Origin of the sequence: Phytohabitans rumicis (genome assembly GCF_011764445.1) — a bacterium.
In the GTDB taxonomy this organism is placed as follows: Bacteria; Actinomycetota; Actinomycetes; order Mycobacteriales; family Micromonosporaceae; genus Phytohabitans; species Phytohabitans rumicis.
The window spans coordinates 1,030,175-1,087,845 of sequence record NZ_BLPG01000001.1 but is presented as its reverse complement, the minus strand read 5'-3'; the positions used below and the strand labels follow the sequence as shown (position 1 = coordinate 1,087,845).

Genomic DNA, 57,671 nt, shown 5'->3' with positions numbered 1-57,671 from the left:
TACCCGTCGGGCTCCACGACGCTCTGCTCCGCGGAGGCACAGGCGGCGCGGCATTTCTTGGGCGATGACGTCCTGGGCTGGCGGTACCCCATTCCGGCCGGCTGGACTGCGGTCGAGGCGGGGATCACCCCCGCCAGCGCGCTCGAGTTGCACTGGCCCACCTGGACCGATTTCGTGCAGGACTGCGCCATCAGCCGGGTGTGGGGCGGTGTGCACTTCAAGAAGACGATCGAGCGGTCCATCGAGTTCGGCGAGCAGTTCGGCGACCGCGCCTACAGGTTCGCGCAGCGGTACATCAACGGCGACGTCGAGGACTGACCCCAGCGACGGCGGCGGGCACAGCCCACAGGCCCGCCGCCGTTCCCCTCAGGGAAGCCAGTTCCGGTACACACGGGAGGCTCACCATGGCGACGTTTGGACGTACCCCGGTGTCTGGTTTGTCGTTGCGGCGCAGGTCGCTGCTGCTCGGTGGGGTCGGCGGCGCCGCGGCGCTGGCCATGCTGGCGGATGGCGCGAAGGCCGCCGCGCAGGCGCCCGAGATCGACTTCGACCTCGACACCGACAACGCCATCGACTTGCTGCAACCCGCCAACGACGCCGCCGTGGCGACGCCCTCAGCGGATGTTCTCGGCCCCATGGACGTGACCATGTTTCTCTGGGTCAACCACGTGACGGTGCTCGCGTGGTTCGACGCGGTCGCGCCCTACCACTCGACCGCGGTCGGTGTGTACACCCGGATCGGCCGCCGTCCCGACAGCGAGTCGGCCACCAACCGCAACCTGAACATCGCCATCTTCCACGCCTCACTCCAAGTGGTCAAAGTCGTGGTGCCGGAGCAGGTGCCGGTGATCAGGCAGCTGATGACCGTGCTCGGCCTGAATCCCGCCGACGAGTCGGTGGATCCGACCAGTCCGGTCGGCATCGGCAACCTGGCTGGCAAGGGCGTGATCGCGGCCCGTGCGCGGGATGGCATGAACCTGTTGGGTGACGTCGGTCGCCGGTACAACCCGCGGCCGTTCGCGGACTACACCGGCTATCAGCCGGTGAACACCGCCTACGAGCTGACCAACCCGTCACGTTGGCAGCCGCAGCTGACCCCGCACCGCCGCCGCCTCGGGGCGGGAGTGGCCGACAAGGGCGTCTTCACCGTCCAGCATTTCGTCACGCCGCAGCTGCGGCTGGTCAAGCCCTACACGTACGAGGATCCAGGCCAGTTCCAGCTCGCTCCACCCGATCACACCGACCACCACCGGCGCGGGGAGTACAAGCGCTCGGTCGACGAGGTCCTGGCGGCGTCGGCCGCGCTCACCGACGCGCAGAAGGTGATGGCGGAGTTCTTCGACAACAAGCTGCTGGGCATCGGCCAGCCGCGGGCTGTCGTGGCTCGGCGCCACCAGGAGTTGGGCGTGCAGGGCTGGGTTCAGCTGTTCCTGGCGCACTCGACGGCGGTCTTCGACGCGCTGGTCGCGGTCTGGCATCAGAAGACCACGTACGACGCGGTCCGGCCGTTCAGCGCGATCCGGCACGTGTACGGCCACCGCCCGGTGCGGGCCTGGGGCGGGATTGGCAAGGGGACGGTCAACGACATCCCCGCCGACGAGTGGACCAGCTACCTGAACGTGGCGGACCACCCCGAGTACCCGTCGGGTTCCACGACGCTCTGCTCCGCGGAGGCACAGGCGGTACGGCGCTTCGTGGGCGATGACGTCCTGGACTGGCGGCTCCCCATTCCCGCCGGCTCGGCACTGGTGGAAGCGGGGATCACCCCTACCAACGCGATCGAGTTGCACTGGCCGACCTGGACCGAATTCGTGCGGGACTGCGCCTTCAGCCGGGTGTGGGGCGGCGTGCACTTCCGGAAGACGGTCGAGCGGTCCATCGAGTTCGGCGCGCAGTTCGGCGACCGCGGCTACGAGTTCGCGCAGCGGTACATCAACGGCGACGTCGAGGACTGACACGAAAGGGACGCACGCGATGGCAACGTTTGGTTTGTCGTTGCGGCGCAGGTCGCTGCTGCTCGGCGGGGTCGGCGGCGCCGCGGCGCTGGCCACGCCGAGAGACAGCGCGATGGCCGCCGCACCCCAGATTGACTTTGACTTCGACACCGGCAACGCCCTCGACATCAACCAGGGCGACGAGGCTGTCGGGCAGTCGCCCGCCACGGTGTTTCTCAACCCCTCGGACGAGGCCATGTGGGCCTGGGTCAAGCACCTGTCGGCGATCGCGTGGTTCGACGCGGTCGCGCCTTACCACCCGACCGCGGTCGGCGTACGCACGCGGGTCGGCCGCCGTCCCTCCAGCGAGTCGGCCACCAACCGCAACATGAACATCGCCCTTCTCTACGCCTCCTATCAAGTGATCAAAGCTGGTGTGCCGGAGCAGGCGCCGGGGCTCGCGCAGCTGATGACCGTGCTCGGCTTAGACCCTGCCGACGAGTCGGTGGATCCGACCAGTCCGGTCGGCATCGGCAACCTGGCGGGAAAGGGCGCGGTCGCCTCCCGGGAGCGGGACGGCATGAACCTGTTGGGTGACGAGGGTCGCCGGTACAACCCGCGGCCGTTCGCGGACTACACCGGCTACCAGCCGGTGAACACCGCATATGAGCTGACCAACCCGTCGCGCTGGCAGCCGCAGATGGCCCCGCACCGCCGCCGCCTCGGCGCGGGCGTCGGCGACAAGGGCGTCTTCACCATCCAGCACTTCATCGCGCCGCAGCTGGGGTTGATCAAGCCCTACACCTACGCGGACCCGGGCCAGTTCCACCTCGCCCCGCCCGACCACACCGACCACCATCGGCGTACGGCCTACAAGCGCTCAGTCGACGAGGTCCTGGAGGCGTCGGCCGCACTCACCGACGAGCAGAAGGTGATGGCGGAGTTCTTCGACAACAACACGGCGGGCATAGGCCACTCGCCGGCAGTCGCAGCTCGGCGGCACGGGCTGGGCCTGGACGGCTGGACTCAGATGTTCCTGACGCACGCGATGGCGGTTTTCGACACGCTGATCGCGGTCTGGCATTACAAGGCCAAGTACGACGCCGTGCGGCCGTTCAGCGCGATCCGGCACGTGTACGGCCACCGCCCGGTGACCGCCTGGGGCGGCCCCGGCAAAGGCACCGTGCACGACCTGCCCGGCGACGAGTGGGCCAGCTACCTGAACGTGGAGGACCACCCGGAGTACCCGTCGAGCTCCGCGGCGATCTGCTCCGCGGCAGGGCAGGCGATGCGTCGTCTCCTCGGCGATGACGTCATGGGCTGGCGGTTCCCGATACGGGCCGGCTGGACGCAGGTGGAGCCAGCGATCACCCCGGCCAGCGCCATCGAGCTGCACTGGCCCACCTGGACCGACCACGTGAACGACTGCGCCAGCAGTCGGATATGGGGCGGCGTGCAGTTCCGGAAGACGGTGGAGCGGTCCGTCCAGTTTGGAGAGCAGTTCGGCGACCAGGCCCATGAGTTCATGCGCCGGCACGTCGACGGCGATGTCGAGGACTGACCTCAACCAAGCCGGTTCCTTTACGAGAAAGGGCACACCATGACGACGTCCGGACATTCTCCGGTGCCAGACTTGTCATTGCGACGCAGGTCGCTGCTGCTCGCTGGCGTCGGTGGTGCCGCGGCGCTGGCCACGCTCGGAAACGCCGCGGCGGCGGCCGCCGCTCCTGAGCCGCCCGTTTTCGACTTCGACACCGGCAACTTCATCGACTTCTTCTCGCCCACCGACGAGAACGCTGGCGTGTCGCGGTCAGCGAGCATCTTCGCGCCCATGGACGTGACCATCTTCATCTGGATCAACCATCTGACGGTGCTGGCGTGGTTCGACGCGGTCGCGCCGTATCACCCGACCGCGGTCGGTGTGCACACGCGGTTCGCCCGCCGCCCCGCCACCGAGTCGGCCACCAACCGCAACCTGAACATCGCCGTCATCCATGCCTCATACCAGGTGGTCAAGGGCGTGGTGCCCGAGCAGACGGCGGTCATCCGGCAAATGCTCACCACGCTCGGCCTGAACCCCGACGACGAGTCGGTGGACCCGACCACTCCGGTCGGCATCGGCAACCTGGCCGGAAAGGGCGTGATCGCGGCCCGCGCCCGGGATGGCATGAACCTGTTGGGTGACGACGGTCGCCGGTACAACCCGCGGCCGTTCGCGGACTACACCGGCTATCAGCCGGTGAACACCGCCTACGAGCTGACCAACCCGTCGCGTTGGCAGCCGCAGCTGACCCCGCACCGCCGCCGTCTCGGCGCGGGCACGGCCGACAAGGGTGTCTTCACCGTCCAGCACTTCGTCACCCCGCAGATGGGCTTGGTCAAGCCCAACGCCTTCGACAGCCCGAGCCGTTTCCGGCTCGCCGCGCCCGACCACACCGACCACCGCCGTCGCGCGGACTACAAGCGTTCGGTCGACGAGATGCTGGCGGCGTCGGCCGGGCTCACCGACGCGCAGAAGGTGAACGCGGAGTTCTTCGACAACAAGCTGCTGGGCATCGGTCAGGCGCTGGCCGTCGCCTGCCGAAACCACGACCGGCAACAGCAGTTGGGCGTGCAAGGCTGGGCGCACGTGTTCTTTGTGGACTCCACGGCGGTCTTCGACGCGCTGGTCGGGGTGTGGCATCAGAAGGCCAAGTACGACGCGGTGCGGCCGGCCAGCGCGATCCGGCACGTGTACGGCCATCGCTCGGTGACCGCCTGGGGCGGCCCCGGCAAGGGGACGGTCCACGACATGCCCGCCGACGAGTGGGCCAGCTACCTGAACGTGGGTGACCACCCCGAGTACCCGTCCGGCTCCACGACGCTCTGTTCCGCGTCGGCGCAGTCGCTCCGGCGTTTCTTCGGCGACGACGTCCTGGACTGGCGGTTCCGCATCCCGGCCGGTTGGACACTGGTGGAGCCGGGGATCACCCCCGCCAACGCGATGGAGCTGTACTGGCCCACCTGGACCGCCTATGTGAAGGACTGCGGCATGAGCCGGGTCTGGGGCGGCGTGCACTTCCGGAAGACGATCGAGCGGTCCATCGAGTTCGGCGGGCAGTTCGGCGACCTGGCCTACGAGTACGTGCGGCGGTACATCGACGGCGACGTCAAGGACTGACCTCCCCTTCATAGAAAGGACATACACCATGACGACGTCCGGACGTTCTCCGGTGTCAGATTCGTCGTTGCAGCGCAGGTCGCTGTTGCTCGGTGGGGCGGGCGGTGCCGCGGCGCTGGTGTTTGGTCTGCCCGGTGTGGCCGCCGCCGATTCGTCCGCCGCGCTGGCCGCGCCCGCGTTCGACTTCGACACCGGCAACTTCATCGACTTCTTTCAGCCCACCGACGAATCCGCCGGGCAGTCGCCCTCAGCGTCCATTTTCGCCCCCATGGACGTGACGATCTTCCTCTGGTTCAGCCAGTTGACAGCGGTGGCATGGTTCGACGCCGTGGCGCCGTACCACTCGACCGCGGTCGGCATATGCACCCGGATCCGCCGGCGCCCCTCCAGCGAGTCCGCGACCAACCGGAACATGAACATCGCCCTCATCCACGCCCAGTACCAAGTGGTCAAGGGCGTGGTGCCGGAGCAGCAACAGGTCGTCCGGCAAATGATGACAGTGCTCGGCCTCAACCCCGACGACGAATCGGTGGATCCGACCAGTGCGGTGGGCATCGGCAACCTGGCCGGCAAGGGCGTCGTCGCGGCCCGAAGGCAGGACGGCATGAACATGGTCGGCGACGTGGGTCGCCGGTACAACCCTCAGCCGTTCGCGGACTACACCGGTTACCGGCCGGTGAACACCGCCTTCAAGCTGACCAACCCTTCACGCTGGCAACCGCAGCTCGCTCCCCATCGCCGACGCCTCGGCGCGGGGCCGGGTGACAAGGGCATCTTCACCGTCCAGCACTTCGTCACCCCGCAGATGGGCTTGGTCAAGCCCTACACCTTCCGGGATCCCGCTCAGTTCCGCCTCGCCCCGCCCGACCACAGCGATCACCACCGGCGCTCGATCTACAAGCGTTCGGTGGACGAGATCCTGGAAGCGTCGGCCGCGCTCACCGACAAGCAGAAGGTGCTCACGGAGTTCTTCGACAACAAGATCCTAGGCATCGGCCACGCGGCGGTCGTCGCGGCGCGGCAGCACCCCGATCTGGGCATCCACGGTTGGGCTCATCTGTTCGCGCTGCATGTCTTGGCGACGTTCGAGCCGCTGATCGCCGCTTGGCATCAGAAAGTCAAGTACGACGCGGTGCGGCCGTTCAGCGCGGTCCGGCACGTGTACGGCAGCCGGCGGGTGACCGCCTGGGGCGGACCCGGCAAGGGGACGGTCCACGACCTGCCGGCCGGCGAGTGGGCCAGCTACCTGAACGTAGGGGACCACCCGGAGTATCCGTCGGGTTCCACGACGCTCTGCTCGGCGTCGGCGCAGGCGAAGCGGCGCTTCTTCGGCAGTGACGCCTTGGGCTGGCGGTTCCCGGTTCCAGCCGGCTGGACGGACGTGGAGCCAGGAATCACCCCCGCCACCGCCATCGAGTTGTACTTCCCCACCTGGACCGACTACGTGAACAACTGCGCCAATAGCCGGGTGTGGGGCGGGGTGCATTTCCGGAAGACGGTTGAGCGGTCCATCGAGTTTGGCGAGCAGTTCGGCGACCGCGTCTACGAGTTCGTGCAGCGGCACGTCCGGGGCGAACTCGGGGACTGACGCCCTTTCCAAGAGCCATTTCCTTAAAGAAGAGGACGCACACCATGGCGTTTGAGCTTTCTCCGGTGTCAGGTTCGTCGTTGCGGCGCAGGTCGCTGCTGCTCGGTGGTGTCGGCGGTGCCGCGGCGCTGGCCACGCTGGGGAACAGCACGGCCGCGGCCGCCGCCGATCCTCAGCCGTCCGATTTCGACTTCGACACCGGCAACATCATGGATTTCGTACAGCCCACCGACGAACTCGCGCCGAACCCTCGGGCGGAGGTCGTTGCGCCCATGGATCTGCCGGTGTTCATCTGGATCGGCCACTTCACGCCCATCGCGGCGTTCGACGCGGTGGCGCCCTACCACCCGACCGCGGTTGGTGTGTACACCCGGATACCGCGCCGCCCCAGCAGCGAATCCGCCACCAACCGCAACCTGAACGTCGCCATCCTCCACGCCCAGTACCAAGCGGTGAAGGGTGTGTTGCCGGAGCAGGCACCGCTCTTCGCGCAACTGCTGAAGGCGTTCGGCCTGAATCCGGACGACGAGTCGGTGGATCCGACCAGTCCGGTCGGCATCGGCAACCTGGCTGGCAAGGGCGTGGCCGCGGCCCGTGCGCGGGATGGCATGAACCTGCTGGGTGACATCGGTCGCCGGTACAACCCGCGGCCGTTCGCGGACTACACCGGCTATCAGCCGGTGAACACCGCCTACGAGCTGACCAACCCGTCGCGCTGGCAGCCGCAGCTGACCCCGCACCGCCGCCGCCTCGGCGCGGGGACGGGTGACAAGGGCGTCTACATCGTCCAGCACATCATCACGCCGCAGATAAGGCTGGTCAGGCCATACACCTTCCGGGATCCGGCTCAGTTCCGGCTCGCCCCGCCCGACTTCACCGACCACCGCCGGCGCAAAGACTACAAGCGGTCCGTCGACGAGATGCTGGAAGTGTCCGCCGGGCTCACCGACGAGCAGAAGGTGAAGGCGGAGGTCTTCGACGACAAGATTCTGGGCCTCACCCATTCGGCGCTGATCAAGTCTCGGCACCACCCCGAGCTCGGCATCCACGGCTGGGTTCAGTATCAGCTGGCGCACTTGTTGGCGACGCTCGACGCGGCGATCGCGTGCTGGCACCAGAAGCTCAAGTACGACGCGGTGCGGCCGGCCAGCGCGATCCGGCACGTGTACGGCCATCGCTCGGTGACCGCCTGGGGCGGCCCCGGCAAGGGGACGGTCCACGACATGCCCGCCGACGAGTGGGCCAGCTACCTGAACGTGGGTGACCACCCCGAGTACCCGTCCGGCTCCACGACGACCTTCTCCGCGGCGGCGCAGGTGACCCGGCGCTTCTTCGGCGATGACCGCCTCGACTGGAGGTTCACCTGGCCGGCGGGCAAGACGCGGGTGGAGGCAGGGATCACCCCCGCGAGCGACATCCAGCTGTACTGGCCAACGTGGACCGACTACGTGAACGACTGTGCCAGCAGCCGGGTGTGGGGTGGGGTGCACTTCCGGAAGACGGTCGAGCGGTCCATCGAGTTCGGTGAGCAGTTCGGTGATCTGGTCCACGAGTTCGTGCAGCGGCACGTCAACGGCGACGTCGACTGACCCACCGAAGCCGGTTCCTTGAAGGAAGGACGCACACCATGACGACGTCCGGACGTTCTCCGGTGTCGGACTTGTCGTTGCGGCGCAGGTCGCTGCTGCTCGGCGGGGTCGGCGGTGCCGTTGGGCTGGCCATGCTCGGGCACGGTACGGCGGCGGCCGCAGCCGATCCCCCTCAACCGCCCATCTTCGACTTCGATACCGGCAACGGCATCGATATCTCGTTCCAACCCGACGCGAGGGCCGGGCAACAGCCCTCGGCGGGCGCGTACGCCCCCATGGACCTGACGTCAGCCTGGGTCAACCACGTGTCGGCGATCGCGTGGTTCGACACGGTCGCGCCCTACCACCCGACCGCGGTTGGCGTGTACACCCGGGTCGCACGCCGCCCCGCCAGCGAGTCGGCCACCAACCGCAACATGAACATCGGCATCTTCCACTCCTCGTACCAAATGATCAAAGCCCTGGTGCCGGAGGTGTTGCCGGAGCTCGCGCGACTGATGGTCGCGGTCGGCTTGAACCCCAACGACGAGTCGGAGGATCCGACCACTCCGGTCGGCATCGGCAACCTGGCCGGAAAGGGCGTGATCGCGGCCCGCGCCCGGGATGGCATGAACCTGCTGGGTGACGACGGTCGCCGGTACAACCCGCGGCCGTTCGCGGACTACACCGGCTATCAGCCGGTGAACACCGCCTACGAGCTGACCAACCCGTCGCGTTGGCAGCCGCAGCTGACCCCGCACCGCCGCCGTCTCGGCGCGGGCACGGCCGACAAGGGCGTCTTCACCGTCCAGCACTTCGCCACGCCGCAAATGCGGCTGATAAAGCCCTATACCTTCCAGGATCCTGCTCAGTTCCGGCTCGCTCCGCCCGACTTCACCGACCACCACCGGCGCGGGGAGTACAAGCGCTCGGTCGACGAGGTCCTGGCGGCGTCGGCCGCGCTCACCGACGCGCAGAAGGTGATGGCGGAGCTCTTCGACAACACGCAGCTGGGCATCGGCCACGCGGCCGTAGCCACGGCGCGGCGCCACAAGGAGCTGGGCCTACACGGCTGGGCTCAGCTGTTCCTTGCGCACTCGACGGCGATCATCGACGCGGTGATCGCGATCTGGCATCAGAAGGCCCGGTACGACGCGGTGCGGCCGGCCAGCGCGATCCGGCACGTGTACGGCCACCGCCCGGTGACCGCCTGGGGCGGCCCCGGCAAGGGAACGGTCCACGACATGCCCGCCGACGAATGGGCCAGCTACCTGAACACGGGGACCACCCCGAGTACCCGTCGGGCTGGGCGGCGATCTGCTCCGCGGGGTCGCAGACGGCGCGGCGCCTCTTCGACGACGACGCCCTGGACTGGACGTTTACCGCTCCGGCCGGCTGGACGCAGGTGGAGGCGGGGATCACTCCAGCCAGCCCGGTCGTTTTGCACTGGCCAACCTGGACCGACCTTGTCAATGACTGTGCCATCAGTCGGGTGTGGGGCGGGGTGCATTTCCGGAAGACGGTCGAGCGGTCCATCGGGTTCGGTGAGCAGTTCGGCGACCGGGCCCATGAGTTCGTGCAGCGGTACGTCGACGGTGACGTTGAGGACTGACCTCCACCAAGCCAGTTCCTTTACCACGAAAGGACGCACACCATGACGACGTCCGGAAGTTCTCCGGTGTCAGATCTGTCGTTGCAGCGCAGGTCGCTGCTGCTCGGTGGGGCGGGCGGTGCGGCGGCGCTGGTGTTTGGTCTGCCCGGTGCGGCCGCCGCCGATTCGTCCGCCGCGCTGGCCGCGCCCGCGTTCGACTTCGACACCGACATCGCCCTCAACCTGATGTTTCCCCCCGACGAGAGCATCAGGGATTCGTCCTCGCTGAAGTTCTTCGCGCCCATGGACGTGACCCTGTTCATCTGGTTCACCCAGTCGACGGTGATCGCGTGGTTCGATGCGGTGGCGCCCTACCATCCGACCGCGGTCGGCGTGCACACCCGCATACCCCGCCGTCCGGCCAGCGAATCCACCACCAACCGCAACATGAACATCGCCATTTTCCACGCGTCGTACCAGGTGCTCAAATCCGCGGTGCCGGACCAGGCGCCCCTCTTCGGGCAGGTGATGGCTTCAGTTGGCTTGAACCCCAACGACGAGTCGGTGGATCCGACCACTCCGGTCGGCATCGGCAACCTGGCCGGCCGGGGCGCCGCCGCGGCGCGCACGCGGGACGGCATGAACATCCTGGGTGACATTGGTCGCCGGTACAACCCACAGCCGTTTGCGGACTACACCGGCTACCGGCCGGTGAACACCGCCTTCAAGCTGACCAACCCGTCCCGCTGGCAGCCGCAGTTGACGCCCCACCGCCGCCGCCTCGGCGCGGGCGTGGGGGACAAGGGCATATACACCATCCAGCACTTCGTCACGCCGCAAATGCGGCTGGCCAAGCCCTACTCCTACAAGAGCCCCGCTCAGTTCCGGCTCGCCCCACCCGACCACACCGACCACCACCGGCGTAGGGACTACAAGCGTTCGGTCGACGAGATGCTGGAAGCCTCGGCCTCGCTCACCGACAAACAGAAAGCGATGGCCGAGTTCTTCGACAACAAGCTGATCGGTATCGGCCAGCCGCCAGCGGTCGTAGCCCGCAAGCGCAATCTCGACCTGCACAGCTGGGTTCACCTGTTGACGATTCACAACACGGCTGTCTACGACGCGTTGGTCGCGGTCTGGCATCAGAAGGCCAAGTACGACGCGGTGCGGCCGTTCAGCGCGATCCGGCACGTGTACGGGAGCCGGCGGCTGACCGCCTGGGGCGGACCGGGCAAGGGGACGGTCCACGACATTCGTGCCGACGAGTGGGCCAGCTACCTGAACGTCGGAGATCACCCGGAGTACCCGTCGGGCTCCACGACGCTCTGTTCCGCCGAAGCGCAGGCGGTGCGGCGCTTCTTCGGCGATGACGTCCTGGATTGGCGGTTCCCCATTCCCGCCGGCTGGACGCTGGTGGAGCCGGGAATCACACCCGCCAACAACATCGAGCTGCACTGGCCAACCTGGACCGACCTCGTGCAGGACTGCGGCATCAGCCGGGTGTGGGGTGGGGTGCATTTCCGGAAGACGATCGAGCGGTCCATCGAGTTCGGCGGGCAGTGCGGCGACCTGGCCTACGAGTTCATGCAGCGGTACATCAGCGGCGACGCCGAGGACTGACGCGACGCCAACCCGGACGACCAAGGAGAACGACAATGGCAACAGAGTCCCTCGCCCTCAGGAGCCCCTACCAGCAGTCGGTTGCCGACTACTGGAACCGGGAGAAGGACCCGGTCAATATCAAGCTGGGGGACGTGGACGGCACGTACCACCACCACTACGGCATCGGCGACGTCGACCAGGCCGTGTTCGAGGGCTCCACGGAGACCTGGGAGAAGCGAGTCATCGAGGAGATGCACCGCCTGGAGTCGGTCCAGGCGTCTTATCTCATCGACCACCTCGGCGACGTAGGACCCGAAGACCGGATCATGGACGCCGGTTGCGGTCGCGGCGGCACGAGCTTCATGGCGAACCAGCGGTTCGGCTGCTCCGTCGATGGCGTTTCGATCTCCGAGGGGCAGGTGTCCTTCGCCAACGAGCAGGCCAGGCAGCGCGGTGTGGCCGACAAAGTGCGGTTCCACCTGAAGAACATGCTGGACACCGGCTTTGAGCCGGGCGCCTACAAGGCGATCTGGAACAACGAGTCCACGATGTACGTCGAGCTCTCCCTGCTCTTCGCGGCCCACTCCCGGCTGCTGGCCCGCGGCGGCCGCTACGTCACGATCACCGGCTGCTACAACGACGCCTACGGCATGCCGTCCCGGGCGGTCAGCCAGATCAACGCGCACTACATCTGCAGCATCCACCCGCGGTCGTCGTACTTCCGCGAGATGGCGAACAACCGCCTCGTCCCGTTCGCCGTTGTGGACCTCACCCCGGCGACGATTCCCTACTGGGAACTGCGGGCGAAGTCGCCGGTGGCCACCGGCATCGAGGAGCCGTTCCTCGAGGCGTACCGCAACGGCAGCTTCCAGTACCTCCTGATCGGCGCCGACCGCGTGTGACCACCGGAGGGTCCGGACGGCCAAGATGCCGGGGGCGGGAGCTCCAACCCGCCCCCTCAGAACACTCGAGAGGTGAGTACGTTGAAGAGTCACCTGGACTTGACAACCGGACTCTCAGGTAAAGCGGAGTTTCATTTCAACCGGATGGAGGAGATCCTCCAGGGCCGTCCGGTGGGTCAGGTGACGGTAGATGGCATCGACGCCGTATTTATCAATGACCCGACCCTGATCCGCGCAATACAGGTGAAAGACAGTAGGAAATATGTAAGAGGCGACCTCTTCCAGAAGGGCAGAAACATCAGCAGGGCGGGGCTTCTCCTGGAGGACGAGGCTTCGCATCGACACTATCGGCGATTGTCGAATCCGTTCCTGCGGGTGGCGAAGGTCGATGAATACGTCCCGACCATGCGCCGCATCGTTTCTGATGCAGTAGCCTCCTGGCATGCTGGGGATCTTGTGGACATCCAGAACGAGATGTGCTGGATTTCGGGTGCGATCGCCCTGGCTGCTCTCTTCCCGAGTCCATTTCCCGAGCCGTCGAGAGATCTCAGTGATCGCCTTGCCGCCCTGATCCTGGAGACGATCAGGAAGCCCCTGTACGGAAAGGTGGCCACCCCCGCACAGCCCTACGGGCTGCCGTCGGGGCAGCCGGCGCAGGCACGCGAAGAGGTTCGGAAGCTGCTCTTTTCGTACGTGGACGAGCAGTTGCGTCGTCCAGACTCTGCGGCCGGCTACCTCTCGGCGCTGCTGTTGGACACCGACGAAACCGGCGAACGCGTCCTGACGGTGGACCAAATCTGCGACGAGGCGATAATGATGCTTATCGCGGCGACGGCCACCATGGCTTCCGTGATGTCATGGGCTCTGTACGTGCTCTCCGAAGAGCCCTTGATCGAGGAAAAACTCTTCGAAGACATGCCCAAAGCGGGAAACGAAGGCGCTGCGCACGGCATAGAGCGCTCCAGCTACACCTTCCGGTTCCTGATGGAGATTCTGCGACTCTACCCGCCCGTGTGGATCGCGTGTCGAAAGACCCGTTCGAGCATCTCACTAGGTGATCACCTGCTTCCCGAGGGTGTGAATGTAATATTCAGTTCGTATCTGCTGCACAGAAACTCCGACCGCTACCCGGACGCGCACCGGTTCGACCCCGATCGGTGGCTTTCCTTTCGACCTGGTGCTGGGGACGACACCTCGTACATCCCGTTTGGAATCGGGCCGAAGGCGTGCATCGGGGAAGCGTTCGCCTGGCGTGAGCTCGAGGTCATTCTCGGCACGGTGATGCAGAGATGGAGGCTTGGCACCAAGCCCGGCAGCAGCGTTCAAGCGGCAGCAGAGACCACGCTTCATCCCCACGAACTCCTCATGATCCCCCAGCCTCGGTGACAAGCCCTTCGAAAGGGGATCGGTGCGATGACAGCAGAAGCTACGCTCGCGCGGTTTCGTGAATACATGGTGGGACCGTCGCGGTTCATGACCCTACTGTCCTGTTTCGAGCTCGGCATCATCGACGCGCTCCGGGAAACCCCTGGCATGACCGCCGCCAAGCTCGGCGCCGCCGTCGGCGCCAAGCCGGACTCCGTGGAACAACTCCTGTTTCTACTGGTCAAGGAGGGCTTCGTCGCCTACGACGAAGGTTCTGGCGCCTACTCCCTCGACGCCCTGGCCGGCGTCGCCAAGGCCGACCTCCAGCGAGCGCTCACCTACATGAACATGATCAAGGTCGTCGCACTCCGGCAGTTGTTCTATCTCACCGACAGCGCGCGGACCGGTGCGCTCGTCGGCCTGAAGGAACTCTATGGATCGGAAGGCACGCTGTACGGCGCCGTGGCCGAGCACAAGGACTTGCGCGAGTCCTGGGCAACGTTGATGGACGCCGTCACTGCCCGCATCGATCCGTGGTTCTTCGACAACATCGACATTCCGGCGGGCGCACAGGTGCTCGACCTCGCCGGAAACACTGGTCTGGGGGCGATCCACGCATACAAGCTGAAGGCGTCGCCCGGACTTCGGGTGACCACGTTCGACCTTCCGGAAAAGGAAGACGAGTGCCTCGCGAACTTCCGGAAGCACGGCGTTGCGGAGCACTGCTCGTTCATCGGCGGTGACGTCTTCGAAGGAGTCCCAGAGGGCTTCGACGTCGTGCTGATCAAGCACTTCCTGGACATGTTCGACAAGGATGACGTGTTCAAGATCCTCGAGAGCGTCAACAGGTCCCTGCAGGTCGGCGGCCAGGTCAAAATCTTGGTGCCGGTGTACCCGGAGAACATCAAAGACTCCGACAACTACAACGTCGACTTCTTCCCCGCCTTCTTCATCGGCTGCACGATGGGCCAGGGCGGGCCGCAGAAGCTGTCGACGTACCGGCGCTGGCTGGAGGAGTGCGGGTTCACGGTCACGAAGACCGTGGTCAAGAATCCCGCCGACATACCGCCGGACGTCATCCCCGTCCCGGCCGTCCTGTGCGCGACGAAGGACCCTCATTGAGACCTCTAGTGAGAGGGTCTATCATTTGGTCATGACTACCAAAAGAGATGGCTTGGCAACTACGGCTATCGCTACGTCTGGGCTGGTGAAGACCTTCGGGGCGACTCGTGCCCTGGGTGGGTTGGACCTGAGTGTCGAGGTCGGGGAGGTGCACGGGTTCCTCGGGCCGAACGGTGCCGGCAAGTCGACGACGATCCGGGTGTTGCTGGGGTTGCTGCGGGCCGATTCGGGCCGGGCGGAGGTGCTTGGCGGTGACCCATGGCGCGACGCGGTCGCCCTGCACCGCCGCATGGCATACGTGCCGGGCGACGTCGAGCTCTGGCCCAACCTCACCGGTGGCGAGGCGATCGACCTGCTCGGCCGGCTCCGTGGTGGTCTCAACAAAGCCCGCCGGGCTGAGCTGATCGAGCGGTTCGACCTCGACGCCCGCAAGAAGGGCCGTACCTACTCCAAGGGCAACCGGCAGAAGGTGGCGATCGTCGCGGCGCTGGCCTCCGACGCGGAGCTGCTCCTCCTCGACGAGCCAACCGCCGGACTGGACCCACTGATGGAGGTGGTGTTCCAGGACGTGATCAACCAGATGAAGGCGGAGGGGCGCACCGTGCTGCTCTCCAGCCACATCCTGGCCCAGGTGGAGAAGCTCGCCGACAGGGTCAGCATCATCCGGCAGGGCCAGATCGTGCAGTCCGGGACCCTCACCGAGATGCGGCACCTGACCCGCACCACCATCGAAGCCGACACCACCCAGCCGGTCGTCGGCCTGGAGCGGATACCCGGCATCCACAACCTGGAGACCATCGACGGCCGGGTGCGGTTCGCGGTCGACGGTCAGCATCTTGGCGATGCGGTCCGCGCCTTGACTCAATCCGGGATCCGTAGTCTGACCAGCCACCCGCCGACGCTGGAGGAGCTGATGCTGCGCCACTACGGCGACGAGCTCGCCGCCGCCGGCGACGGAAACAGGGGGAAGCGATGACGGCGACCGCCGTCCGGCAGCCGACCCGGACGGCCGTGAGCCGCGCATCTGGCGACACGCTCGCCGGCACCGGCACGTTGATCAGATTCATTCTGCGCCGTGACCGGATCAAGCTGTCTGCCTGGCTGCTGGGCATCACCGCCCTGATGCTCTACTTCACGACTATCGTCTCGGAGGTCTATCAGACCCAAGAGCAGCTGCAGGACATGGGCCGGTTCATGGGAGGGTCGTTCGGGGCTCTCTTCGGCGGTCCCGGCTACGGCCGCGACGACATCACCCTGGAGCGGGCGATCGTCGGCGTCTACGCGCAGTGGTTCTTCGTGCTGGCCGGCCTGATGAACATGCTGCTGGTCTCCCGGCACACCCGGGTCGATGAGCAGAACGGGCGGACCGAGCTCATCCGCGCCAACGTGGTGGGCCGGCACGCACAGCTGACCGCGGTGCTGGTCGTCGCTGTCGGCGCGAACGTGGTGCTGGCGCTGTTGCTCACCGGGGCGATGACCGCCAACGGCCTCGGCGCGGGTGGGGCATTGCTGTTCGCCGCCGGCATCGGGCGGTGGGGCTGATCTTCGCCGGAATCACGGCGCTCACGGTGCAGGTCACCGAGTACTCGCGGGCGGCCACCGGGCTCACGGGCGCGGCGATCGGCGTGGCTTGGGCGGTGCGGGCCTTGGGCGACATGATGGGTGACCACGGCAGCGCGCTGTCCTGGTTCTCGCCGCTGGCTTGGTCGCAGCAGACCCGGCCGTATGTGGATGCCCGGTGGTGGCCACTGCTGCTGTCGATCGGGCTGGCGGTGGCGGCCGCGGCGGCCGGGTACGCCCTATCCACTCGTCGGGATGTCGGCGCTGGGCTGGTCGCGGCCCGGATCGGGGCGCCGGAGGCGGCGCCGTGGCTGAGGTCACCGCTCGCGGTCGCGTTTCGGCTGCAGCGGTCGAGCCTGCTCTGGTGGACGGGGGCACTGGCCGGGGCTGGTTTTCTGTGGGGAGCGGTCGCCGATGCGATGGCTGACCCTACGGACATGGACGAGGAGCGCATCGAGATGTTCGGCGGCTCCTTGGACACCTTGGTCGACGGCTACCTCGGCGTGATCACGTTGTTCATGGCCGTCCTCGCCGGCACTATGGTGATCCTCGGCGTGCAGGCGGCACGGGGGAGGAGACCAAAGGGCGTGCCGAGCCCGTGCTGGCGACCGCGACCGGCCGCTGGGCCTGGTTCGGCAGCTACCTGGCGGTGGTGACGGTTGGCCTGGTCGGGCTGCTTCTGCTGGTCGGTCTTACGACCGGGATCGGGGCGGCCATCTCGACCGGCGACGCCGCGTACGTCGGAAAGATGGTAGCGGCGCATGTGGCGCACGCGCCGGGCCTCCTAGTCCTGCTCGGCGTGGCGGCACTGCTGTTCGGCGTGCTACCGAGGGCGATCGGCGTCACCTGGGTGATACTCGCCTATGGCATGTTTTCCGGCATGTTCGGGGCGATTGTCGACCTACCGCAGTGGGCGCACAACCTGTCGCCGTTGGAGCACGCGGGCAAACCACCGCTGGACGGCATTGCCTGGCCGGCGATGGGGATCCTCCTCGTGATCGCCGCTGGGCTTGCGGCGGCCGGGCTGGCCGCATTCCGGCGTCGCGACCTTGAAACCAAGTGAGGTGACCACGTGCCGGGCAGCCTGCGCTATCAGGCCCCGGCCGAGTCGGTAGCCGACCGTATAGGAAACTGAGGTGTATGCCCACCATGCCCCCGGGTCCGGCTTCACCGGCGACCGCCACCAGCCAAGCTAACCTCGGCCTGCGGGCGCGCAAGAAGCTGCGCACCCGCCAGGCGATCCGGGAGGCGGCGTATCGGCTGATCGAGGAGCAGGGGTACGACAACACGACCATCGAGCAGATTGCTGCGGCCGCCGAGGTCTCCCCGAGTACCATCTTCCGATACTTCGCCAGCAAGGAACACATCATTCTGACGGCCGACTTCGCCGGCCCCGTCATCGAACTCCTCCTGGCCCGTCCGGCCGACGAGCCGCCGCTCATCGCGCTGCGAAGGGCGGCGACCGAGTCGCTGCGCCCCGTCTACAGAGAGTTCGAAGTGGAGTTCGCGCGGCGGCTGAAGCTTGTCCGCGAGGTTCCCGCACTGCGAGCGCAGATGTATGAGGCGCAGGGCAGGCTGGTCGAGGCCGTAAGCATGGCCCTTGCGAAGCGGGCTGGTCGGCAGGAGGACGACATTGAGCTCCGCATCGCGCTGGGTGCCCTCGCCGGCGCGCTCACTCAGGCGCTGTACGCCTGGGGCGACCACGGTCGGCCGGGCGAACTCGTGGAGATCATCGAACGGGCACTGGCGGTCCTACAGCGCGGCCTGACGCTGTAGGCCGCCAGGCCCTCGCACGGCTAGCGTCCGTCCTGATCCATGCGGTCAAAGGTGGCCGTGACATCGTCGGGATGGTAATAGGTGCGGCCCGCTTGGGTATAACGGCGCCAATGGTTCACATGGGCATGGCGGTATACAGTACCTTTGGGAATCTGCCAGAGGCTGGCAATGTCGTCCGCGGTCAGGCCGGTCATCCTGGTATCGCCACTCAACTGCTCTCTCCTTGCCCCTGTATCTGACGCGCGAGCTTCGTCCACCAAGTGGTCGGCCAGGCGTGGTCGGAGGAAACCGTGCAGATGATTTCCGACGGAAGGAGATCGCCGCGCGGGCGTATGACGGCTACCAGGTCACCGGCGCAGTCGGCGCCAGGACAGTAGCCGATGTGTATTCGCCGGACGTTGTTTGGATATGCAATGCTGCGGGCGAGTCGAGTGATGTCGTAGATTTCGTCCGCTATGTCGCCGGCGGCCGGATGGCTGGTTAACCAATCGGCATGCAGACACAGGAATCGGGCAAGTGCTGGGAGATCTCGGGCCGGGGGCACCAGCCGGCGCTCCTCGACGACCAGCCCGGCCCACGATGCCAGGACCGTGAGTATGCTAGAGCGTATCTCGGCTGCGGCGGGGTTCATCGAGTCTGTTGTGGAGCTCCTCCTAGGTCCCTTCCGGAGTACGTGCATTACCTTCTGGCTTGTGCCTCTGCCGCAGTCGGCGTACAAGGCGGGCAGATGCGAAAGGTTACTTATCAGGCGGTTGCGACACGCCAAGCATAGGAATCCCTCGCTGCCAGCTCTGCGCGGTGCTTCCTTCGCGCTCCCGCTCGGCAATCGACATGACATGGCTGCACATAGCCCCCGCTTTGCCACCGTTCCCCCTTTTAGGGTGCCTCAAAACGTCGTTTACTAGGCCGGACTCCTTTGTCGGCGCTGGATGGGTCGAGGTGATCACGCTGGCGCAGCGGCCCGTTGGCGATCATGCCGACGGTGCGGCCTCGACGATGCCCCCCGAGATTTGGTTCGGAAAATACGCGAGCATCGTCGCTCACCCCGCTTGCCGTTGGCTTGGCGTCCGCTTGAGACCGGCATCGCCATGCAAAAAGCAAGCCAGAGCAATCGAGCAAATAATCGCCGACCCACCGACAGGCTTGGGGGACCCGCCTATGAGCCCGGGAGAAGTGACGTCCGAGACCGGCCGCGCCCGCCGGGGCGGTCGCGTCGTGCTGGCCGAGCCGCGCAGCTTCTGTGCCGGCGTGGTCCGGGCGATCGAGATCGTCGAGGAGGCGTTGCGCCAGTACGAGCCGCCGATCTACGTCCGCAAGGAGATCGTGCACAACCACTACGTGGTCCGGGATTTCGAGCGGCGTGGGGTGGTGTTCGTGGACTCGGAGGCCGAGGTGCCCCAGGGCGCGGTCTGCGTGTTCTCGGCGCACGGGGTCTCCCCGGCGGTCCGCGAGCACGCCGCCGACCGGCAGCTTCGGGTCATCGACGCCACCTGCCCGCTGGTGGCCAAGGTGCACCAGCAGACCCGGCGGTACGCCCGGGACGGCCGGACCATCCTGCTCATCGGGCACGAGGGCCACGAGGAGGTCGAGGGCACGTACGGCGAAGCCCCCGACCGCACCATCGTGGTGGCTGACCTGGCGGACGTGGAACGGCTGGACCTGCCTCGGAACGAGCCGTTGGCGTATCTGACCCAGACCACCCTGTCGCTGGACGAGACCACCGACGTCATCGCCGCGCTCGAAGAGCGCTTCGACGACCTGCGCGGGCCGGGCGGCGACGACATCTGCTACGCGAGCCAGAACCGGCAGAACGCCGTCAAGGAGATCGCCGCCCGCACCGACGTCGTCCTGATCGTCGGCTCCCGCAACTCCAGCAACTCGGTGCGGATGGTGGAGGTGTCCGCTCGCGCCGGTACCCCGGCCCACCTGGTGCCGGACGTGACCGAACTGGACGAGAGCTGGCTGGCCGGGGCCCGCGCGGTCGGCCTCAGCGCCGGCGCGAGCGCGCCGGAGTTCCTGGTCGACGAGGTGGTCGAGCGGCTGGCTGAGCTCGGCTTCGACGAGCTGGAGCTGATCCGCACCGCGACCGAGGACATCACCTTCGCGCTGCCCAGCGGTCTCGCGCCGCCGCGCCGGGCGACCGCCCCGGGCAGCGCCGAGGACGCCGACCAAAGCACGGAAGGGGAGGTCGTGGCATGAGCGCCATCCACCCGGCCACCGCCGCGCCCGCGACGGCCCGTGACGCGCTGCTGTGCCGAGTCGAGGACCGGCTTCGCGACCTGCTCGCCACCGAGGCGTCGCGGTGGTCCGCTGTGGACCCTCGCGCGGCGGTACCGGTCGAGGCGGTCGCCGCCCTGGTGGGCGCGGGCGGCAAGCGGCTACGCCCGGCGTTCTGCCTGAACGGCTTCTTGGCCGCCAGCGGCGATCCGGCGCGGGAGCCGGTCGCGGTGGACGCCGCCGCCGCGCTGGAGGTACTGCACGCGTTCGCCCTGTTGCACGACGACGTGCTGGACGACTCACCACTGCGGCGGGGCGAGCCGACCGCGCACGAGCGGCATGCGGCGGCGCACCGCGCCGCCGGATGGGCCGGCGAGCCGCGCCGGTATGGCGAGGGCGTGGCGGCCCTGGCCGGCGACCTGGCGCACATCTACGCCGACCGGCTGGTCAGCGAGCTGTCCCCGGCCGCCCGGGAGATCTGGCACGAGCTGCGCATCGAGATCATGGTCGGTCAGTACCTGGACATCCGGGTGGCGGCCGAGCGGATCGCCGATCCCGAACTGTCCCGCTGGATCGCGGTGTGCAAGTCCGGGCGGTACTCGGTCCACCGGCCGCTGACCCTCGGCGCGGCCATCGCCGACCGGCTCGACCTCGCGGCCGCGTTCGAGCGGTACGGGGCCGCGCTCGGCGAGGCGTTCCAGCTGCGCGACGACATGATCGACGCCTTCGGCGACAGCGCGGTCAGCGGCAAGCCGACCGGCCTGGACTTCGCCCAGCAGAAGATGACCCTGCTGGTCGCGCTGGCGATGCCACGCGACGAACGCATCTCCCGGCTGCTCGCCGGCCAGAGCGCCGGCGGCGCGACACTCGCCCAGATCATCACCGACCTGGACGTCCAGGGTGAGGTCGAGCGCCGCATCGATCACCTGGTCCAACAGGCCCAGGCGGCGATCGCGGAAGTCCCGATCGACCCAGCCTGGCGGGACGAACTGGCCCGCTTCGCGGTTCAGGTCGCGTACCGCCAGAAATGAGGGAGGCACCCGACGTCCCCACCGCCATCGTCGGCCTCGGCCGGTACGGAAGAGAAGAGGACCACCAATGGCACTGCTGAACAGCATCCGCGGCCCGGCCGACGTGCGCAGAATGCCCGAGGCCGAGCTGCCGGCGCTGGCGGAGGAGATCCGCGAGCTCCTCGTACGAACGGTCTCCCGCACCGGCGGGCACCTGGGCCCCAACCTCGGGGTCGTCGAGCTGACCATCGCGCTGCACCGCGTCTTCAACTCACCGCACGACCGGATCCTGTGGGACACCGGCCACCAGGCGTACGTACACAAGCTGCTCACCGGCCGGGTCGAGGGGTTCGAGCGGCTCCGGCAGCGCGGCGGGCTGTCCGGCTACCCGAGCCGGGCCGAGTCCGAACACGACGTCATCGAGAACTCGCACGCCTCCACCGCTCTCTGTTACGCCGATGGGCTCGCCAAGGCGTACGCCCTGACCGGGCAGACGGACCGCGCGGTGGTCGCGGTGATCGGAGACGGGGCGTTGACCGGCGGCATGGCGTGGGAAGCGGTCAACAACATCGCCGCCGCCAAGGACCGGCCGGTGATCATCGTGGTCAACGACAACGGGCGTTCGTATGCGCCGACCGTGGGCGGGATCGCGGACCTGCTGTCCGGGCTGCGCACCGCCGGGCCGTACGAGCGGTTCCTGGCCTGGGGCAAGAACACCGTCCGGCAGACGCCGGTGGTGGGCCAGCCGGTCTACGACCTGGTGCACGCGGTCAAGGCCGGGCTGAAGGACCTGATCGCCCCGCAGGCGCTGTTTTCCGGAATGGGCCTGAAGTACCTCGGCCCGGTCGACGGACACGACGTGGCGGCGGTGGAGGCCGCGCTGCGGCGTGCACGCGGGTTCGGCGGCCCGGTGCTGGTGCATTGCGTCACCGAGAAAGGCCGTGGATGGGCGCCGGCCGAGACCGACGAGCAGGACAAGATGCACAGCTACCGGCGGACCGACCCGGTCACCGGCGGCCGCATTCCGGCGACCACCCCGACCTGGACCGAGGTGTTCGGCGCGGAGCTCGGCGCGCTGGCCGCCGAGCGTCCCGAGTTGGTGGCCATCACCGCGGCCATGCTCGAACCCACCGGACTGGAGCAGATGCAGGCGAAGTTCCCCGAGCGGGTCTTCGACGTCGGCATCGCCGAGCAGCACGCGGTCACCTCCGCCGCGGGCTTGGCCATGGGCGGGGTACACCCGGTGGTCTGCCTTTATGCGACCTTCCTGAACCGCGCCTTCGATCAGCTGTTGCTGGACGTGGCACTGCACTCCTGCGGCGTCACGTTCGTGCTGGACCGGGCCGGCGTCACCGGTGACGACGGGCCTTCGCACAACGGCATGTGGGACCTGTCCATCCTGCAGGTGGTGCCCGGCCTGCGGATCGCCGCGCCGCGGGACGCCGCCACCCTGCGCCGGGCGCTGCGCGAGGCGGTAGAGGTGACGGACGGCCCGACGGTGATTCGCTTCCCCAAGGGAACGCCAAGTGCCGACTTGGCGGTCGCGTCCCAGGTGGACGGCTTGGACGTGCTGGTCGCGGGCGAGCCGGAAGACGTCCTGATGGTCTGCGTCGGCGCGCTGGCCGGGCTGGGCCGCCAAGTCGCCGATGAGCTGGCCGAGGCCGGCCTCGGCGTCACAGTCGTCGACCCCGTCTGGGTCCGGCCGGTCAACCCGGCGATCGCCGGGCTGGCCCGGCGGCACCGGGTCGTGGTCACGTTGGAGGACGGTGGACGGGCCGGCGGTGTCGGCGCAGCCATCGCGCAGGAGCTGCGCGACGCACGCGTCACGACGCCGGTGCACACGATGGGCCTGCCGCAGCGCTTCCTGGAGCATGGCAAGCGGGCAGAGGTGCTGGCCGACTGTGGCTTGACCACGCCGGAGATTACACGCCGTATCAAGGAGGTCGTCCCAGCGCGAAGGAGGTCCCGGTGACAGTCTCCCTGGGCTTGCCGGCCACTCCGCCCAAGCGGCTGGCCCCACGGCGGAGATCCCGCCAAGTGCGGGTCGGCGACGTACTGGTCGGCGGCGACGCGCCGGTCTCCGTCCAATCCATGACCACCACCAAGACCGCCGACGTGGACGCCACCCTTCAGCAGATCGCCGAGCTGACCGCGAGCGGGTGCCAGATCGTGCGGGTGGCGGTGCCGGACACCGACGACGCCGAGGCGCTGCCGCAGATCGCCCGCAAGTCGAAGATCCCGGTCATCGCCGACATCCACTTCCAGCCCCGGTACGTCTTCGCGGCCATCGACGCGGGCTGCGCGGCGGTCCGGGTGAACCCGGGCAACATCAAGAAGTTCGACGACCGGGTCGCGGAGATCGCCAAGGCCGCGTCGGCGGCGGGGATCCCGATCCGGATCGGTGTCAACGCGGGCTCGCTGGACAAGCGGCTGCTGGAGAAGTACGGCCGGCCGAACGCGGACGCGCTGGTGGAGTCGGCGCTGTGGGAGTGCTCGCTGTTCGAGGAACACGGCTTCCGGGATATCAAGATCTCGGTGAAGCACAACGATCCGGTGGTGATGATCAGCGCGTACCGCAAGCTGGCCGCCGCCTGCGACTACCCGTTGCACCTCGGGGTGACCGAGGCCGGGCCGACGTTCCAGGGCACGATCAAGTCGAGCGTGGCGTTCGGAGCGCTGCTGGCGGAGGGCATCGGCGACACGATCCGGGTCTCGCTGTCCGCGCCACCGGCCGAGGAGGTCAAGGTCGGCATCCAGATCCTGGAGTCGCTGGGCCTGCGCCAGCGCAGCCTGGAGATCGTGTCCTGCCCGTCCTGCGGCCGCGCCCAGGTCGATGTGTATCGGCTGGCCAACGAGGTGACCGCCGGCCTGGAAGGGCTGCCGGTGCCGTTGCGGGTCGCGGTCATGGGCTGCGTGGTGAACGGGCCCGGCGAGGCACGCGAGGCCGACCTGGGAGTCGCGTCCGGCAACGGCAAGGGCCAGATCTTCGTACGCGGCCAGGTGGTCCGGACCGTGCCGGAGTCCCAGATCGTGGAGACGCTGATCGACGAGGCGCTGCGGATCGCGGACGAAATGACGGCCGCTGGCACCGTCGGGGGTACGCCCGAGGTCAGCGTCTTCTGACTGTCCACTCAGTTGCGGAGCCCGCATGATCAAGGCGTCCTTTCGCAAGGACGCCTTGATCATGAGGCTCAGGTCGCGCGCCCGGCCTTGAGTGCCGCCGTCGTGGCGACGACGCGCCGAGCCTGGTATTGGGCGGCTTCAAGGGTCACGTCGCTGGGCGGCCCATCGCCGGCCACATGGGAGGTGCCGTAGGGATTTCCCCTCTGGGCCTGGACCGGATCGGTGTAGCCGGGGGCACGATGATGCCGCCCCAGTGGTAGAACACGTTGCTCAGCGCGAGGATGGTGGACTCCTGTCCACCGTGGATGGTGCCGCTGGCGGTGAACGCGGAATACACCTTGTCGGCGAGTTTGCCCTGCCGCCACAGGATGCCGGCGGAATCGATGAACGCCTTGAGCTGACCGGACGGGTTGCCGAATCGGGTGGGAGTGCCGAAGAGCACCGCGTCGGCCCAGGCTATGTCGTCGGTGCTGGCGGTGACGACGTCGGCACTGTCCTGCACGTGCTGGGCCCAGGCCGGAACGGCTTGGATCGCCTCAGATGGGGCCAGCTCCGCGACCTTGCGCAGTCGTACGTGCGCGCCGGCCTTCTCCGCACCGTCGGCCGCGGCTCGCGCCAAGGCGTGCAGGTTGCCGGTGGCGCTGTAGTAGATGATCGCGACGTTCACGGGTTCCAATATCGAATTCCCCTTCTTCGCGGGTCCTGTCTGGTGATGCCGGCGGGGCCAGATTTTTTCCGTCCCATGAGTACGACGACGTAGCCGTTCGGAATGTGAGGTGGAGATGAGCGCCAGATCCGATCCGGGGTTGAGTGCGGTGGTGAGTGAGCGGCGTCAGTTGATCAATTTGGCGTATCGGCTGCTCGGGTCTTTGGCCGAGGCCGAGGACGCGGTGCAGGAGACGTACGCGCGTTGGTACGCGATGTCGCGGCGGGAGCTGGAGGCAATCGAGTCTCCGGGTGGTTGGTTGACCACGGTGGCCAGTCGTATCTGTCTGGACCTGCTGGGCTCGGCGCGGGCCAGGCGGGAGCGGTACGTGGGTGAGTGGATTCCGGAGCCGTTGCCCGACCGTGCGGAGTGGGTTGATGGCGGCTCGGGTGGTGACCTCGTTGATCCGGCCGATCGGGTGACTTTGGACGAGTCGGTCAATATGGCGTTTCTGGTTGTGTTGGAGTCGATGACGCCGGCTGAGCGGGTGGCGTTCATCCTGCACGACGTATTTCGCTTTTCGTTCGCTGAGGTGGCTGGGATCGTTGGGCGTACGCCGGCGGCCTGTCGTCAGTTGGCCTCGTCGGCTCGGCGCCGTATCCGCGTCGCGCAGGTTCCTGCGGCTTCGGTGGCAGGGCGGGCTGATGTGGTGCGGGCTTTCAAGCAGGCGTGGGAAGCCAAGGACATCGACGCTCTCATCGGCATCCTCGACCCCGACGCCACGACGATCGCCGACGGCGGCGGCCTCGCACGCGCCCACCTGCACCCGGTCGAAGGGGGCGCGCAGATCGCGCGCCGGCTGGTCGAGATCCTCGGCTTGGTGCCCAGGCTGACGATCCTGGAGCGCACGGTCAACGGCCAACCTGGCCTGGTGGTTCAACAAGACGGCCTCACCGTGACGGTGATGGCGTTCGACGTTGCGGGCGACCGGATCAAGCACATCTGGGCGGTACGCAACCCCGAGAAACTCCGTCCCTGGCGGGGCCGAATCATTGGGAGGAAAAGTTGACCGCGCTTGCTGAGTTTGACAGGACACGCGCCAAGCTGATCGACCATCCCCTTTACTCACAGATAACCACCGAGGATCGCCTGCGGATTTTTATGAAGCACCACGTGTTCGCCGTGTGGGACTTCTTCACGCTGCTCAAGCGCCTTCAGGAGGAGGTGACCACGGTGACGCTGCCCTGGCGGCCGCGAGGGCGGGCCGACCATGGTCGGTTCATCCTGGAGATCGTGCTCGCCGAGGAGACCGACGAGGACATCGGCGGCGGCTACATCAGCCACTTCGAGCTGTACCGGCGTGCGATGGACGAAATCGGCGCCGACACGGGACCGATCGACAGCTTCCTCGCGGCACTCGACGCCGGCCTCGCTCCGATTGCGGCACTTGAGGACGCGAAGGTGCCCGCAAGCGTCCGAGAGTTCGTCAGCCACACGCTGGGCGTGGCCCTGAACGGCGCACCGCACGAGGTGGCCTCGTCGTTCTGCCACGGCCGGGAAAACTTGCTGCCGGACGTGTTCACCGCAGTTAGGTCCAATGTGGAGGACGTACTCGCAAACGCGCCGGTGTTCCGGCACTACCTGGACCGCCACATCGCACTGGATCACAACGAGCATGGCCCACTGGCACTGCGCCTGCTCGCGTCGCTGTGTGACGGCGATCCCGTCCGCGAGGCCGAGGCCGAGTCGGTCAGTGTCGAAGCGATCCGGGCACGCATCGGATTGTGGGACGGCGTGCTCGCAGAGTTCGACAACGATCGTTGATTGACTGCTGTAACAGGTGGCTCGTGGCCCAGGGTGTCCAACCCGTCGTTTGGACACCCTGGGCCGATCCAGGTTGCGGACTCTAAGGAAAGTGGATTCCAGACATGCCAACGTTGTGCAAGCCGTCGGTGAGTGTACCGGAATATGTCATCACAATGGAGGATACTCTGGCATTCGCAGAACGAGCGCACGCCGGAAAGCCGCAGCTCCCTTTAGTGCTTCGACTGATTCAGAACACAGGGGTGCAGAAGCGGCACATTGTGCAGCCCATCGAAGAAGCCCTCCGCCACCCGGGCTTCGAGGAGCGCAACCGAATCTATGCGCTCGAATCCAAGAAGCGGTGCCCGGGGGTCATCGAACAGGCCCTCGCGAACGCCGGCGTCGGCGTGCGCGACATCGACTTGATCATCTATGTCTCTTGCACCGGATTTCTGATGCCGTCGCTGACCGCATGGCTGATCAACAGCATGGGGTTCCGATCCGACACTCGACAGATACCTATCGCACAGTTGGGTTGTGCGGCGGGTGGAGCGGCTATCAATCGTGCCCACGACTTCTGCAAGGCGTACCCCGGGAGCAACGTCCTGATCGTCGCCTGCGAGCTGTGTTCGCTGTGTTACCAACCCGACGACGACGGGGTGGGTGCGCTGCTGTCTGACGGGTTGTTCGGTGACGCGGTCGCGGCCGCCGTGGTGCGCGGCAGCGGTGGCACCGGCATGACGCTGCAGCGCAACGCCTCCTATCTCATCCCGAACACCGAGGAATGGATCTCCTACGCAGTGCGCGCCACCGGCTTCCACTTTCAGCTGGATCGGCGGGTGCCCGGGACGATGGAACCGCTCGCCCCGGTGCTGCGTGACCTCGCCACGGACCACGGCTGGGATGTTCGTAACCTCGACTTCTACATCGTTCACGCTGGCGGTCCGCGGATTTTGGACGATCTCGCCAAGTTTCTCGATGTCGATCGTGAAAGGTTTCGGCACAGCTGGGCGACGCTGACCCAATACGGCAACATCGCCAGCGCGGTCGTACTCGACGCGCTGCGCAGGCTATTCGACGAAGACCCGCCGGTCCCGGGTGGGACCGGCCTGCTCGCGGGCTTTGGTCCCGGCATCACCGCAGAAATGGCGCTGGGCGCATGGAGCACCGACGCACCGACGAATGTGCACTAAGCAAACGGAGTTTCACGAGGAGGCGACTCGCCATGGTTGGTCGGGAATTACAGCTGGTGGAGCTCGTGGGCGCCGACGGCTCGGCCACCGGTTCATGCACGGTCGCCGAGGCGCACGCCGCGCCTGGCCGGCTGCACCGGGCGTTCTCGGTGATGCTGTTGGACGATGTGGGCCGCGTCATGGTGCAGCAACGGGCCGCGGTGAAGACCCGGTTCCCGCTGCGCTGGGCCAACGCCTGCTGTGGTCACCCGGCCCCAGGACAGGCGGTGTTCGACGCGGCCACGCAGCGGATGATCGAGGAGATCGGGCTCCGAGGGGTGGGGCTGCACCTGGCCGGGGTGCACCTGTACCGGGCCGAGGACCCGCAGACCGGCCGGGTCGAATACGAGTACGACCACGTCCTGGTCGGCCGGGTGCCGGTGGAGCCCTGCCTGCAGTTGGATCCGGCCGAGGTGGCCGGTGTGGGCTGGGTGACGCCGGACCTGCTACGCGCGGACATGTCCGACTGCCCGGATCGGTACGCCCCCTGGCTGCTCGGCGTGCTCTCGGTGGCTACCGAGGCGGCCGGCCGCCTGCCAGCGGCCGCCGCACTCGCCCTCCCGACGGCCAGCGACAGCGCGGTCACCGACGGCGTCGTCTAACCGATCGGCATCGCTACCAGCCGCGCCTTGGTGTCTCCGCACCGGCCGATACGCTCGCGCACCCGGTCCAGCCATAGCTGGGCGCCCATCCGTCGGGTCGTGTCGAGAGCGATGTGGAGATCGACCAGGGCGGCGTCAACGTCACCGAGGCCCAAAGCGGCCTCCGCGGTGAAGTAGGCCACTGACCCGCTGATCACCACGTCCGAAACGGAACATGCCAGATGGCGGTAAGGCAGCAGCTCGGCCCGCAGCCGGGTGACCAGCTCAGTCTCGTCGAGACGTGATGCGGCGAGCAGCGCCCAACACTGGGTATAGAGCCACAAGTGATCCTTGGGCCCGCACGGGAGCCGGCGCAACGCCATGCGGGCATCGCGCATGTGCCCCGCCTCGGCCAGTGCCATCCCGAGAATGCTGTGCAGCGCGGGCAGATCAGCGTACTCCGCGACAGTGCGCAGCTCGCCGACGAGACTCGCGCCATCGCCGGTGAGATAGGCGACCTCCCACATCTGGACCACTCGGTTCAACCGCGCGGCACCCCACTTCATCCGCGAATGCCAGTCGTAGGCGGCACGCCGCAACTCGTCCGCCTCCCGGCAACGCCCGCCAAGCAGTAGCAAGGCGGCTTGGGACCAGGCGAGTTGGGTACAAAGGGGTGCGCATTGGTCGTCCGTCAGCTGGGCTGCGAGATCTAATTCAGCGGACGCCTCGAAAACGCGGCCCAAAGTGACCAGTGCTCGGGCACGGAGCTGCCGGGCGCGGACCGTCATGGACGGCGGCAGGCCGGGCAACGCCAGCAGCTCGGTGACCGCGCGGAGGCGTTGGTCGAGGTGGTCGGGCCCCTTGAGCGCCACGGCCCGCAGGTGCAGGACGTGGGCGAGTGCCAACTCGTCGGTCGTGCGCCGGACGAGGGCCAGTGCCTCATCTGAACGCGCGGCGCGGCCCACCGGGTCACCGTCGTAGTAGCGGGCGACGGCGAGACAGGACAGAACCAGCGCGCGGTGCACAGGGTCGGTCACTTGGGCCAGCCCTTGCTCGAAGACATCAACGAGCCGTTTGTTGACTTCGCCGGGCTTGGCCGGGTACCAGTTCAGCTCGCTGAGGGCCGCGACCGCCGCGGTGACCAGTCGAGCGCCATCCGCACCGCCGCCAGCGTCATGTGGCGCGAGGGCTTCCTCCATAGCTTGGATAAATATCGGAAGGCCGTCGTCCGGGTTGCCAGCCCGATACAGGGACGTCCCCAGGCCGATCAGTAGCGGAAACCGGTCGAGGTCTTCCTTTTCGGCCAGGTCGGCGACGGTCAGGGCTTGCCGCCACAGCGCGGCGGCCTCGTCGAACGCTAGTCGGGCGTCGGCGACGCGGGCCGCGGTGGTGGCATGGGTCAAGGCATGGGCGGCAGCGGTGGGGTCGAGCTCGGCGGCGAGAAGCCAGTGGCGGGCAATCTCGCCGGCACGGTCGGTGTTTCCCAACCAAGCCCGGGCCGCCGCCGTACCGATGCGCCGGTGAAGGCGCGCCCGGCGTAGCCGGCCGGTGGTCTCGTACAGCGCCTCGGCGACGACGGTGTGGGCGAAGCGGAACCAGCCCAGCCGCCGTGGGTCTTCGACGATCAGGCCGGCTGCGACTGCAATGTCGAGGACATCCAGCGCTGCCTCGATCTCGACCGAGGCACCTTCGGCGACGACCTCGATGTCGAAGTGCCTGCCGGCGACAGCGGCCACTGACAGCACCTCGGCGGCAGCCTGGGGCAACCGCGCGATGCGCCGCAGCACCACCTCGCGCACCGGCACCGGCACCGGTGCCGTATGGGGTTGATCCACACGTTGTTTGGTGGTCAACAGCTTGATCAGCTCCCGCAGGAAGAACGGGTTACCCTCGGTGCGAGCCCAGAGTCCTTCCGCCGTGTCCCTGCTGACCTGCTGCTGGAGAATGGCGCTCGCCAGCGTCTGAGTGTCCTGGGTGTTCAGGCCGCTCAGCTCTATTCGCGTCATCCCGGAGCGGGCCAACGCGGCCAACGTCTCGGCCAGCGAAGCGGCCTCGCCGGAACGGTAGGACACCACCAGCAGTAGCCGACTCGCTGGCACCGCCTCAGCCATGTGGGCCAGCAGTCGCAGTGAACCCCCGTCCGCTCGATGCAGATGATCAAGCAGGACCACCAGCGGCGCGGTTTGGGACGCGTCAGCCAGGTACTGGACGATCGCCTCGAACCGCCGCAAGGTGGCACCGGTCACGTCCACAGCTTCCACCCGCTGCTGGCTGTCCCCGTCCAGGATCTCGGCCACCGGCGCCGGTATCGAACGCTGCCGAAAGCACGTGCCCACCGCACGCAGCACCTGCTCCCAGATCCACAATGGCGGTGCGGCGACATGCTCGGGGCACGTGCCCCAGAGCACCGGCACAGCCACCAGGTTGGCGAAGCGCCGCAACAGGCTGGTCTTACCAATCCCCGGCTCCCCGGACACGGTCACCACCCGCCCCTGACCATCCGCCGCGGCGGCCAATGCCTCCACCAGTTGCCGCAGCGGCACCTCGCGACCGACGAACACCTCCCCGTTCGCAACCGGCGAGGACGACGGACTGGTCGTGCACAGCTGCGGTGGAGACGTGGGCCTGCTCGACACCGTCAAGGCTGGGACGGTCGAGGTCGGCTGCCAGTCCAGAGCCGGAACCTGGTTCAGGATCTCGCGCTCCAGGTGCTGTAACGCTGGTTTGGGGTCGATGCCGAGCTCTTCGGATAGCCGTTTCTGGATGGTCCGCAGCACTCGCAACGCATCGGCCTGTCGTCCGGCCCGGTACAGCGCCAGGCTCAACAGCTCGCAGCCGTACTCACGCAGCGGATGCGCCTGAACGAATGCCTCCAGCTCGGCCACCGCCATCTCATGAGCGCCCACCGCCAGCAGCGCCGCGCAGCGTGCCTCCACAACGGACAGATGGAGTTCCTCCAGCCGCACGACTTCCGGCACCACGCAGGTAGCGGCGGCCACATCCGCGTATGCCTGCCCCCGCCACAGCGCCAACCCCGCCTCGAACTCAGACAACGCCTGCTGCGGATCATCCCGATCCCACGCCTGCCAGCCCGCAGCGGCGTGCTCCCCGAATCGATCGGCATCCACGTCGATGATTTGGCTGTCCAGCAGATAGCCCCGAGGGCAAGTGCGCAACACCGTCGCCGGTGTCCGTGGAGGCCGCCCGGGTTCCAGCGCCCTCCGCAGGTTGGCCACATACGCCTGCAGCGAGGTCATCGCAGACGGTGGCGGATGCCCTGCCCATAAGGCTTCCAGCATCAATTCCACCGCCACTGGCTGACCCACCCGACTCACCAACAAGGCCAGCAACGCACGCTGCTTGGGTGCGCCCAGATTCACCAGCCGACCAGCGACGATCGCCTCCATCGGCCCCAACGCACGGAACTCCACCATCACCTTGGTGGAACGCGGCACCGCAGACGACTGCGGTTCGATCCGCCTAAGAGAGTCCGGCAAGGTAGGACGTGTCCTGGTGGCTGCCGTGCTGATCATACGTTGGCACTTGTGACGGTATGAGGATTTGTGTGGTTTGTCCCGTCCGTGCCGCGAGAATTGATCACTAGCCGCATGATGGCCCCTTCCCCGTAAAAATGAGGGCTGCTCTCACGTAGCATGCAGACTCAAATGCTACCGGCTATCGAACGCCGTGGCAACGAAGTCTGTAAATGGTCCCAATGGCGCAATAGGCGCAGGTCGTGGGCGTTGCCGCAGGTCGGTGGATAACGACGTTCCGGTGTCGGTTTCTTGGCGGGACGCGGGTTGGGCCGTCCAGGGCCGGAGATTTTCGGGATTCCGCACTCCCCAGATGTGCTTGATTCTGGTCGCCCGCGAACTCGAAGGCCAGTGCCACCATGGTGCGCCCCTTTGGTGCGCCACCAGTCCGGGTTGGCCGTTGGAGCGCGGTGGAGAGGCCGCCGCCGTCGGCGATCGTCGTGGCGTACCTGCTTGAAAGCCCGCACCACATCAGCCCGCCCTGCCACCGAAGCCGCAGGAACCTGCGCGACGCGGATACGGCGCCGAGCCGACGAGGCCAACTGACGACAGGCCGCCGGCGTACGCCCAACGATCCCAGCCACCTCAGCGAACGAAAAGCGAAATACGTCGTGCAGGATGAACGCCACCCGCTCAGCCGGCGTCATCGACTCCAACACAACCAGAAACGCCATATTGACCGACTCGTCCAAAGTCACCCGATCGGCCGGATCAACGAGGTCACCACCCGAGCCGCCATCAACCCACTCCGCGCAAATGGGACGCCAGTCCAGCGCGGGAACGTCGGACGGCGCCGGGATCGCCGTGATGGCTTGGGCTTTGACGAAGCCAGCATCGCGGCCACTGACCGAGCAGCAGGATCAGCGCCCGGTGCGCTGGATCGTCCACATTGATCGGACCGCCGGCTTCGGGCAACCAAACTTAACCCCATGCTGGTCGAGCGTGGGAAGCAGGTGAATGAGTTGGTCGCCGGCGAACGCGCGCTCGTACACACCGACCACGATCGCGTCGAACCTGCGGCCCGGCTCAGCGATCGTGTCCAGCAGGGCCGCCGCTCGTGGTCGTTGGGTCCAGGGCAGCCGACGGGAGCAGCCGACGTCGAAGTACTCCGCCACGATCACTCCGTGCCTAGCGACCAGATCCGCCGCCGCCTCGTGCTGCCACGCCCGGACGGGGCGGCGCCGCCGCACCGCCGCCGGCCACGGGCGGTCCGTCCGCCACGCCGGTCGCCGGGGGCGGAAACCTCGCGTCAACCGGCACCGGCCGGTGGCTGCCCATCTCGGTGGGCGTCGGAGCGGCACTCGTCGTGGCCGGTCTGGTGTTCGTGATCGTCGCCCGCCGGCGCCGGACCGTCTGACCATGTCCACGAGACAGCCGGCGGTGGCGGGTCCGCGGCGAACGCGTACGCCGCCGCCGGCTGTGTTCCTGGCAGGGCTCGTCGCCGCCCTGGCCGCCGGATGCGGTGGCCGGGGCGGGGAGGGCCTGACTCATCGCCGTGCGGCGCTCCCGCTGGACGCGTACTTCCTGCGCGCACGCAAGGCCGGTCACTGAAGGGCCACACAGGACCTCTCCAGGTGTCAGCTGTTGTCAGCGAGGCTGAGCAGGAACGAGCCGCAGCAGCACAGCACGATGACGGCCGCGAGTACGCCATACAGGATGTAGGCAGCGGTCAGACCTGGGTGCTTCTGCGGCTCGAATCCGATCGCGCCGCCGCCGAACGCCCAAACCGGTGCGGCGTAGTGGATTGTCGGCGCATATTGGGTGTTGTCGACGGCGATCGTGGCCGAACCAAACTTCCACAGGTAAGGCACGAAGATCTCGACCTGGTGGGTGCTCAACGGGATGGGGATTACGTTCTCTCCCCACTTGAGGGCGACCGTGTGTCCGTTGATGACGGCCTTGGGCGCGAACAACGCCAGCATGAACGCCATCCAGTGATACTTCGTGAGAATGCGTAGGTATCCGCCTTGAGGGTTGGTCACGATCACGGATCATAGCTGTGGGTCGCACCCGGCTGGCGATGCCGAGCTTCTGGTAGACGTGGGCGAGATGGTTGTCGACGGTACGGGAGACGCCGAGCGGGTGGCGATCTCGCGGCTGGACAGGTCCGCGGCGAGAATGGTGACCTGTCGTTCCTGCGGGGTCAGCACCGTGCCCAGACCGTCCAGGTCGAGCAGCGGCGTGCAGGTGCCCTGGCAACCGGCGCGCAGTGCCGCCGCGCGTTCGGTCGAGCGGCGGGCGGCTGATCCGGCCTCCTGATCGACACGGATGGGCCGGGTGTGGTTGCGTCGTTACCGACAGGCCGTCGCGGGCTTACTGCAGCGGCCGGGCATCCGCGTCCACTGTCGCCCGTTGTCGGCACACTGTGGTCCTGCTGCGGCGGTCCTGTTGATGCCGACCGACGGGGCCGCCGCACCGCCGACCGGCCACTACCGGCCGTGTGCCGCGACGGCGTTGTCCAGGGTGGCGTGGTCGGCCCAGTTGCCGTGGAAGCCGAACGGGACGCGGGCCGGCAGCTTGACCCGGGCCAGCGGCGTCCGGCGCAGGTCGGCGGCGTCGTGGATGAGCAGCTCGCTGAGGTTGGTGGAGCGGTTCCACCAGACGCTGAGCAGGTATCCGCCGTCCTCGCCGCGGGCGCCGTCGCGGGCCACGAAGATGGGCTCGCTGGGGCTGGTCAGCCCGTCGGGCCCTTCCACCACGGCGGTCGAGTCGAGCAGGTAGTCGTGGCGGGCCAGGCCGTCGGTCATGGTGTCGCCGGCCAGGCCGCGGGTGGTGACGAAGTAGCCGTACCGGTGCTTGCGGCCGGTGTAGGCGTCGTTGATCCGGGGGAACTCGCCGGCGATGCCGCTGACCATCTCCTCGCGGGCTCGCCCGGTGCGCAGGTCCACCCGCCACCGGTACGGCAGCGCGGGTGGGAACCACTCGTGCGAGGCGAGCGGGGCGTCGAGGCGGGCGGCGGGGGTGCCGAGCCGGGTGATCCGGTGGCCGTCGATGACCAGTTCGCCGCCCGCCTCGTACGCGTTGAAGAAGTGGGTGTTGGCGAACTGCCCGCCGACGTCGTGCCGGGTGACCTGGTGGGTGCGGCGGTCCAGCAGGACGATCTGCGCGCCGTGCGGGGTGGCGCTTTCGTCCCAGATCACGCCGGGGCGGCCCTGGGCCACCAGGTCGAGGCGGAACTGGGCCGGGGTGACGAAGAAGATGGCGTACGTGTCGCTGACCGCGAAGTCGTGCATGAGGACGGGTACACCGATCTCGAAGGTGTGCTTGTCGATGACCTGGCCGGTCTTCGCGTCGGCCCGGTACCAGGTGATCACCGGGCCGGTGGCCGCGAAGAACAGCATGTCCCCGGTGTCCGGGTCGATCTTGAAGTGGGCGGTGCAGAGCACGTCGACGCCGCCGTGGAAGTCGTAGGTGCCGAGCGTTTCGAGTGTCTGCGGGTGCAGGCGGTGGGGGAGCCCGCCCTCGTAGTAGACGATCAGGTGGTCGTCGAAGACGCCGACGTTGGTGTTGGCGACGTTCTTGGCCGGTGGGGCGCCGTCCGGCAGCCGGCCCGGGGTGCCGCCGTTGACGAAGCCGCTGTAGATCGCCTCGCCGGCCGCGACCTCGACCCGCATCGAGGCGGTCTCGACCCAGCGGCTGCGGTACGCGGCCCGGCCGTCGCGCAGGTAGACGGCGCAGACCATGCCGTCGCCCTCCCACCAGTGGTAGCGGTCGACGTTGCGGGGCTGCAAGCGCGGGTTGGACGAGACCCGGAACAGTGCGCCGGACAGGTCGGGCGGCAGTTGCCCGACCACCTCCAGGCCGTACGCCTCGTCCTGCGCCGTCCAGGGGCGAAGGGTCCGTTGAGGAACTTGTTGTCGGTGGCCACCATGAGTGTCTCCTCAGAAAGGGTATGCCGGCAGGTCGCCGCGGACGGTGACCCACTGCTGCTCGGTGAACGCCTCCAGGTTGGCTGCGGCGCCGCCGTGCCGGGCGCCGTTGCCGGAATCGCCCACACCGCCGAACGGGATGGTGGGCTCGTCGTTCACGGTCTGGTCGTTGATGTGCACCAGGCCGCTCGGGATCCGCTCGGCGAGCGCCAGGCCCTTCATGACGTCGCGGGTGAGGATGCCGAGCGAGAGGCCGTAGGGGGTGCCGGCGGCCAGCGCCGCGACCTCGTCGAGGTCGCGGAAGGCCACGACCGGCGCGACCGGGCCGAAGATCTCCTCGGTGTAGGCGCGGGCGGTGGTCGGCACGCCGGTGAGCACGGTGGGCCGGTAGAAAAGGCCCTCGAAGGTGCCGCCGGCGGCCAGCGTGGCGCCCGCGTCGATGCTGTCGTTGACGACGCGGTGGATGTGGTCGCGCTGCCCGCCGTCGATGACCGGCCCGAGCGCGACGTTGCCGCCGGCCGGGTCGCCGACCGGGAGCCGGTCGGCGTGCGTGGCGAGCAGCGCGGCGTAGTCGTCGGCGACCGAGGCGTGCACCAGGTGCCGGCCGCTGGCCATGCAGATCTGTCCGGCGTGGACGAACGAGCCCCAGGCGCCGACCGACGCCGCCCGGTCCAGGTCGACGTCGTCCATGATGACGAGCGCGGAGTTGCCGCCCAGCTCCAGGTGCACCCGCTTGAGCCGGTCCGCCGCGGCGACGGCGATCGCGCGGCCGGCGTGGGTGGAGCCGGTGAACGCGATGACCGGGATGAGCGGGTCGTCCACGACCGCGGCGCCCACGTCGGCGCCGCCGGGCAGCATGTGCAGCAGGCCCGGGGGCAGCCCGGCCTCCTCGAAGACCCGGGCGATGACCACGCCGCCGGACACGGCGGTGCGCGGGTCGGGCTTGAGGACGACCGCGTTGCCCAGCGCCAGGGCCGGCGCGACGGCGCGCATGGCCAAGATGATCGGTACGTTGAACGGCGCGATGACGCCGACCACGCCGACCGGCAGGCGGCGGGCGAACGAGAACCGTTGCTGCTGCGAGCGCAGCAGTTCACCGTACGGGGCGGCGGCGAGCGCAGCCGCCTCGTAGCACTCCTCGATGCCGCCGCTGCTCACCTGCAGCGCCGCGAACGGCCGGATCGCGCCTGACTCGCGGATCAGCCAGGTCTCGATCTCGTCCTGGTGCTCCTCGAACAGGCGCCCGGCGCGGCGCAGCACGGCGGCCCGCTCGGAGTACGGCAGTGCGGCCCACTCCCGCTGCGCCTGCGCCGCCCGTTCCGCCGCCTTGTGCACGTCGGCTGCGGTGGCGGAGCCGATCCGGCCGAGGGTGGCGCCGGTCGCCGGCTCGACGACGTCGTACGCCTCGCCGGAACCGGCGCTCCACTCGCCCGAGTAGATGCGGCCGGTCCAGATGTCATTGTCCAGCAGGCTCATTGCGGTCTCCGTTCACGGTGAGTGCGGCGAGGCTCAGGTCGACGGCGGAGACGCCGCCGTCGGCCATCAGAACCGCCCCGGTGACGGCCGCCGAGCGGGGCCCGGCGAGGAAGGCGATCACCTCGGCGATCTGTGCGGGCTCGGCGGCTCGGCGCAGCGGGTACAGGGCGGCGGCGCGTTCGTACGCCTGGGCGCGGTCCAGCCCGGCCGCCCGGCCCAGGGTGTCCATCACGGCGTCGGACATGCGGGTGCGCACCATCGCCGGGCAGACCGCGTTCGCGCGTACGCCGTGCGGGCCGAAGTCGGCGGCCAGCGAGCGGACCAGGCCGATGATGGCGTGTTTGGCGGTGACGTACGCGGCGGAGCCGGGGACGGCCACCCGGCCGGCGAGGGAGGAGACGAGCACGATGGTGCCGGCGGTACGGATGAGCTCCGGCAGGCAGGCGCGCGCCGCGACGTACGCCGTGTCCACATTGGCGCGCAGGACTCGGTGCCACTCGTCCTCGCCGGTGTCGAGCACGGTGCCGAACGTCCCGATGCCGGCGCAGCCGACCAGCGTGTCCAGCCGTCCCCAGCGTTCGCGGGCGGTGGCTACCGCAGCTGCGCAGTCGGCCCCGTCGCTGGCGTCGCCGGCCACTGCGACGGCGCCGGTGGTGGCGGCGGTCCCGGCCAGGTCCGCGCCGTCCGGGCCGAGGACGACGACCTCGGCGCCGAGTGTGCGCAGCAGGGCCACGGTGGCGGCGCCGATGCCGGTGCCGCCGCCGGTGACCAGTGCCACCTTCCCGGTGAAGTCTCCGCTCACGCCGGCTCCACCTCCCGGCGGGAGGGGCGCACCGCGCGCGCGGCGCGGACGATCAGCGCCCACACCCCGGTCGGGGCGAACTTGACGATCAGCACCAGCAGGGCGCCCTCGACCAGCAGGGAGAGCACCTGAAAGCCTTCGAGCATCCGGGTCAGTCCATAGTAGACGACGGTCACGCCGAACACCGGCCCGACGATGCTGCCCGCCCCGCCGACGAGCGTCATCAGCACCGCGTTGAGGCTCCAGTTCACGCTGGCCACACTGGATGGTGAGACGGCGACGTACTGGTAGGCGACCACGGCGCCGGCCATCCCGGTGAGCACGCTGGAGGCGACCAGCGCCGCGAACCGGTGCTGGTACACGGCAACGCCGAGGCCGGCCGCGGCCGGTTCGTTGTCGCGCAGCGCGGCGAGGCGGAGCCCGAAGGCGCTGTACCGCACGTACGTGGCGAGCGCCATCGCCGCTCCGGCGACCACGATGGCGAGCTGGAAGAGCGCGGTGCCGGTGGGTATCCGGTCGATCGGTAGGGTCACGCCGGCCGCCCCGCCCGCCCAGTCCCAGTTGGTCAGCAGGGCTTGGACGGCGATCGCGGCCGCGAGGGTGCCGATCGCGAAGTAGTCGCCGCGCAGCCGCAGCAGCGGGACGGCGAGTAGCGCCCCGATCGCCCCGGCGGCGGCGCCGGCGATCACGACGGCCACCGGCCAGCCGACGGAGCTGTGCGCCAGCGTCAGGCCCGCGCCGTAGCCGCCGGCCGCCACGAACGCCGCCGCGCCGAGGGAGACCTGACCCGCGAAGCCAGACAGGATGTTCCACGCCTGCGCCACGGCCAGGTACGCCAGCAGCGTGGTGCCGAGGTCCTGGGTGCTCGGGTCCAGGCCGGGCGCGACCGCGAGGCCGGCAACGAGCGTGGCCGCCAAGGCAGCCGCCGAAACTCCTTTGTGGACCGTCATGCCCGCACCGCCCGCCGGAAGAGCCCGGTCGGCCGGAACGACAGGGCGAGGAAGAAGACCGTGTAGACGACGAAGTTGCGCCAGCCGCCGCCGAAGAGCGCGGTGCTGGCCGACTGCAGCAGCCCGAGCGCGACGCCGCCGAGCAGCACGCCGCCGACGCTGCCGATGCCGGCCAGCGCCATCACGGCGAACCCGGTCAGCAGCAGCGGCAGGCCGCTGGTCGGGGTGAAGCTCTGCGCCACGCCGGTCATGACCCCGCCGGCCGCGGCCAGCGCAGCCGCACCGGCCAGCGTCAGCGCGTACACCCGGCCCACGTTGATGCCGAGCATCGACGCGGTGGTCGGGTCGGCCGCCGCGGCCCGCACCGCAATGCCCGCCCGGGTACGGGACAGCAGCAGGTGCGTGGCCGCGCACAGCACCACGGTGAGCGCGAACGAGATGGCGTACACCGCCTGCACGCGCACGCCGAGCACGGTGAAGCCGGCGTCCGCGTACGGCGCGCGCAGCGCCCGCGGGTCGGTGCCGAACGCGGCCTGCAGCACGGCCTGGGCCATCAGCGACAGCCCGAAGGTGGCAACCAGCGGGGCGGTGCCGCTGGATCGCAGCAGGCCGGTCAGCAGGTACCGCTGCAGCGGGTACGCGAGCAGCGCCACGCCGAGCATCGCGAACGGCAGCGCCAGCAACGGGTCGAAGCCCGCGTACCCGACCAGCAGCGACGCGACGTAGGCGCCGCCGACGACCAGTTCGCCGTGCATCAGGTTCATCATCTTCAGCACGCCGAAGACCAGCGAGATGCCGAGGCCGATGAGCGCGTACAACCCTCCGGAGAGGACGCCGGCGACCAGGACGTCAGCGGACACCGCTCCTCCTTCAGGACAGCCCGGACAGGGCCTGCAGCGCGGAGCCACCCTGCTTCGGCCACACCTGGGTGATGCTGCCGTCGGCGTTCCACTGGCCGATGAAACTCGGTGTGGCGCTCTTGTTGTCCGTGTACTTCACGGAGCCGAGCGCCGAGCTGATGTCGGTGCGCGCCAGCGCCTCGTTGACCTTCTTGCGGTCCGTCGAGCCGGCCTTGGTGATGGCGGCCAGCAGGATGCTCGCCTCGTGGTAGCCGATCGCCACCGAGGACAGGTCGTTGTCGTTGGGGTACTTGGCGGCGTACTTCGACACGACCTCGTCGGCTTTGGGCAGCCCGGAGGTGCGCGTCCAGTTCATCTGTACGAGCGTGCCGGCGCCCAGTTCGCCCAGCGAGGTCCAGCCGGGCGTCTGCGCGCACTGGATGCCAATGGCCACCTTCGGGGCGTACCCGAGGGCCTTCATCTGCTTCCACATGGCGAAGCAGTCCGGCGGCGTCATCACCGCGATGAGCACCTCGGCGCCGGCGGACTTGGCCTTGCCGATGGCGTCGGCGTAGTCGGTGGTGCCGGCCGGCGCCGCGCTCTTGGCCGCGATCGTGAAGCCGGCCTTGGCGGAAAGGCCCGTGTAGAGCTCGGCGGTGGACTCGCCCTGGGCGTCGTTGTTGGTGATGAGCAGGACCTTCTTGTTGGTGTCCGTGGAGGCGGCGACCTCGAAGAAGCCATTTGCGCCCGCGTCCAGCGACTGGAAGGAGTCCCAGACGTACCCCTTGCCCTCCGGTCGCAGCTCGATCGGCAGGGCGCCCATCACCAGGGGGATCTGCAGCGAGTCGGCCTGGGCGGACATGTCGATGTTCTGCTGGCAGCAGGAGCCGAGCAGGGCCGTGGCCTTGTCCTCCAGGGCCAGGCCGCGCACCTGCTGGACCATCGTGCTGGTGTCGCCGCGGTTGTCGAGGATCTTGAGAGTGACCTTGCGCTTGGTGCCGCCGACGTCGATGCCGCCGGCCGCGTTCGCCTCGTCGACCGCCCACTGGTAGCCGTCCCGGATGGTCTCCAGGTTGACCTGCCCGCTGAGCATCATGCTGGCGCCGATGACCACCTCGTCCGCGCCGTCGCCGGAGGAGCCGCCGCCGCACGCGGTCAGGCCCGCGGCGGTGACGGCGGCCAAGGCCGCCGCGACCATCTTCCGTACCATCTATCTCTCCTTGCTACACAGTGGATGGTGTGCCGAAGTACGCCTCGTCGAGGCGGGTGCCGTCGAGCAGGTCGGCGGCCGGGCCGGCGTACGACATCCGGCCGCGGGACAGCACGCACGCGCGGTCGGCCATGGCCAGGCAGCGGTGGACGTTCTGCTCGACGAGCAGGATCGCGACGCCGCTCTCGTTGACCCGGGCCAGCGCCTGGTAGAGGGCGTCGACCGCGACCGGTGAGAGGCCGAGCGAGATCTCGTCGCAGATCAGCAGCCGGGGTCGGGCCATCAGCGCCCGGCCGACCGCGAGCATCTGTTGCTGCCCGCCGGACAGGGTGCCGGCGCGCTGGCCGGCCCGATCCGCGAGCACCGGGAAGATCTCGTGCACCTCGGCGAGGCGCTCGCTCAGGGCGGCGGCGGGCAGCCGCAGCGGCGCGCCGAGCACGAGGTTTTCCCGGACCGTGAGGTCGGCGAAGACCCGCCGGCCCTCCGGGCAGTAGGCCACGCCGAGCCCGGCGCGGTGGTGCGCGGGCGTGCCGGTGATGTCGGCGCCGGCCACCTGGACGCTGCCCGCGCGCACCCGGACCGCGCCCATGATGGCCCCGCACAGGGTGGATTTGCCGGCCCCGTTGGCGCCGAGTACGGCGACGACCTCGCCGGGCGCGACCGCCAGGGAGACGTCGCGCAGGGCCACCATGCCGCCGTAGCCGGCCGCGAGCCCGCGTACCGACAGCAGGGGCTCCGGTCCGGGCGTGCCGGTGGTGGCCGGCGGCCGGCGCGGCGCGGCCGCCGTGCCGTCGCCGAGGTAGACCGCGCGGACCTGGGGGTCGCGGGCGATCTCGTCGGGGGTGCCCTCGGCGATCGGCTCACCCCAGTTGAGCACCAGCACCCGGCCGACGACCTCGCGGACCACCCGCTCGATGTGCTCGACCAGCAGCAGCGTCCGGCCGGTGGCGTGGATGCGGCGGATGAGCGCGATGGCCTCGTCGAGCTGCCGCCCCACCAGGCCGGCCGCGACCTCGTCGAGCATCAGCACACCCGGGTCGGTGGCGAGCGCCCGCGCCACCTCCAGGCGCTTGAGGTCCAGGACCGCGAGCGACCCGGCGGGCCGGCTGGCCTTGGTGTCCAGCTCGCAGAGCGCGAGCACCTCGTCGACGGCGGCACCGCCGCGGCGGGCCATCGCCGCGACGCGCACGTTGTCCCGCACGGTCAACTGCGGGAACGGCCGCGGCACCTGGTGCGCCAGGGCGACGCCGGCCCGGGTGACCCGGTGCGGGGGCAGCCGGTCGAGCCGCCGCGACCCCAGCCAGATCTCGCCCCGGTCCGGCCGATGACTGCCGGCGACGGCCTTGAGGAGGGTGCTCTTGCCGGCGCCGTTGGGGCCGATGACCGCGACCGCCTCGCCGGGCGCGACCAGCAGGCTGACACTGGCCAGCGCGTGCACGCCACCGAAGCGTTTGTGCAGGTCACGGACTGCGAGTTCGCCGGTCATGAGCCCTCCTCGCGGATGTTGACGGGACGTTGACGGCATGTTGCGGCGAGCGTACAGTCCTCTTTTGCGGGACGCCAGTCCTACTTTTCAGAACACCGAGGAGGGGCAATGCGAGGGCTGACCGGTCGGGTCGCGGTGGTCACCGGCGCCGGCAGCGGCATCGGCGCGGCCGTCGCCCACCGCCTGGGCGCCGAGGGCATGCGCGTGGTCCTCGTGGACCGCGACGAGGCCGCCGCTGACCGCGTCGCCGCGGGCGTGCCGGGGGAGACCCTGACCGTCCTGGCCGACGTGTCGCAGCCGGACGACGTCGAGGCTTACCTGCGGGCCGCCGTCGACCGCTTCGGCCAGCTCGACGCCGTGCACCTCAACGCCGGCATCTCTGGCACGCACGCCGCGTTCACCGACATCGACCTCGCCGACTACGACCGCACCGTCGAGGTCAACCAGCGCGGCGTCTTCCTCGGCCTCCGGGCCGCGCTGGGGCTGCTGACCGAGCAGGGCACGGGCGGGTCCATCGTGGTCACCGCATCACTGGCCGGCCTGCGCCCGAGCGCCGCCATCGCCCCGTACGTCGCGACCAAACACGCCGCGATCGGCCTGGCCCGCAGCGCCGCGCTCGCCGGCGCTCCGGCCGGGATACGGGTCAACGCGATCGCGCCGGGGCTCATCGACACCCCCATGCAGGGCGGGCACCTCGCCGCGCACACCCTGGCGGACCTGCACGCCCGCAGTCCGCTCGGCCGCATGGGCACCCCCGACGAGGTCGCCGCCGCGGTGGCCTTCCTGCTCAGCGCCGAGGCGAGCTACCTGACCGGCGCCGTCCTGGTCGTCGACGGCGGACTCGACGCGACCGACCCGGTCGCACCCACCACCTACCCAAGGAGCGCGCATGCGGACGTTTGACGTACGCGACGTCGTCAAGGCCCCGGACGAGCTGCTCGCCCGGACCGACAACCCGCGGCACCGGGCCATCCTGACCAACTTCCGCCGGCACGCGCTGCTGGAGGTCTCCGGCCGGTGGCAGGAGATCCTCACCCCACGGATGGTCGTCGACCGGCCGGTCTACCGGATCAACGAGAACGGCCGCTCGGTGCACCTGACCGGCCTGGACGAGATCGGCAAGTTCTACCAGGACATCGCCGACCGCGGCCTGAACGTCTTCGGCCCGATCGAGGAGCGCATCGCGATCGCCGACTGGGGTCTGGCGATCGAGTCGCTGTTCGGCAACTACCTGCCCGGGCACGTGCTCGCCGCGCAGGGCGAGGACGTCGACGACCCCGACGCCTGGTACCAGCTCACCCACTACATGGCCTCGTTCTGGCCGTACGACGAGGACTGCCGGCTCATCGGCGAGCACATCTACGAGGACGCGGCCAGCCGCACCATCGAGAAGCTGCGCCCCGAGCAGGTCGTCACCCCGGCGATGGCGGCGCGGATCCTCACCCCGCTCATCGACTGACCACAAGGGAGAAACATGGCAATCACCGGACTGGGCCACACCGGCTTCTGGGTCGACGACCTGCCGAGGATGCGCGACTTCTACACCCGCGTGCTCGGCCTGGCCGTCACCGACGAGGACGACGAGTTGGGCATCGTCTTCCTGTCCTCGCGCCCCGAGCAGGAGCACCACGAGTTCGTGCTGCAGAAAGGGCGGACCGCGCCGCACGGGACCAGGTTGACGCACCAGGTCTCCTGGCGGGTCGACTCGCTGGAGTCCATTTTGGAGTTTCACCGCCGGTTCCGGGACGAGGGGATCGAGGTCCAGCAGGAAGTCACGCACGGCAACGCGATCGGGATCTACTTCTTCGACCCCGAAGGCAACCGCAACGAGGTCTACCTGCGCATCGAACGCGACGTGCGGCAGCCGTTCCGCAAGAGCCTCAACCTCGACCAGGACCCGGCCGCCGTGCTCGCCGAGGCCGAGGGGTTGCTGTCCGACGGCGGCCCGGCCTACCAGCCGGTCCAGTAGCCATGGCGGACCTGCCCGTGCTGGTCGTCGGCGCCGGCCCCACCGGCCTGACCGCGGCGAACCTGCTGGGCTCGATGGGCGTGCGGGTGCTGCTGGTGGAGCGCAACGCCGGCACCAGCGACGACGCCAAGGCCATCAGCCTCGACGACGAGTCGCTGCGTATCATGCAGCTCGCCGGGCTGGACGCCGCGATATACCCGATCATCGTGCCGGGCACCGGGACGCGGTACTTCGGTGCCCGCGGCCGGCCGCTCGTGCACGCCCGGGGCACCGGCGGGCACCGTTTCGGGCACCCGTTCAAGAACCCGTTCGCGCAGCCCGACTTCGAGCGGGTGCTCCGCGCCGAGCTGCGCCGCTTCGAGCGGGTCGAGCAGCGCTTCGAGACCCGCCTGACCGCGCTGCGACAGGAGCCGGACCGGGTACGGGTGTGGCTGCAACCCAGCGACGGCGGGCCGACCGAGCCGCTCGACGTGGCATACGTGCTCGGCTGCGACGGCGGCCGCAGCATGGTCCGGGAGCTGGTCGGCATCCCGATGCGCGGGCGCAGCTTCGAGGACGTCTGGCTGGTCGCGGACACCCTCGCGGACCCGCACGACCAGCGGTACGGCATGCACCACGGCGACCCCCGGCGACCGCACGTCATCGTGCCGGGCCGCGACGGCCGCTGCCGGTACGAGTTCCTGCTCCGGCCGGGCGAGTGTGCGCCGGGGCGGCGGCCGCCGTTCGAGCTGCTGCGCGAGCTGCTGCGGCCGTACCGGGAGATCACGCCCGAGCAGGTGGAGCGGGCCGTCGCGTACCGCTTCCACGCGCTGCTGGCCGACCGGCTGCGCGAGGGCCGGTGCTTCCTGCTGGGGGACGCCGCGCACATGATGCCGCCGTTCGCCGGGCAGGGCCTCAACTCCGGCCTGCGGGACGCGGCGAACCTGTGCTGGAAGCTGGCCGAGGTGCTGGCCGGCCGGGCCGGCGACGCGCTGCTGGACACGTACGACGCCGAGCGTCGCCCGCACGCCCGAGCGGTGATCGAGCTGTCCGTCCGGCTCGGCCGCATCGTCATGACCACCGACCGCCGCCGGGCGTGGCTGCGCGACCTGGTCGTGCGCGGGGCCATGCGCACGCGGCGCGGGCGCCGCTACCTCACCGAGATGCGGTACCGGCCGGCCACCCGGGTCCGCTCCAGCGCGGTGATCCTCCTGGACGGCACCGCATCGCCCCTGGTCGGCACGTCGCTGCCGCAGCCGAGGGTGCTGCACGGGCCGGAGCACCGGGTCACCCGCCTCGACGACGTCCTCGGCACCGGCTGGAGCCTGCTCGGCATCGACGTACCCGAAGACGGCTGGACCGGCGCGGAGCGGGCCGGACTGCCCGCGGCCACCCGCATCGACGTCGTCCTCGACGACCGCGCGCCCCGCGACCGGGCCGGCCGCGCCGGCATCGCGGACGCCGACGGCCAGTTACAGGCCATCTGCGCCGACCTGGCCGGCCGGTTCGTCCTGGTCCGCCCGGACCGCCTGATCGCGGCCGTGTTCCCACCCGCCCAGGCCGCGCGCGTCGGCGCGGCCTTGCACCCCCTGTTGCCCCAGATCGAAGGAGTACGCCGATGAGGCTCAGCACCATCCGCACCGCCGGCCGGACCGCCGCCGCCCGACAGGACGGTGACGAACTCGTGCTGCTGCCGTACGCCGACGTCGGCGCGCTGCTGGCGAGCGGGGACGACTGGCTGGCGCGCGCGGCCGCTGTCGACGGTGAGCGGGTGCCGCTCGCCGCCGCGTCCCTCGCCCCGGTCATCCCGTACCCGAACAAGATCATTTGCCTGGGGCTCAACTACGCCTCGCACATCAAGGAGATGGGCCGCCCCACGCCACGATTCCCGACGCTGTTCGCCAAGTACGACGGCGCGCTCATCGGCGCCCGCGACGAGATCCGCGCGCCCGCGGTCAGCGACGAGCTGGACTGGGAGGCCGAGTTGGGTGTCGTGATCGGACGGTCCGGCCGCGACGTGCCGACCGACCGGGCCCTGGACCACGTCGCCGGCTACACCGTCGTCAACGACGTGACCGCGCGCGACTGGCAGCACCGCACCCGGGAGTTCCTGTCCGGCAAGACGTTCGAGGCCACCACCCCGGTCGGCCCGGCTCTCGTGACCGCCGACGAGCTGCCCGCGGGCGGCTCCGGCCTGACCATCAGCTGCGCCGTCGACGGCCACACCATGCAGAAGTCCACCACCGCCGACCTGCTCTTCGACGTGGCCGACATCATCGCGTACGTCAGCGTCATCATCACGCTGCGGCCCGGCGACCTGATCTGCACCGGCACGCCGGGCGGCGTGGGCGCCGGCCGCGACCCCAAGGTGTTCCTGCGCCCCGGACAGGAGTTGGTGACCGTGGTGGAGGGCGTGGGGGAGCTGCGCAACCTCGTAGCGACGGATGGCGTATAGGCGGGTATCTTGTCGCACATGTCAGGAACGGGGTCCCAGCTGAGTGGTTACCGGGAGCGCAACTCGACCGCCGACCGGGCGCTCGACATCCTCATGATGTTCACCGAGACCCAGCCGGTCATCTCCGGAAGCGCCGTGGCCGAGCGGCTGGGCGTGGCGCGCTCCACCGCGTACCGGTACCTGCAGAGCCTGGTCACCACCCGGTTCCTGGAGGAGGCACCGGGCGGCGGCTTCCGGCTCGGCCTGCGCGTCCTGGAGATCGCCCGGCTGGCCCGGCGCAGCTACGGCCTCTCCGAGGTCGCCATGCCGCAGATGGCGGCGCTGTCCGAGGCGGTGCACGAGACCGTGCTGCTGACCCGGCGCACCGGCGACCTCGTCGTCTGCGTGGACCGCGCGGAGGCCGGCACCCGCGCGGTGCGGATCTCGTACGAGCGGGGCAGCTCGCTGCCGATCAACGCCGGCGCGTCGGCGCTGGTGCTGCTCGCATGGAGCCCGCCCGAGGAGACCCGCCGGCTGCTGGACGCCGCCGAGCTGCGGCGGTTCACCCCCGCCACGCTCACCGACGTGGAAGCCATCATGGCCCGGCTCGCCGAGATCCAGCGGGCCGGATACTCGATCACGCGGGCCGAGCTGGACCCGGACGTGATCGGCATCGCCGCGCCCATCCGGGACGAGCACGACCAGGTCGTCGCCGCCGTCAGCGTCGCCGCACTCGCGTCCCGGGTGAGCCCCGAGGCCGAGGCCGAGATCGTGCGGCAGGTGCTGGCCACCGCACACCAGATCACGGAGCGTCTGTCGGTGATCGCGAGCTGACCGCTGGCGCGAGGGCGCGGGAGATCGTCCGACCGGCCGCCCGCACCAGCGGCGCCAGCGAGACCACATTGGCGCGGTCGTAGGAGACCACCAGCGACACCGCGGCCACCACGGCGCCGTCCGGGCCGTGGATCGGTGCGGCCACCGAAAAGGCGTCCATCGTGACCTGGCGGTCGCTGACCGCGTAGCCGTCGCGGCGCACGCCGGCGAGGACCGCGCGCAGCCGCCGCGGGTCGGTCACTGTCTTTTCCGTGTACGCGGTGAGTGGCGCGGCGAGGACCTGTTCCTGCACGTCGGCGGGGGCGTGGGCGAGCAGGACCAGGCCGACGCCGGTGGCGTGCAGCGCGAAGCGGCCGCCGACCCGGGTCAGCACCGGCACCGCGTAGTGGCCGGCGATCCGCTCGACGAACACCAGCTCCAGCCCTTGCCGGACGGCGAGCTGCACGTTCTCGTGGGTGACCTCGTAGAGGTCCTCCATGGTCGGCATGGCCAGCTCGCGCAGCCCCAGCCCGCGCGGGGCGAGCGAGGCCACCTCCCACAGCCGTAGCCCGATCCGGTACCGGCCGTCGTCGCCGCGCTCCAGCGCGCCCTACTCGACCAGCTCGGCCACCCGGCGGTACGCGGTGGGCAGCGACACGCCAGCCCGGCGGGCCAGCTCGCTGAGCGTCAGCGCCGGGCTGGCCGGGCCGAACGCGTCCAGCAGCGCCAGCACCTTGCTGGTGACGGAACGGCCGGGCATAGCTCTATCATCGCCGCTGGTCAGAGCTCGAGGACGAGCCGTGGGGTACGGGCTCGGGACACGCAGATCATCATGGTGTCGCCGGCCGCCCGCTCGTCCTCGGTGAGCAGGCTGTCCCGGTGGTCGGGCACGCCGCCCAGCACGACGGTCTCGCAGGTGCCGCACGTGCCCTCGCGGCAGGAGGACAGCACCGCGACGCCGGCCTCCTCGAGCGCGGCCAGGATGGACCGGTCCGGGCGTACGGTGACGGTCCTGCCAGAAAGGGCCAGCTCCACCTCGAAGGCGGTGCCGCCGGCGTCCACCCGTTTGGGTGCGAAGCGCTCGACGTGCAGGGTGCCGGGCGGCCGGGCCCGGCAGCGCTCCTCGACGGCGGCGATCAGCGGCTCCGGCCCGCAGCAGTAGACCGCCGTCCCCGGCACCGGCTTGTCCAGCAGCGTGTCCAGGTCGAGCAGCCCGGTCTCGTCCTGCGGGCACAGGCCGACCCGGCGGCCGTACTTGCCGTGCAACTGCTCGGCGAAGGCCATGGACGCGCGGGTCCGGCCGCCGTACGCCAAGCACCAGTCGGCACCGGCGGCGTCCGCTGCGGCGACCATCGGCCTGATCGGGGTGATGCCGATGCCGCCCGCGATGAACAGGTACCGCGGCGCGTCGACGAGCGGGAGGTGGTTGCGCGGCCCGGCGACCCGCACCGTACCGCCCACGGCGAGCCGCTCGTGCACGAAGCGGGAGCCGCCGCGCCCGCCCGCCTCCAACTGCACCGCCACCTCCAGCACCGACCGGTCGCCCGGGTCGCCGCACAACGAGTACTGGCGTACCAGATCGGGGCCCAGCACGAGGTCGAGGTGGGCGCCCGGCGCCCACTCCGGCAGGGTGCCGCCGTCCGGGCGGCACAGCGCGAGCACCAGCACGCCCGTTGCGACCGCCTCCCGCCGCGCGACGACCAGGTCCGTCGCGGTCATGCCGGCACCCGCTCCGCGTCGCGTGGCCGCTCGTTGGTCGCCCCATCGGGCGGCTCGTGGCCGGCCGGGTGGCCGAGCAGCCAGTCCCACAGCTGCACCGGCTCCTGCGCGGCGCGTTCCGCACCGCAGTGGCAGACGCCGAACAGGGTGTCGGTGCCGGGCATCCAGCGCACGCGGTACACCCGCTCGGTCACTGGAGCGCTCTCTGCGGCGCCCCGGCCTCGACCAGCCGGGCCAGCATGCGCCGGGCGGCCAGGCCACCGGTGTCGATGTTGATGCTTAGCTCCTGGTACTTGTCCGGCTCGGCCGCGATGACCCGCTCCAGTAGGTTCAGCGCGGTGACGTCCTGCATGACCACGGTGTGGTTGCTGGTGCGCAGGTACTCGCCGACCGACTCGTCGTCGATCGCGAAATCCCGGGCCACCGCCCAGAAGTCGTACGTGGTGTCCTCAGTGGACGGTGTGATGGCGTACACGATCTCGGCATGGAAGGCCGCGCTGTCCGGGCCGTCCGCCGGCGGGTAGACACCCTGCGGCGCGATCCGGCTGTGCAGCAGGTACAGGCACGGCGGGTGATACTCGATGTCCTGCCAGCGCGTGATCCGACCCTGGATGCCGGTCGACCGCGCGTAGAACGGCGGGCAGGCGGCGTCGTCCATGCGCCGGCTGACGTAGACGACGCCCCGGTCCTCGTCGACCTGCGTGGTGATCGGCGTGTCCGCCACCTCCGGCGTGCCGATATAGCCGCCGTGCAGGTAGGTCTCGTGGGACAGGTCCATGAGATTGTCGACCAGCAGGCCGTACCGGGCGTTGAGCGGCTCCATCCCGCGCACCACGGCGTACCCGGGGTCGGCCAGCCACGGCGCCCGCGGGACGCCGGCCGGATCGGCCCGGTCCGGCTCGCCGATCCACACCCAGACGAACGAATCCCGCTCCACCACCGGGTACGACGGAACCCGCGCGGTCCGCGGGATCCGCTGCTGCCCGGGTACGAACACGCAGGTGCCGCCTGAGTCGTAGGTGAAGCCGTGGTAGCCGCACACGATCGTGTCGCCGTCGAGGCGGCTGGCCGACAGCGGATAACGCCGGTGCACGCACCGGTCGGCGAGCGCGACCGCCTGCCCGGCCTCGGTGCGGTAGAGCACAAGCGGCTCGCCGAGGACGGTTCGCACGAGCAGATCCCGGCCGACCTCGTCGCCATACGCGGCGACGTACCACTGGTTGCGCGCGAATGCCATCGCGGACCACCTCCTGGGGATGTGGCCGGTACCTTTCCGTGGCCGGCTCGCGAGGAGAAGGGTGGTTTTCACTCAGTGCAAGCAGGACCACGGCACATTGTCGGTCAGCGGCATGTGGCGGGACAGAATCAGAGCCATCCCATGTCTTGGCATCTTCGTGGCGTGGAGTTGAGACGGATCTCTCCAAATCTGGACAGGATCTCTTCCCCGGATTAGAAAGACATCCCATGTCAGCGGTTGGTGGAAGGTGGGTGCCGCCGTGGTTGAGGTGATCAGCTCCATCGAGATGCACGGCATCCGAGACGTCACCCCGGCGGGGCGGTGGGAGGACGCGTTCCTATCCGGCAACGGCGAATACGGGATCATGGTGCACGGTGACCCGTGCCGGGAGCGGGTCCTCTTCAACCACCACCGGTTCGTCCTGCCCAACGGCACCCACGACGCGCGACCGCCGCACCTTGCCGACCAGATCGAGCAGGTACGCGATCTGATCCTCTCCGGCCGCCGGGCTGAGGCGGGACGCGTGCTGGCCGGCGGCGAGCCACTGCAGTGGACCCAAGCCTTCCACCCTGGCTACGCGATGACGCTCGACAGCGACGCGGATCGGGACGTCGTGGACTACTCCCGCGCGACGGACTTCACGACCGGCGAAGTGTCCGTCCATTGGGGAGGGCGGGTGCACCGCCGCTGCTTCGTCTCACGCGCCGACGCTGTCGTAGTGCAGCACATCGATGGCGGCGGCGAGGTCATCATCGGGCTGACCGGTGAGCTTCCGGGCCGCCCGGACAGCGTGCGGTATCAGACCGCGGCATACAGCATTGGCGGATCGGTTCAGCTGGGCATCCGGGGAACCTATCCGGAAGGGCTCGGCGCGTACGGCTTCGAGGGCCTGACGCTGGTGCTCGGCGACGCCACCGCGAGCGGTGACCGGGTGGCGGTACGAGGAGAGGCACTGCTGCTGACCAAGCTCGCCCGGTACGACGAGCCCGGGTGGGGGACGGCGGATCTGGAGGCGGCGCTGGCCGCCTTGGGCGGATTCGACTACGCCGAGCTGCTCGCCCGGCACACCGCGATACACCGGCCGGCCTACCAGAGGGTCTCGCTGGATCTGCACGTGCCGGCGGCGGACCGGGACCTACCGGTGGGGGACCTGCTCGCACAGCAGAACGCCGACCGATCCGCGCTGCGGCCGGCATTGCTGGAGAAGCTATTCCACTCTGGACGGTATCTGCTGCTGAGCTCCAGCGGCGTTCTGCCGCCGCGGCTGACCGGACTGTGGCTGGGGGAGTGGGGCGCCGCCTGGTCCGGTGACTTCACCACGGACGCCAACGTCAACCTGCAGATGGCCGGCGCCAACATCGGCGCGTTGCCGGAAGTGACCGCCGCGTACGCCCGGCTCATCTACGCCCAGATCCGCGACTGGCAGACCAACGCCCGAGCGATCTACGGCGCTCGCGGCATCCTCGCGCCGAGCCGTACCGACGGGGAGCACGGCCACCTGTTCCACTACAACGACGACTGGCCGTGGGCGGCGTGGCTGCCGGGCGCCGACTGGCTGCTCTACCCGCTGTACGAGCACTCCCTCGTCACCGGGGAAGGGCTCGGTGAACTGGCGCCGTGGCTGGTCGAGGCCGCGTTGTTCTTCGAGGACTTCCTGACGCGTACCGACGAGGCGGGGCATGTGGTGTTCGTGCCGTCGTTCTCCGCCGAGTCCGGCCCGCCCGACGAGACCGGACACCCGGTGTACGCGGCAGCGAACGCCACAATGGACATTGCCGCGGCGCGCCATGCCTTTCGCACGGCCAAGGCGGTGACCGGCTCCGACCAGTGGGACACGCTGCTGGACCGGTTGCCGCCGTACCGGGTGGACGAGCGCGGCGCGCTCGCCGAATGGGCCTGGCCCGGCTACGAAGGAGACGAGGACCACCGGCACATCAGCCACCTCTACCCGGTCTGGCCGCTGCACGAGATAACCCCGCCGGGCACCCCCGCGCTGGCCGCCGCGGCCCATCGCGCCCTGACGCTGCGCGGCGACGAGAACCTGTCCGCGCACGGCAGCCTGCATCGCGCGCTGGTCGCCGCCCGCCTGCGGGACGGCGAGCTGGCCTACGAGAACGTGCGCAAGATCGTGGGCAACGACATGTTCTTCCGGTCGCTGATGAGCTCCCACAACCCCGACCTGGAGATCTACAACGCCGACGCCGCGCACACGCTGCCCGGCGTACTGATCGAGATGCTCGTCGACTCCCAGCCCGGCGTGGTCGACCTGCTCCCCGCCCTGCCGGCCGGACTTCCCACCGGCGCCATCCACGGCGTGCTCTGTCGCGGGGGCGTCACCATCGAGGAACTCGGCTGGGACACCGACGTTCTGCGCGTGCGACTTCGTTCACCCGTCGCCCAGGACGTGTCGGTGCGCTCGCCGTACGGCGAGCAGCGTGTCCACCTCCCAACCGCGGAGGCCGTCTCGGTCACCTTCTCCGCTTCCCCCAGGCGTGACCGCCGAGCCGTGTAGCTGACGCGTGCGCGGTCAGGAGCCCGTCTTGATCGACTTCATGGTCAGGTGGGACTCTGTCCGTAGAACACCGGGCAGACCGATGAGTTTGCCGCTGACGAACTGTTCGTAGGCGGCCGCGTCGGCGACCGCGACTCGGACGAAGTAGTCGGGGCGGCCGAACATCCGGCGGAACTCGATGACCTCGTCGTAGGCGGCCACCGTGGCCTCGAAGCTTTCCACTGTCTTCAGGTCGGTGGCGGAGATCTCTACGTCGATGAGGACCTCCAGACCGCGACCGATGACTGCCGGATCGATGATGGCGCGGTAGCCGGCGATGACACCGGCGTCTTCCAGCCGTTTGACCCGGCGCAGGCAAGGTGGCGGAGTCAGGCCGACCCGTCTGGCCAGTTCGACGTTGGTCAGCCGCCCGTCCTGTCGCAGGTGAAATAAAATGTCGCGATCAAGCGCATCAAGGCGGTATTCATTGCTCATTTGCCGATGGTATGGCAATACATCGCAATCGAATAATGGGACATCTTTCGTAAAATTGCTGCATGAGATTGCCCGGTGCTGCTGTCGACACTCCTGGCCGGTCTGCCCCCGCTCCGCCGGCGCCGTCGCAGGCGAAGGCCGCGCTACGGGACTCCATCGCTGTGGGACTGGGGCTGGTCCCGCTCGGCATCGCCTTCGGGCTGTTCGTCACCCAGGCCGGCCTCGACTGGTGGTGGGCCACCGTCTTCACCGCAGTGATCTATGCGGGATCGTTCGAGTTCCTGCTCGTCGGCCTGGTCGTCGCGCTCGCCCCGCTGGCGACGATCGCCCTGACCGCGTTCCTGGTCAACGTCCGTCACGTTTTCTACGCGTTGTCGTTCCCCCTGCACCGCGTGCGCGGCCGAGCCGCCAAGGCATACAGCACGTTCGCCCTGACCGATGAGGCGTATGCCCTGACCGGTGCCCACCCGGCCCGCACCTGGCCGGGCGGCCGCATCCTGTGGCTTCAGGCGTTCATGCACCTGTACTGGGTCGGCGGCGCCACCACCGGCGCCCTGCTCGGCGGCCTGATCCCCGACACCGTCACCGGCCTGGACTTCGCCCTCACCGCCCTGTTCACTGTCCTGGCCCTCGACGCCATCCGGGCCCGGCACGGCGATCTGCCCACCCCGGTGATCGCCCTGCTCGCCGCGATCGCCGCCCGCCTCGCCTTCCCCGGCCAGATGTTGCTGGGCGCCTTCGCCCTGTTCACCGCCGCCGTTGTGACCCGCCGCCTGATCACCAACAGGAGACGAGCCCATGCCTGACAGCTACCTGATCACTGCGGTCGTCCTGTCCGCCGCCGTCACCTGGGCGCTGCGAGCCCTACCGTTCACGGCCCTGGCCCGGCTGCGCGCCAGCGACACCGTCGGCTACCTCGCCGCGCACATGCCGGCCGGGGTCATGGTGATCCTGTTCGCCTACTGCCTACGCGACCTGCCATTGACCGACCCCGACCGCCTACTCGCCCCGGCGCTCGCCTTGGCCGTCACCATCGGCCTGCACCTGTGGCGCCGCAACGCGCTACTCAGCATCCTCGCCGGCACCACTGTCCATGTGGCTCTGACCAGCGCTCTGCTCGCCCACTGACCCCCCGCCGCCGAACACGCATAAGCATGCTGGCGTCGTAGGAGCCAGCGACTGACCGCTGACTCACTGCCCAAGTGACTGCATCGCCTGGCTACGAACGCAGTAGCTGGGTCTAAGGGGTTTGCGCAGCTCGCAATGACGTAGCCGGAGTCCTTGAGACGGCGGACGCCGAAGGGAGGCCGCCCTGCGGCTGACCGGACTCCGGCGGGAGCAACGGTCGCGCGCACCGCGGACCCGGGAAACCGGCTAAGGCGTTCGCACGGGAGTCTGTCCACTGCGGACGGTCTGAGATTCTGGTTCTTCGATAGAGTGGACGGCGAGGACTCCGGGACGCCGTGCACCTGAGGGACTGTGGTGGCTGCTTTGCTGATGGATGGCGTGGTTGGCCGCGAGCAGGAGCTCAGCAGCGTCGACGCGGTGCTGTTCGCGATGGGTCGTGGCGAGTTCCGGGCACTGGTGCTCCACGGTCAGGCCGGGATCGGCAAGACGAGACTGCTTTCGGAGTTGGCTCACCGCGCGTCCGCGCTCGGCGCGCTCGTGTGCTGGGGAAGCGCCACCGAGTTTGAGCGGCATGTACCTTTTGCTGTCTACCGTGACGCGTTCGCGGGCGTGGCCAATGTGCCTGGGCCCGATCCCGCGACGCTCCTGGCGCTGGACGGCGAGGCGGGCGATCCATTGCCGGACGTGGACCGGCCCCGACTGTTTCAGCAGGTTCGTGGCCTGCTGAAAGGGCTGGCGGCGGCGCGTCCAACGGTGCTCGTGCTCGACGACCTTCACTGGGCCGATCGATCGGCGGTGGAGCTGACCGGGTACCTGCTGCGCCGCCCGCCCGCCGGTGGCCTGTTGATCGCCGTGGCGTACCGGCCGGCGCCGGCGCCGGCCGGCGTGGCCGACGCCGCGTTCCACCTCGGGCCGGCCGCGAGCGTCATTGGCCTCGGGCCGCTGACGACGGCCGACGTCGACGCTTTGCTGCCAGGCGAGCCGGAGCGGCGGCGGCGCCTGCTGTACCTGGGCAGCGGCGGCAACCCGCTGTACCTGCGCGCGCTGGCGGGCGCCGGCGACGAGACCCTGGCGCAACTGGCCGGCACGGGCGATGGCCAGGCCGCGCCCGAACGCGCGTTGCTCGACGTCTTCTGCGCGGAACTGGACCGGCTGGACCAGGAGTTGCAGCACGTCGCGCGGTCGGCCGCGGTCGCAGGCGACCCCGCGGCTCTCGACCTGGTCGCCTGGATCGCCGAGCGTCCGGAGCCGCAGGTGGCCTCCGCGGTAGATGATCTCGATCGGCTCGGCGTGCTGACGACGACCGCCGACTCGGGGCTGCGCTTCCAGCACCCGCTGGTCCGTACGGCCGCGTACTGGAGGGCCGGCGGCGGCTGGCGCAGCCGCGCCCACGCCCGGGCGGCGGAGTTCCTGCGGATACGGCACGGGCCGCTCCAGGTCGTGGCGCACCACACCGAACGGTCCGCCCACCCCGGCGACGCCCCGGCGGCCAGCATCCTCGCCGAGGCGGGAACGGCCTGCCTGCACACCGCCCCGACGACCGCCGCGCGCCTGCTCCGGGCCGCCCTGCGGATCATGCCGGAGACACCCGAGCTGGCCGGCCGGCGGGTCGACCTCCAGCTGGCGCTCGCCCGCGCCGTGGGAGTGACCGGCCAGCTCGCCGAGAGCCGGGCGCTCTTGCAGGAGGTGATACAGATCGACGGCCGGCGGCGGGTGGAGGCCGTCACGTTCGCGTCGGTGGTGTGCCGCCTGCTCGGCCAGTTCGACGAGGCCAAGGCTCTGCTCGCCGGCGAGCTGGCCCGCTGCCGCGACGATGGCCGGGCCGCGGCCCACGCGCTGGTCGAGCTGGCCGCCGTCGAGCTGGCCCGCAACGAGCCGGTGAGCGCGCAACGCTACGGCCGACGGGCCCTGCTGGTCACCGCCGCGACCGGCGACCTGGCACTGGAGGCGGCCGCGTGCGCCCTGCTCGCGTTGGGGCACCTCCAACTCGGGCGCGTCGGCGACGCCGAGCGGTGTGTGGACCGCGGCGCCTGGCTGGTCGACGGGTGCGGCGACGCGGTCGTCCTGCCGTACCTCGAACTCGTCGCGCCCCTCGCGTGGGTGGAGTGCCACCTACAGCGCTACGACGCGGCCCGCCGCCACCTCGACCGCGGCATGGCGCTGGCGTACCGGCACGGACGCAGCCACGGCCTCCCGTACCTGCTGATCACGGCGGCGGCGCTGCACATCCGCTGTGGGCAGCCGGCGGCGGCGGTCAGCGTGGCGGCCGAGGCGGGCGAGCTGTCCCGGCTGATCCACGGGGTCGAGACGGCGGCCATGGCGACGGCCGTGACGCTCAAGCCGGTGCTGTGGCGTGACGGCCCGCGCGCCGCCGTGAAGCTCGCACGCGAGATCGCCCGCGGGCGCCGGCCCCGCTCGGGCTGGTGGTCCGGGATCGTCAAGCTCGACCTCGCGACGGTCT

General features: G+C 69.3%; 49 protein-coding genes and 4 pseudogenes (2 of these 53 running past the window's edge). 34 read left to right on the top strand and 19 right to left on the bottom strand.

The features are described from left to right. The 15 genes and pseudogenes from Prum_RS04600 to Prum_RS04535 form a co-directional block, all read left to right on the top strand. Nucleotides 1-318, top strand: partial view of a vanadium-dependent haloperoxidase gene (locus tag Prum_RS04600; RefSeq protein ID WP_218577050.1) — the end only. It extends 1,200 nt beyond the left edge of the window; 318 of the gene's 1,518 nt are visible here — the last part of the coding sequence; its start codon lies off the left edge, out of view; it ends in the stop codon at nt 316-318. 86 nt (nt 319-404) lie between these two features. After that, nucleotides 405-1,955 carry a vanadium-dependent haloperoxidase gene (locus tag Prum_RS04595; protein WP_173074240.1) on the top strand — a complete coding sequence of 517 codons (1,551 nt, stop codon included), beginning with the start codon at nt 405-407 and terminating at the stop codon, nt 1,953-1,955. A 19-nt stretch (nt 1,956-1,974) separates the two neighbouring features. Next, nucleotides 1,975-3,495, top strand: a complete 1,521-nt coding sequence (locus tag Prum_RS04590; RefSeq protein ID WP_218577047.1) for a DUF6851 domain-containing protein — start codon at nt 1,975-1,977, stop codon at nt 3,493-3,495. Nucleotides 3,496-3,567: 72 nt separating this feature from the next. Beyond that, nucleotides 3,568-5,094: a vanadium-dependent haloperoxidase gene (locus Prum_RS04585; protein WP_218577046.1), complete on the top strand. Its 1,527-nt coding sequence runs from the start codon at nt 3,568-3,570 to the stop codon at nt 5,092-5,094. A 28-nt stretch (nt 5,095-5,122) separates the two neighbouring features. After that, the gene (locus Prum_RS04580; RefSeq protein WP_173074238.1) at nt 5,123-6,682 is read left to right on the top strand and encodes a vanadium-dependent haloperoxidase; all 1,560 of its coding nucleotides are present in this window, start codon (nt 5,123-5,125) and stop codon (nt 6,680-6,682) included. 44 nt (nt 6,683-6,726) lie between these two features. Beyond that, nucleotides 6,727-8,271, top strand: a complete 1,545-nt coding sequence (locus Prum_RS04575; protein ID WP_218577044.1) for a vanadium-dependent haloperoxidase — start codon at nt 6,727-6,729, stop codon at nt 8,269-8,271. Between the two features lie 38 nt (nt 8,272-8,309). Further along, nucleotides 8,310-9,862, top strand: a pseudogene (locus Prum_RS04570) (DUF6851 domain-containing protein). A gap of 42 nt (nt 9,863-9,904) precedes the next feature. Further along, nucleotides 9,905-11,461 carry a vanadium-dependent haloperoxidase gene (locus tag Prum_RS04565; RefSeq protein ID WP_173074236.1) on the top strand — a complete coding sequence of 519 codons (1,557 nt, stop codon included), beginning with the start codon at nt 9,905-9,907 and terminating at the stop codon, nt 11,459-11,461. Between the two features lie 35 nt (nt 11,462-11,496). Then, nucleotides 11,497-12,345 carry a geranyl diphosphate 2-C-methyltransferase gene (locus Prum_RS04560; protein WP_173074234.1) on the top strand — a complete coding sequence of 283 codons (849 nt, stop codon included), beginning with the start codon at nt 11,497-11,499 and terminating at the stop codon, nt 12,343-12,345. Nucleotides 12,346-12,417: 72 nt separating this feature from the next. Further along, nucleotides 12,418-13,731, top strand: a complete 1,314-nt coding sequence (locus Prum_RS04555) for a cytochrome P450 (protein ID WP_173074232.1) — start codon at nt 12,418-12,420, stop codon at nt 13,729-13,731. A gap of 27 nt (nt 13,732-13,758) precedes the next feature. Continuing rightward, nucleotides 13,759-14,832, top strand: coding sequence for a methyltransferase (locus Prum_RS04550; protein ID WP_218577039.1), 1,074 nt, complete (start codon nt 13,759-13,761; stop codon nt 14,830-14,832). Nucleotides 14,833-14,863: 31 nt separating this feature from the next. Then, nucleotides 14,864-15,808, top strand: a complete 945-nt coding sequence (locus tag Prum_RS04545) for an ABC transporter ATP-binding protein (RefSeq protein WP_173074228.1) — start codon at nt 14,864-14,866, stop codon at nt 15,806-15,808. Next, nucleotides 15,805-16,374, top strand: coding sequence for an efflux permease Rv1217c-related protein (locus Prum_RS50865; RefSeq protein WP_246277639.1), 570 nt, complete (start codon nt 15,805-15,807; stop codon nt 16,372-16,374). Before Prum_RS04545 ends, Prum_RS50865 begins: the two co-directional genes overlap by 4 nt. 113 nt (nt 16,375-16,487) lie before the next feature. Next, nucleotides 16,488-17,455 (top strand): annotated as a pseudogene (locus Prum_RS55855) (efflux permease Rv1217c-related protein). 77 nt (nt 17,456-17,532) lie between these two features. Continuing rightward, the gene (locus Prum_RS04535; protein WP_218577038.1) at nt 17,533-18,168 is read left to right on the top strand and encodes a TetR/AcrR family transcriptional regulator; all 636 of its coding nucleotides are present in this window, start codon (nt 17,533-17,535) and stop codon (nt 18,166-18,168) included. Between the two features lie 20 nt (nt 18,169-18,188). On the opposite strand, the gene Prum_RS04530 is transcribed toward Prum_RS04535, so the two are convergent. Further along, entirely contained in the window at nt 18,189-18,362 is a 174-nt protein-coding gene (locus tag Prum_RS04530; RefSeq protein ID WP_173074226.1) for a hypothetical protein, read from the bottom strand. A gap of 964 nt (nt 18,363-19,326) precedes the next feature. Between Prum_RS04530 and Prum_RS04525 the strand changes: the two genes are divergently transcribed. The 4 genes from Prum_RS04525 (at nt 19,327) to ispG (ending at nt 24,518) form a co-directional block, all read left to right on the top strand. After that, nucleotides 19,327-20,367, top strand: a complete 1,041-nt coding sequence (locus Prum_RS04525) for a 4-hydroxy-3-methylbut-2-enyl diphosphate reductase (protein ID WP_173074224.1) — start codon at nt 19,327-19,329, stop codon at nt 20,365-20,367. Continuing rightward, entirely contained in the window at nt 20,364-21,416 is a 1,053-nt protein-coding gene (locus Prum_RS04520; RefSeq protein WP_173074222.1) for a polyprenyl synthetase family protein, read from the top strand. The genes Prum_RS04525 and Prum_RS04520 overlap by 4 nt, the downstream gene beginning before the upstream one ends. A 67-nt stretch (nt 21,417-21,483) precedes the next feature. Beyond that, complete coding sequence (gene dxs, locus Prum_RS04515) at nt 21,484-23,367, top strand: 1-deoxy-D-xylulose-5-phosphate synthase (protein ID WP_173074220.1); 1,884 nt, start codon at nt 21,484-21,486, stop codon at nt 23,365-23,367. Then, entirely contained in the window at nt 23,364-24,518 is a 1,155-nt protein-coding gene (gene ispG, locus Prum_RS04510) for a flavodoxin-dependent (E)-4-hydroxy-3-methylbut-2-enyl-diphosphate synthase (protein ID WP_173074218.1), read from the top strand. The genes dxs and ispG overlap by 4 nt, the downstream gene beginning before the upstream one ends. A 68-nt stretch (nt 24,519-24,586) precedes the next feature. Here ispG and wrbA read toward each other — a convergent pair. Further along, nucleotides 24,587-25,194 (bottom strand): annotated as a pseudogene (wrbA, locus tag Prum_RS04505) (NAD(P)H:quinone oxidoreductase). A 106-nt stretch (nt 25,195-25,300) separates the two neighbouring features. Here wrbA and sigJ point away from each other — a divergent pair. The 4 genes from sigJ (at nt 25,301) to idi (ending at nt 28,801) form a co-directional block, all read left to right on the top strand. Then, on the top strand, nt 25,301-26,233 hold the full coding sequence (sigJ, locus tag Prum_RS04500; RefSeq protein WP_173074216.1) for an RNA polymerase sigma factor SigJ: 933 nt from the start codon (nt 25,301-25,303) through the stop codon (nt 26,231-26,233). Further along, nucleotides 26,230-26,988 (top strand): DUF3050 domain-containing protein, encoded by a 759-nt coding sequence (locus Prum_RS04495; protein ID WP_173074214.1) that lies wholly within the window; start codon nt 26,230-26,232, stop codon nt 26,986-26,988. Before sigJ ends, Prum_RS04495 begins: the two co-directional genes overlap by 4 nt. A gap of 104 nt (nt 26,989-27,092) precedes the next feature. Continuing rightward, complete coding sequence (locus Prum_RS04490; protein ID WP_173074212.1) at nt 27,093-28,160, top strand: type III polyketide synthase; 1,068 nt, start codon at nt 27,093-27,095, stop codon at nt 28,158-28,160. Nucleotides 28,161-28,192: 32 nt separating this feature from the next. Continuing rightward, on the top strand, nt 28,193-28,801 hold the full coding sequence (gene idi, locus Prum_RS04485; protein ID WP_218577037.1) for an isopentenyl-diphosphate Delta-isomerase: 609 nt from the start codon (nt 28,193-28,195) through the stop codon (nt 28,799-28,801). Here idi and Prum_RS04480 read toward each other — a convergent pair. The 3 genes from Prum_RS04480 to Prum_RS04470 all read right to left on the bottom strand — a co-directional run bounded on the left by Prum_RS04480 (nt 28,798) and on the right by Prum_RS04470 (nt 33,428). Then, a complete protein-coding gene (locus Prum_RS04480; RefSeq protein WP_218577036.1) occupies nt 28,798-32,214 on the bottom strand; it encodes an ATP-binding protein in 3,417 nt (1,138 codons plus the stop codon). The two genes, idi and Prum_RS04480, sit on opposite strands and share 4 nt — an antisense overlap. A gap of 227 nt (nt 32,215-32,441) precedes the next feature. Further along, nucleotides 32,442-32,960 carry a sigma factor-like helix-turn-helix DNA-binding protein gene (locus Prum_RS04475; RefSeq protein ID WP_246278525.1) on the bottom strand — a complete coding sequence of 173 codons (519 nt, stop codon included), beginning with the start codon at nt 32,958-32,960 and terminating at the stop codon, nt 32,442-32,444. A 213-nt stretch (nt 32,961-33,173) separates the two neighbouring features. Continuing rightward, entirely contained in the window at nt 33,174-33,428 is a 255-nt protein-coding gene (locus Prum_RS04470) for a hypothetical protein (protein WP_173074209.1), read from the bottom strand. 244 nt (nt 33,429-33,672) lie between these two features. On the opposite strand from Prum_RS04470, the gene Prum_RS04465 reads away from it, so the two are divergent. Next, nucleotides 33,673-33,864 (top strand): hypothetical protein, encoded by a 192-nt coding sequence (locus tag Prum_RS04465; RefSeq protein WP_173074207.1) that lies wholly within the window; start codon nt 33,673-33,675, stop codon nt 33,862-33,864. Between the two features lie 26 nt (nt 33,865-33,890). Here the strand turns inward: Prum_RS04465 and Prum_RS04460 are convergent, their stop codons facing one another. The 8 genes and pseudogenes from Prum_RS04460 to Prum_RS04425 all read right to left on the bottom strand — a co-directional run bounded on the left by Prum_RS04460 (nt 33,891) and on the right by Prum_RS04425 (nt 42,945). Beyond that, a complete protein-coding gene (locus Prum_RS04460) occupies nt 33,891-34,244 on the bottom strand; it encodes a hypothetical protein (protein ID WP_246277636.1) in 354 nt (117 codons plus the stop codon). Between the two features lie 498 nt (nt 34,245-34,742). Then, a pseudogene (locus tag Prum_RS04455) lies at nt 34,743-36,119 on the bottom strand (carotenoid oxygenase family protein); the annotation flags it as partial. Between the two features lie 75 nt (nt 36,120-36,194). After that, nucleotides 36,195-37,658, bottom strand: a complete 1,464-nt coding sequence (locus Prum_RS04450) for a benzaldehyde dehydrogenase (RefSeq protein ID WP_173074205.1) — start codon at nt 37,656-37,658, stop codon at nt 36,195-36,197. Then, entirely contained in the window at nt 37,639-38,460 is an 822-nt protein-coding gene (locus Prum_RS04445; protein WP_173074203.1) for an SDR family NAD(P)-dependent oxidoreductase, read from the bottom strand. Before Prum_RS04445 ends, Prum_RS04450 begins: the two co-directional genes overlap by 20 nt. After that, on the bottom strand, nt 38,457-39,410 hold the full coding sequence (locus tag Prum_RS04440; protein ID WP_173074201.1) for a branched-chain amino acid ABC transporter permease: 954 nt from the start codon (nt 39,408-39,410) through the stop codon (nt 38,457-38,459). The genes Prum_RS04445 and Prum_RS04440 overlap by 4 nt, the downstream gene beginning before the upstream one ends. Beyond that, on the bottom strand, nt 39,407-40,270 hold the full coding sequence (locus Prum_RS04435; protein ID WP_173074200.1) for a branched-chain amino acid ABC transporter permease: 864 nt from the start codon (nt 40,268-40,270) through the stop codon (nt 39,407-39,409). The genes Prum_RS04440 and Prum_RS04435 overlap by 4 nt, the downstream gene beginning before the upstream one ends. A gap of 10 nt (nt 40,271-40,280) precedes the next feature. Further along, a complete protein-coding gene (locus Prum_RS04430) occupies nt 40,281-41,459 on the bottom strand; it encodes an ABC transporter substrate-binding protein (RefSeq protein WP_173074198.1) in 1,179 nt (392 codons plus the stop codon). Nucleotides 41,460-41,472: 13 nt separating this feature from the next. After that, the gene (locus Prum_RS04425) at nt 41,473-42,945 is read right to left on the bottom strand and encodes an ATP-binding cassette domain-containing protein (protein ID WP_173074196.1); all 1,473 of its coding nucleotides are present in this window, start codon (nt 42,943-42,945) and stop codon (nt 41,473-41,475) included. Between the two features lie 108 nt (nt 42,946-43,053). Between Prum_RS04425 and Prum_RS04420 the strand changes: the two genes are divergently transcribed. From Prum_RS04420 to Prum_RS04395, 6 genes are read left to right on the top strand one after another with little or no spacing between them, the layout of a single operon-like run. Further along, entirely contained in the window at nt 43,054-43,848 is a 795-nt protein-coding gene (locus Prum_RS04420; protein WP_173074194.1) for an SDR family NAD(P)-dependent oxidoreductase, read from the top strand. After that, nucleotides 43,835-44,404, top strand: coding sequence for a hypothetical protein (locus tag Prum_RS04415; RefSeq protein WP_173074192.1), 570 nt, complete (start codon nt 43,835-43,837; stop codon nt 44,402-44,404). Before Prum_RS04420 ends, Prum_RS04415 begins: the two co-directional genes overlap by 14 nt. 15 nt (nt 44,405-44,419) lie before the next feature. Next, the gene (locus Prum_RS04410; RefSeq protein WP_173074190.1) at nt 44,420-44,914 is read left to right on the top strand and encodes a VOC family protein; all 495 of its coding nucleotides are present in this window, start codon (nt 44,420-44,422) and stop codon (nt 44,912-44,914) included. Nucleotides 44,915-44,916: 2 nt separating this feature from the next. Next, nucleotides 44,917-46,515: a bifunctional 3-(3-hydroxy-phenyl)propionate/3-hydroxycinnamic acid hydroxylase gene (locus Prum_RS04405; RefSeq protein WP_173074189.1), complete on the top strand. Its 1,599-nt coding sequence runs from the start codon at nt 44,917-44,919 to the stop codon at nt 46,513-46,515. Further along, nucleotides 46,512-47,348 (top strand): fumarylacetoacetate hydrolase family protein, encoded by an 837-nt coding sequence (locus Prum_RS04400; protein ID WP_173074187.1) that lies wholly within the window; start codon nt 46,512-46,514, stop codon nt 47,346-47,348. Before Prum_RS04405 ends, Prum_RS04400 begins: the two co-directional genes overlap by 4 nt. Nucleotides 47,349-47,366: 18 nt before the next feature. Next, nucleotides 47,367-48,161 (top strand): IclR family transcriptional regulator, encoded by a 795-nt coding sequence (locus tag Prum_RS04395; RefSeq protein WP_173074185.1) that lies wholly within the window; start codon nt 47,367-47,369, stop codon nt 48,159-48,161. Here Prum_RS04395 and Prum_RS04390 read toward each other — a convergent pair. Genes Prum_RS04390 through Prum_RS04375 form a run of 5 tightly spaced genes read right to left on the bottom strand, consistent with a single transcriptional unit; the run spans nt 48,130 to nt 51,096 of the window. Beyond that, nucleotides 48,130-48,693, bottom strand: coding sequence for an IclR family transcriptional regulator (locus tag Prum_RS04390; protein WP_246277635.1), 564 nt, complete (start codon nt 48,691-48,693; stop codon nt 48,130-48,132). The genes Prum_RS04395 and Prum_RS04390 overlap by 32 nt on opposite strands. Before the next feature lie 57 nt (nt 48,694-48,750). Continuing rightward, entirely contained in the window at nt 48,751-48,900 is a 150-nt protein-coding gene (locus tag Prum_RS50850; protein ID WP_246277634.1) for a helix-turn-helix domain-containing protein, read from the bottom strand. A 20-nt stretch (nt 48,901-48,920) separates the two neighbouring features. Further along, entirely contained in the window at nt 48,921-49,859 is a 939-nt protein-coding gene (locus Prum_RS04385) for a PDR/VanB family oxidoreductase (RefSeq protein ID WP_173074183.1), read from the bottom strand. Next, nucleotides 49,856-50,053: a hypothetical protein gene (locus Prum_RS04380; protein WP_173072709.1), complete on the bottom strand. Its 198-nt coding sequence runs from the start codon at nt 50,051-50,053 to the stop codon at nt 49,856-49,858. The genes Prum_RS04385 and Prum_RS04380 overlap by 4 nt, the downstream gene beginning before the upstream one ends. Further along, complete coding sequence (locus Prum_RS04375; protein ID WP_173074181.1) at nt 50,050-51,096, bottom strand: aromatic ring-hydroxylating dioxygenase subunit alpha; 1,047 nt, start codon at nt 51,094-51,096, stop codon at nt 50,050-50,052. Before Prum_RS04375 ends, Prum_RS04380 begins: the two co-directional genes overlap by 4 nt. 259 nt (nt 51,097-51,355) lie before the next feature. Between Prum_RS04375 and Prum_RS04370 the strand changes: the two genes are divergently transcribed. Next, nucleotides 51,356-53,608 (top strand): glycosyl hydrolase family 95 catalytic domain-containing protein, encoded by a 2,253-nt coding sequence (locus Prum_RS04370; protein ID WP_246277633.1) that lies wholly within the window; start codon nt 51,356-51,358, stop codon nt 53,606-53,608. Nucleotides 53,609-53,623: 15 nt separating this feature from the next. Here the strand turns inward: Prum_RS04370 and Prum_RS04365 are convergent, their stop codons facing one another. Next, nucleotides 53,624-54,082 (bottom strand): Lrp/AsnC family transcriptional regulator, encoded by a 459-nt coding sequence (locus Prum_RS04365; RefSeq protein ID WP_173074179.1) that lies wholly within the window; start codon nt 54,080-54,082, stop codon nt 53,624-53,626. Between the two features lie 62 nt (nt 54,083-54,144). Here Prum_RS04365 and Prum_RS04360 point away from each other — a divergent pair, with 62 nt between their 5' ends. From Prum_RS04360 to Prum_RS04350, 3 genes are all read left to right on the top strand, one after another. Then, nucleotides 54,145-54,888 carry an AzlC family ABC transporter permease gene (locus Prum_RS04360; protein WP_173074177.1) on the top strand — a complete coding sequence of 248 codons (744 nt, stop codon included), beginning with the start codon at nt 54,145-54,147 and terminating at the stop codon, nt 54,886-54,888. Beyond that, entirely contained in the window at nt 54,881-55,210 is a 330-nt protein-coding gene (locus Prum_RS04355) for a branched-chain amino acid transporter permease (RefSeq protein ID WP_173074175.1), read from the top strand. The genes Prum_RS04360 and Prum_RS04355 overlap by 8 nt, the downstream gene beginning before the upstream one ends. 369 nt (nt 55,211-55,579) lie before the next feature. After that, on the top strand, nt 55,580-57,671 hold the 5' portion of the coding sequence (locus Prum_RS04350; protein WP_173074174.1) for a helix-turn-helix transcriptional regulator. Its footprint extends 740 nt past the window's final position; 2,092 of the gene's 2,832 nt are visible here — the first part of the coding sequence; its start codon is at nt 55,580-55,582; the stop codon falls past the right edge of the window.

Coding starts and splice junctions, on each gene's coding strand:
- Prum_RS04530 (WP_173074226.1), bottom strand. CDS start 18,362: ATGACCGGCCTGACCGCGGACGACATTGCCAGCCTCTGGCAGATTCCC.
- Prum_RS04440 (WP_173074201.1), bottom strand. CDS start 39,410: ATGACGGTCCACAAAGGAGTTTCGGCGGCTGCCTTGGCGGCCACGCTC.
- Prum_RS04575 (WP_218577044.1), top strand. CDS start 6,727: ATGGCGTTTGAGCTTTCTCCGGTGTCAGGTTCGTCGTTGCGGCGCAGG.
- Prum_RS04425 (WP_173074196.1), bottom strand. CDS start 42,945: ATGACCGGCGAACTCGCAGTCCGTGACCTGCACAAACGCTTCGGTGGC.
- Prum_RS04560 (WP_173074234.1), top strand. CDS start 11,497: ATGGCAACAGAGTCCCTCGCCCTCAGGAGCCCCTACCAGCAGTCGGTT.
- Prum_RS04475 (WP_246278525.1), bottom strand. CDS start 32,960: ATGACGCCGGCTGAGCGGGTGGCGTTCATCCTGCACGACGTATTTCGC.
- Prum_RS04535 (WP_218577038.1), top strand. CDS start 17,533: ATGCCCACCATGCCCCCGGGTCCGGCTTCACCGGCGACCGCCACCAGC.
- Prum_RS04420 (WP_173074194.1), top strand. CDS start 43,054: ATGCGAGGGCTGACCGGTCGGGTCGCGGTGGTCACCGGCGCCGGCAGC.
- Prum_RS04480 (WP_218577036.1), bottom strand. CDS start 32,214: ATGGTGGAGTTCCGTGCGTTGGGGCCGATGGAGGCGATCGTCGCTGGT.
- Prum_RS04400 (WP_173074187.1), top strand. CDS start 46,512: ATGAGGCTCAGCACCATCCGCACCGCCGGCCGGACCGCCGCCGCCCGA.
- Prum_RS04375 (WP_173074181.1), bottom strand. CDS start 51,096: ATGGCATTCGCGCGCAACCAGTGGTACGTCGCCGCGTATGGCGACGAG.
- dxs (WP_173074220.1), top strand. CDS start 21,484: ATGGCACTGCTGAACAGCATCCGCGGCCCGGCCGACGTGCGCAGAATG.
- Prum_RS04525 (WP_173074224.1), top strand. CDS start 19,327: ATGAGCCCGGGAGAAGTGACGTCCGAGACCGGCCGCGCCCGCCGGGGC.
- Prum_RS04545 (WP_173074228.1), top strand. CDS start 14,864: ATGACTACCAAAAGAGATGGCTTGGCAACTACGGCTATCGCTACGTCT.
- Prum_RS04415 (WP_173074192.1), top strand. CDS start 43,835: ATGCGGACGTTTGACGTACGCGACGTCGTCAAGGCCCCGGACGAGCTG.
- Prum_RS04490 (WP_173074212.1), top strand. CDS start 27,093: ATGCCAACGTTGTGCAAGCCGTCGGTGAGTGTACCGGAATATGTCATC.
- Prum_RS04355 (WP_173074175.1), top strand. CDS start 54,881: ATGCCTGACAGCTACCTGATCACTGCGGTCGTCCTGTCCGCCGCCGTC.
- Prum_RS04365 (WP_173074179.1), bottom strand. CDS start 54,082: ATGAGCAATGAATACCGCCTTGATGCGCTTGATCGCGACATTTTATTT.
- sigJ (WP_173074216.1), top strand. CDS start 25,301: ATGAGCGCCAGATCCGATCCGGGGTTGAGTGCGGTGGTGAGTGAGCGG.
- Prum_RS04430 (WP_173074198.1), bottom strand. CDS start 41,459: ATGGTACGGAAGATGGTCGCGGCGGCCTTGGCCGCCGTCACCGCCGCG.
- Prum_RS04450 (WP_173074205.1), bottom strand. CDS start 37,658: ATGAGCCTGCTGGACAATGACATCTGGACCGGCCGCATCTACTCGGGC.
- Prum_RS04385 (WP_173074183.1), bottom strand. CDS start 49,859: ATGACCGCGACGGACCTGGTCGTCGCGCGGCGGGAGGCGGTCGCAACG.
- Prum_RS50850 (WP_246277634.1), bottom strand. CDS start 48,900: ATGCCCGGCCGTTCCGTCACCAGCAAGGTGCTGGCGCTGCTGGACGCG.
- Prum_RS04465 (WP_173074207.1), top strand. CDS start 33,673: ATGTCCACGAGACAGCCGGCGGTGGCGGGTCCGCGGCGAACGCGTACG.
- Prum_RS04405 (WP_173074189.1), top strand. CDS start 44,917: ATGGCGGACCTGCCCGTGCTGGTCGTCGGCGCCGGCCCCACCGGCCTG.
- Prum_RS04595 (WP_173074240.1), top strand. CDS start 405: ATGGCGACGTTTGGACGTACCCCGGTGTCTGGTTTGTCGTTGCGGCGC.
- Prum_RS04590 (WP_218577047.1), top strand. CDS start 1,975: ATGGCAACGTTTGGTTTGTCGTTGCGGCGCAGGTCGCTGCTGCTCGGC.
- idi (WP_218577037.1), top strand. CDS start 28,193: ATGGTTGGTCGGGAATTACAGCTGGTGGAGCTCGTGGGCGCCGACGGC.
- Prum_RS04520 (WP_173074222.1), top strand. CDS start 20,364: ATGAGCGCCATCCACCCGGCCACCGCCGCGCCCGCGACGGCCCGTGAC.
- Prum_RS04550 (WP_218577039.1), top strand. CDS start 13,759: ATGACAGCAGAAGCTACGCTCGCGCGGTTTCGTGAATACATGGTGGGA.
- Prum_RS04395 (WP_173074185.1), top strand. CDS start 47,367: ATGTCAGGAACGGGGTCCCAGCTGAGTGGTTACCGGGAGCGCAACTCG.
- Prum_RS50865 (WP_246277639.1), top strand. CDS start 15,805: ATGACGGCGACCGCCGTCCGGCAGCCGACCCGGACGGCCGTGAGCCGC.
- Prum_RS04580 (WP_173074238.1), top strand. CDS start 5,123: ATGACGACGTCCGGACGTTCTCCGGTGTCAGATTCGTCGTTGCAGCGC.
- Prum_RS04565 (WP_173074236.1), top strand. CDS start 9,905: ATGACGACGTCCGGAAGTTCTCCGGTGTCAGATCTGTCGTTGCAGCGC.
- Prum_RS04410 (WP_173074190.1), top strand. CDS start 44,420: ATGGCAATCACCGGACTGGGCCACACCGGCTTCTGGGTCGACGACCTG.
- Prum_RS04360 (WP_173074177.1), top strand. CDS start 54,145: ATGAGATTGCCCGGTGCTGCTGTCGACACTCCTGGCCGGTCTGCCCCC.
- Prum_RS04460 (WP_246277636.1), bottom strand. CDS start 34,244: ATGGCGTTCATGCTGGCGTTGTTCGCGCCCAAGGCCGTCATCAACGGA.